The organism is Chitinophaga qingshengii (assembly GCF_014529935.1).
Classification (GTDB): Bacteria; Bacteroidota; Bacteroidia; order Chitinophagales; family Chitinophagaceae; genus Chitinophaga; species Chitinophaga qingshengii.
Map to the genome: position 1 here is coordinate 922741 of NZ_JACVFC010000001.1, position 57671 is coordinate 980411.

A 57671-nucleotide genomic window follows, 5' to 3' on the forward strand; every position below is an offset into this window, starting at 1 on the left:
TAAGCGCATAAGCGTTTTTATAGTCGTCCGTTACCGCGTGCAGCGTACGCAGACTATTCAATACCTTCAATTGGGCCTCCAGATCGTTCCACTGAAGCGCGTTCGTATATACCAGCGACAATAAGACTTTTGCGTTATCATAATCTTTCCGGGCCATCAACAGGTCACCCATCCGTTGTCCTGCCCTGATATACAGATCAAAAAACTGGTGCTGCTGTGCACTGTCCTTTACTTCGTTGTAAATGAGATATGCTTCGTCGGTTTGTTGATTCAATTCCGCAATAATACCCAATGTCAGCCTCGCCTGCAGTTCTTTTTTCTCCAGGTGTTGCTGCCGGAAATAAGCCAATGCCTTTTCTGTATACTGTTTTGCCTGGCGCAGGTCTTTCCGTTCGAGAAAAATGGCACCCAGCCGCTCATACACTATCTGTTTCAATTGCTCGTCCGGACTTACGCTCAGCAGATCGTTGTAAGCTGCTATGGCTTTATCGTAATCATGACGGGCGGCATATACGTTGGCGATACCCAATCTGTAATCATTAACAGCGTTCCGGTTGTCCAGCGATTCCGCCATCCTGACGCCCTGAAGATAAAGGCGTAAAGCCTCGTCATACAGCCCTTCCTCACTATAGGCGTTGCCTAGTGCAAGATAAAGGGGAATTTGAAAGGCAAGTTTATCACCCGATGAAAGATCACTCCGGTCAAGCTCACCGATCAACTGATTGGTATAAAAGATGACCGAGTCTGTAGTGCCATGAGCAGCATGAAAAGCCAGTAGTGGCTGCATGGCCTGTATTCTTGCCCCAATACCGGTAGTGAGCTGTACTTTCCGCAACAGGGAATCGGGTGTCTTTACAGGTACGTCGCCGTAACCGGTGAAAGCAGTCCCATTTTGCGCCCAACAGGGGTAAAAAATGGACAATGAGCTGGCAAAAAGCAGTACCATCAAGCTATTTCGTCCGATTCGGGCGGCTATATTTATTGCTACAATCAAAAAAATATGGCAGTTTAGAAAGGGAAGATAGTAATTAAACAAAAGCCACATAACTTTTAGAGGTATACGGTCAACATCAACCTAAAGAGAAACAGGCGCCACCATTACGAAAATCTTTTTAGTAAATCAGCTTTTTAGAAGTGATATCCCAACACCGCTACACTGATCAGATCAGGCCAACAAACATGACATTGCAAGGGAGTGTAAAACAAACAGTATTAAAGAAAAGGGCTGACCAAAAAGGTCAGCCCCATTTCAAATCATCAGACTATTTCTGCCACCAAACTTTAGTAGCGATTTCATCGCCTCCCATGGCCTGTACTACATTTTGGTAGTTGGCCGCATTAATGGTTTGTACAATGATCGGGAATTTCATGCGGGCAGGCATATTCCTGTCGGCCGGAATCCCTTCACCACGGGGCAGCACCGGGAAACCGGTACGGCGGTATTCAAACCACTGTTGCATGTCGTTGAAGAACAAGGCGAAATATTTCTGGGTAAGTACCTGCTCAGGCGTATTGTTAAATGCGATGCCCGGGCGGGTCAGGAAATCGGCGGGTACCGGCACATTCCAGAAGGTAACCGAGGCTTTCACCCCATTTTCGTAAGCCGTTTGTGCGTTACCGGTAGCATAGCCACGCATGATCGCTTCGGCCCGGATCAATTCCACTTCTGCATAAGTCATAATCGTACCGATCAGGTTCGATTTTTTCAGGTCGGCATTCAGCGTAGCGGCAACGATGTTGGTCACCTGGTCGAACTGCTCCGGTTTATAACCGCTGGGAATACCTCTGTATACACCGTCGCTGGCTTTTTTGCACCATACCGGCAGCCTGGGGTCGTTCCAGGAGGTCAGTTTATCAGCGAAGAAAGTGGACAGTGCGCGGTCGCCGTTAAAATCGTAATCACGGGCGCTGAAGAACGGATTCTGGAATGGTTTGATGTTGGTATACTTCAACACAGCAGACTCGTCGTTGTTAGCCATTACCGGGTATTTATCCGGAGCGGCCAGCATGTTACCCAGTTCCTGGCGGGCTTCCGGCGATTTATGGGCGATACGCATCAGCAACCGCAGGCGCAGGGAGTTACACAGTTTTTTCCATTTGATGATGTTAGCGGGAACGGCTACACTGTTAAACAACAGATCATCGCCCTGCTCCACGCCTTTGCTGCCGTTGGTAACGAACAAGCGGTTAGCCGTATCCAGTTTGGCGATCAGGTCGCGGTAGATATCCTGCTGGGGATCAAAGCGGTTTTGCAGCTGATTTTCCGGATACCCGCGCAGGGCGTCCTGGTAGGGAATATCACCATATATATCGGTGAGGTTCTGGAAAAGCCAGGCCCACAGGGTGAGCGCTACCGCTTCACTGTTAGGCTCCGCAGCCAGTTTGGCGGAAGTGCGCATATCTCTCACGTTGTTCAGGGTGAGGTAGTAGTTCTCCCAGGGATAATCGGATTCCGTGTTTTTGATGAAGTACCGGTGCAAGTCGGTGGTAGAGATTTCCGTTACCGTTACCTGCATCAATTCATTATTAATACGATGCGATTCTCTCAGGCCGGTATTCACCCCATCGAACAGGATCGCGTTGAGGAAGTTGCCCGCCGGTACCACTTTCAGTGTTTCCGGGTTATGCTGCATGTCCTCGAAATTTTTAGTACAGGCTACGCTTGTGCATAGTCCCAGCGCGACACCCATATAAATAAAATACTTTTTCATATATGCCTGTATGTTGTATTAGAAGTTGAGTTTTACGTTTACGCCCATGGTACGGGTAGAAGGGAATTGACCTGTTTCAAACCCTGGTACAATGGAAGAGCTGTTCAGTGTGGCGGTTTCCGGATCGAAAGCCGGGAAGTTGGACCATACGAAAAGATCGCGGCCATATACGCTTACTGCTGCCCCTCTGATAAAAGAACGGCCAAACAGGCTGGCAGGAATGTTATAGCTCAGCACCATTTCACGCAGCTTCACATAGGAGGCGTCGAAGGTGTTGGACTCTACGTTGTTACGGTCATAGATAGCGTTGTAGTATTGGTCCATGTTGGTGACCAGTACATTGTTCGGCACATATTTACCGTTAGCGTCCAGCATCACGCCTTCCCCTACGAGGCCATTATCACGGCCGGGCAGTGTGGACTTGATTTTACCTTGTTCAGCCAGGATAGCGTGTGTGAGGGAGTAAATCTTACCACCTTTGCGCATATCGAACAGTACGGACAGGGACAGGTTTTTGTAGGTGAACTGGTTGTTCAGGCCGCCTCTCCAGTCGGGGTTGGCATTACCACGGAAAGTAGCTTCAGAAGACAGTTGTGCGAGGCCGTTTTTGAATACGATCTGACCATCGGGGCTGCGTTGGAAACCGATGCCGTACAGTTCTCCCAGCGGGTGGCCTTCTCTCGCTTCCAGCGTACCTCTCGGTCCTTCTGCGATGATCAGGGAAGTACCTACTTCAGGATTCAGTTTAATAACTTCGTTGCGGTTGCGGGACCAGTTAACGGTAGATTTCCATTGGAAATTTTTCAATTTCACGGGTGTTACGTTCAGCATCACCTCTACGCCCCGGTTTTCCACGATACCCACGTTAGCCAGCTGGTATTCATAACCGGTAGAACGGTCGATCGGTACGGCAGAGATCTGGTTGATAGCGCGCTGACGGTACCAGGTAACGTCGAAGCCTACACGGTTTTTAAAGAGTTTCCACTCGGTACCCAATTCCAGGGCGTTGTTACGTTGTGGTTGCAGGTTCGGGTTGGGGATAGTGTTGGGATTGGCCATGGTACCGGTGATAGAACCGGCTTCATAGTCTTTTTCCAGGGAGTAGGTCCCAAATGGCGCATCGAATCCAACGCTGGCGTAGGAAGTACGCAATTTAGCATAGGATACAAAAGAAGGCAGTTGCAGCATTTCACTCAGCACGGCGCTGGCAGCAATGGACGGATAATAGAACACATTGTTTTGCAGCGGCAGGGTGCTGGACTGGTCCCTGCGGAGTGTCATATCCAGGAACAGTTTATTTTTCCAGGAAGTGTTCACGAAAGCATACAGGCTGTTTACCTGTGCCACCGGGCGGGAAGAGCTGGACAGTACCGGGTCTTTACTGTTGGCCAGGTTGTATACGCCTACCGCAGCCAGTTTATCGGCACGTTGGTTGGTATAATAACGGCGTTGGTTACGAACGTTACCGCCTACACTGGCGATGATGTTAAAGTCCGCGCCGATATTTTTATTATAACGCAGCAGGAAGTCGTTGTTATTCTCGTAGTTCAATACGGTCTGCTGACGGTACATACCATCCTGGAATTTCTGTGTATTCTTCGGGCGGCGCTGGTTACGGAATTCGTAGCCCATATCAAGACCACCGCGGAGCATCAGTTCCAGGTTATCGAGAATTTTATATTTCGCCATCACGTTACCGGTTACGTTGTGCCGGTTGGAGGCATTGATCATTTCATTGACAATCAGGTACGGGTTATCGATCAGGGAGCTGAAAGGGTGGTTCTGCTCCACTCCTTCCTTACCTGGTTTCCAGTAAGGCTGGTACCAGTTCAGGTCGATATTGGGATTCTGGAAGTTGATGAAATAGGCGATAGACTGGTTGTTGTAACCGGAGTTAGGCAGGTTGTCCGCTATCTTGTTCGTATAGTCGATTTTGGTAGATACGGAGATTTTTTTGCTTACCTGGGTGTTGCCGGAGAATGAGATGGTGTAACGTTTATAGCCGGTATTAGGCATGATCCACTCATTTTTCATGTGCGTGAAGCTCAGGCGCATGTCACCTTTATCGTTGCTGCCGGACAGGGCTACCGTATTGGTATTGCTTACACCGGTACGGAAAAAGTCCTTACGGTTATTTTTATAAGGCACCCAGGGCGTACGTTCTGTTCTTACACCGTTGGCATCCATAGGGGAATTGAACTGGAAGTAGGACTGACCGTCGAACTTAGGTCCCCAGGCGGAGCTGGTGGAGGCAGTATTGCCGCCGTCAGCTGTTTTACCGTAGGAATAATATTTGGCGTTGCCGGTACCCTGGCCATATTCATATTGGTAGTCGGGCCAGTTGTTGATTTGATCGAAAGCGAGGTTGCTGCTAACGGTCACGCCCATACCTTTTGTATTGCGGGTACCGTGTTTGGTGGTGATGATGATAGCGCCACCTGCACCGCGCGCACCATAGAGCGCTGCCGCGCTGGGGCCTTTCAGTACGTTGATGGATTCAATATCATCCGGGTTGATATCAGTGAGGGCGGAGCCGAAGTCGATGGGGCTGTCGTTGCCGAGGTAGCCCTGGTGACCGGTACCATTGAAGGATTTGCTCACGATCACACCATCAACCACGAGGATGGCTTCACCGCCTTGTCCGTCGAGGATGCTTTCGCCGCGGAGTACGATGCGGCTGCTACCCATTGGTCCGCCGGCTTTAGTGAGATTGAGGCCTGCCACTTTGCCGCTGAGGGCATTCACAAAACCATTGGTAGGCGCGGCGCTCACAGCGCTGCCATCCAGTTTTTGCGTAGCGAAGCCAAGGCTTTTCTCCTCACGGGAAATACCCAACGCCGTTACCACAACGCCGTTCAGCTCGCGGCTATTTTGTTTCAGGGTTATTTTGATGGCATCTTCTTTCCCCGTGACGGTATACTTTTCTGTTGTAAAGCCCATATATGAAAAGATGAGGGTGCTGCCGGCCGTGGTTTTCACGGAGAACACGCCACCTGCATCCGTAGTACCCAGCATTTTGCCGCGTTGGTCGATGATGCTGACGCCGGGTAACGGCGTGTTGCTTTCATCGGTTACTTTACCCTGTACCACCTGGATATCGTTGGTAACGCCGGTAGCAGCGGGGTTGTACTTCACAGATACCTGATTACCTTCCAGGAGGAACTGCAGGCCGTAATTTTTTTGCAGGTACTCCAGGGCAGCTTTTACGTTGGACTGGTGGAAGCTGATGTGGTCTACCTTTACTTTTTCCAGTGCCTGTTGCTGGTAGGAGAAATGGTAACCGGGCGCCTGTTTTTGCAGGCTGGCCACTACCATTGCCAGGTTGGAGCCGTGCAGTTCCATCTGGATGGCCTGGGCCTGTACCTGGGCACTCATTACAGCTACCAGTGCCAATGACCAGCAACCAATCTTTGCGCGGTATTGCCATCCGGAAACTGGTTGGAACCAACGTTGCAGATTCTTTTTCATACTGTTTTTTTGAAGTTTTGTTTGCTTTACAGGAATAAATAGTATCCCCTGCATCGCTTTTGCGACGCATCACATGACCATGCAGGGTAAGTATGTTTGTTATTTTATGAAGATGCTGTCTGCCCGCTGCCGGAAATCAAGCTCCCAGATAAAAGCCAGGTGCTGTAAGACTTTTGGCAGATCGTTGACCGGGAAATCGGCCGTTACTGTTTGTTGTTGTGGTTTGCCGGTATAGATAAAATGCAGTCCATATGTATTTTCAAGTTGTAGTAATACTTCTTTAAATGGTGTGTTGACAAAGCTCAGTTGTCCTTTGCGCCAGCTGTCGGCCTTTGCGGGTATTAGTTGTGTGACCGTTGTTTGACGGGATTGTTTATCGAATACCAGCAGCTGTCCGGGTGAAAGGATTTTTTCTCCGGCGAGGCTGTCGCAGGTAACGCCTATTTTACCGCTTTGCAGGGCGATGCGGGTTTCTCCGGCGCCGGGCAAGGCGTTTACGTTAAAGGCGGTACCGTATACCCTGGCCGTGGTATTGCCAGCCTGTACAATAAAGGGGCGGTTAGCATCCGGATGGATTTCGAAGAAAGCCTCTCCTGCCAGTTCCACCTGCCTGTTTTTTTGATTGTAGGAAGATGCATAACGAACCACCGCATGTTTGTTGAGCGTTACGGTAGATGCATCCGGCAATTGGATGGTACGTACCCCGTTGCTGTCGTTACGGATTTCCGTCCAGGCCAATGGCTGGGAAGCCGGTGCGGACCATGTCCACCAGGCGGCGCCGGCAATGGCAGCCACACAGGCCGCTGCCGCAGCACTTGCCAGCCAGCGCCATTTTGCTTTACGGGCCGGCGACAGGGCGATCACCTGTGAAGCCAGATGGCGGCGTTGTTCCTCCGTAGAGGTTTGTGCGATGGCCTCCCAGTGTTGTTCCATGAACCGGTCGATCCATTCGGCGCCTTGCTCATCCAGCCACCGTTGCACCTGTCTGGCTTCTTCTGCCGGACAATGCCCCTGGAAATATTTGATGATACGTTCCTGATCCATTTTCGTATAATGTTTCCCGATAGTTTATTATCTTTCCGGAAACCGCGTTTGATAAATACACGTATACAACGGGAAATGCCTATACAAAAAAAGCTGGCTTAACAATTTGTTAATCTACGGGCAGTTAACGTTCGCTGTAATTTTGTGGCACACAAAAAACAATATGTCATTGGCACATCAACAGGAAGAAAGGCTGCAGCGGATAATAGACCAGACCTATGACAAACTTTTTGGGATATTGTTCGCACTTTGCAAAGATCATGATCTGTGTGCAGACCTGGTACAACAGGCTTATATCAAGGTATGGGAAAACCTGGACAGTATCCGGGACGATGAAAAAATAATTGCCCTGTTAAAGGTGTATGGCAGAAATCTGTTTTTGGATGAATTGCGTAAAAAAGCACGCCAGGAGCAGGCTTTATCGCAATATACCCCCGAGAGCATGTCCCCTTCCCCGGAAGAGAAATTATTGGAACAGGAACTGCAACGCAAACTGCAAACCACTATTAACCGGCTGCCTGCACAACAGCAACAGATTTTCCGGTTGCATAAAGAACATGCATTCAGCTATAAACAGATATCCACCCAACTCAATATTACTACGGGGACGATTGAAACGCAGATGAACCGGGCATTGAAGTTCCTGCGAAAGGAACTGGGACGGTAGTTCCCGCAAAGGCGCAAAGCAGCAAAGAGCGCAAAGTTTTTTGTTACGTTTTTTAAGAAAGCAAAGGAGCGAAGATCAAAGTATTGATTTTCGCTCCTTTGCTTTCTTATATTCGCTTATATCATCTTTGCGCTCTTTGCTGCTTTGCGCCTTTGCGGGACTATTGAAATAATTTCTTTACATGTTTGAGCCGGAAGGCGAAAACAATGCTGAGTACTCCCGTCACCCAGAATGCCGCTGCCATTACGCCCAGGATAGTGGCCACCCCCAGGGCGGGGTTATCCAATATCACGATGGCAATCATGATCAGGATGATCCCTCCTAACAGCACCCAGCCCCAGTTAGGGATTTTGTCGGTGCTCAGCGCAATCGCGAATACAATCAGGCTGATCCCTTTGAACATAAACCAGAAACCCAGGAAAATGGGAATGACGGCCATGCTGATAGCGGGATACAGCATGAGGATGAAGCCCACTACCAGGTCTATAATACCTGATGCCAGCGACCATCCCCACCCGTGCATGGAGCGCCGGTTGCCCGTAGCGAAGATGATTTCAAAGATGCCGGTTACGAACAGGGTTACACTAAAAAAGATGCTGAGCAGTACATAGCTGCTGAATGGGTTATTGAAGACAATGAAGCCGGCAATAATGAAGATAATACCGTTGAGCAGATAAAGCCACCAGTACTTTACATTGTTGCGAATAGCTGACAGGACCTGTGACATATATTAGTTTAATTTAAATGACATAAATTAATTATAATACAATGACAATACATATATTACCAACAGCTATCTGGTGAAAAAGTTCATATAAACGTTCCTGGGATTCGCGGGTGAAATGCCCTAACTTTGTCAAAATGATTTAAATCATAAATTTAATACAACGCGGAAACTATATTTGCAGAATGAATAAGGCGATCAAGCAAGACAGAAAGTCACCAAATTGGTGGCATCAAGTGGACTTCCTGGGGATTCATGCCATTCCCCTATTGGCGTTTTTTACCGGCACCACCGCATTTGACTGGATACTGTGTGGTGTATTGTACGTAGTGCGCATGTTTTTCGTAACAGCCGGTTATCACCGGTATTTTTCGCATCGTGCTTTTAAGACCTCGAGATTCTTTCAGTTTATCCTTGCAGGCGGTGCACAGAGCAGCTTACAGAAGGGCGCCCTCTGGTGGTCTGCCAATCACCGTATTCACCACAAACACAGTGATACACCGGAAGATCCTCACTCTGCTAATATTTACGGGATCTGGTACGCCCATATCGGCTGGATCATGGGACCCGAGTATAAGCCTACCCGTTTCGACCTGATTAAAGACCACAAGGCCAAAGAACTGTTCTGGCTCAATAAATGGCATATGGTACCTGCCGTTATACTGGCGGTAGCCGTATATTTTGTTGGTAACAAAGTCAATGGCACCGGATGGTTTGACTGGACAGCCGGTTTATCGACCTTATTGATCGGCTTCTTCCTGAGCACCGTGATCCTGTATCATGGTACTTTCACCATCAACTCCCTGATGCACAAAATTGGTAACCAACGTTACTATACCGGTGATCAATCCCGCAACAGCCTGGTGCTGGCGCTGATTACACTGGGTGAAGGCTGGCATAACAACCACCACTACTATCAGAGCGCTGCCCGTCAGGGTTTCTACTGGTGGGAAATCGACATCAGCTATTATGTGATTAAAACATTAGGCTGGCTGGGCATCGTATGGGACATCCGCCCTGTACCGGCTAAAGTACAGAACAGCAATAAACTGAAAGATATTAAAGCGGGTCATGCAGTAGCACAACCAGAACTGCAGGATTAGACTTTATCTGATATTATCTATAAAAAAGAAGACCGGAGCGAACACTGCTCCGGTCTTCTTTTTTACAGATAATTCGTATTTGATGATTATCTTGTTTCCCGGAAAAAATAACGTACATGCAATATACTCCTGCTACCGACAGATATGATGCCATGACCTACCACCGTTGCGGCAAAAGCGGGCTGCAGCTGCCAGCCATATCACTGGGCCTTTGGCATAACTTCGGCTCTATCGATAATTATGAAAATGGCCGTAGTATTATCCGGCAGGCCTTTGACAAAGGCATTACCCATTTTGATCTGGCCAACAACTACGGCCCTGTTCCTGGCAGCGCCGAAGAGAATTTCGGCCGAGTGCTCCGGCAGGACTTTACCGGCCACCTGCGCGATGAGCTGGTAATTTCCACCAAAGCCGGTTACCTGATGTGGCCCGGCCCTTATGGCGACAAAGGCTCCCGTAAATATCTCATCTCCAGCCTTGACCAGAGCCTGCGCCGGATGCAACTCGAATATGTAGACATCTTCTACTCTCACCGTCCCGATCCGGAGACGCCGATAGAAGAAACCATGGGCGCGCTGCACAGCATTGTACAACAAGGGAAAGCCCTCTACGTAGGCCTCTCCAACTACAGCGCCGAACAAACCCGGCAAGCGGTGGCCATCCTGCAATCACTCGGTACACCCTGCCTCATTCATCAGCCTAAATACAGCATGTTTGAAAGATGGGTAGAAGGCGGTCTGCTGGATGTTCTCGAGGCTAACGGTATCGGCTGTATTCCTTTTTCGCCGCTGGCACAGGGACTGCTCACCGATCGTTATCTGCACGGCATTCCGGCAGGATCCCGTGCCAGCAAGCCTAGCGGCTTCCTGCAGGAAAACGAGGTGTCTGAAGAAAAAATAGTGAAGATTAAACAGCTGCACAGCCTGGCGCAGGAGCGCGGGCAATCGCTTGCCCAGATGGCGCTGGCGTGGATATTAAAAGATAAACGTATCACCTCCGTATTGATCGGCGCCAGTTCCGTCGCGCAACTGGACAATAATCTGGATACACTGAAAAATGTTTCGTTTACCGGGGAAGAGTTGGAGAGGATAGAGCAGATATTGCATGGGGCAGGAGCAAAATGATGTTGTCGTTGAGAAACACCGGGGCAATCCAGGAAACCCAGGGCTGAAGCGCTGGGTTTCCTGGATTGCCTCATAACCTCGTGATTACCGGGGTTTGGCCCGTTCATATTGTACCGGCCATTTCACCGATGTATCGCCTAATTGATGGGCCGCATGCAACGGAAAATAGGGATCACGCAGCATTTCCCGCGCCATCAGTATGATGTCGGCCTTTCCCTCATCGATGATGCCGGCTGCTTCTTCGGCGGTGGTGATGAGTCCCACCGCGCCGGTGGCTATTTTGGCTCCTTTCTTTATTTTCTCTGCGAAGGGTGTCTGGTAAAGCGGCCCTACCGTAATTTTTTGATAGGGCACCAGACCGCCGGAAGAACAATCCACCAGGTCTACCTCTTCTGTTTTCAACAATGCTGCCAATTGCACGGACTGCTCCAGGTCCCACCCGCCGGGCGCCCAATCGGTAGCGGATATACGTACCAGCAGCGGCAGTTCTTTCGGCCATACCGCCCTTACGGATTCCACTGTCTGCAACAACAGCCGGGTGCGGTTTTCAAAAGACCCGCCATATTCATCCGTCCGCTGGTTACTAAGCGGCGACAGGAAGTTATGTAACAGATAGCCATGCGCCGCATGTATTTCCACCACCTTAAAACCGGCTTGCAAAGCCCTGGCGGCAGCCTTTCTAAAATCGTTCAGCACCTGTAAGATACCTTCCGTGTCAAGGGCTACCGGCATCGGATATACGTCGCTGAATGGAATGGCGCTGGGGGCGTATACTTCCCATCCGCCATCTGCCGGGGCAATCTTACCACTTCCCTCCCATGGCCGGATAGTACTGGCCTTACGCCCTGCATGCGCCAGCTGGATACCGGGCACCGCTCCCTGTCCCTCTATAAAGGCGGTGATACGCTGTAACATAGGGATATGTTCATCTTTCCAGATACCCAGGTCCTGCGGGGAAATACGGCCTTCCGGCGATACCGCCGCCGCTTCGGTGAGTACCAGTCCGGCCCCGCCTACCGCCCGGCTTCCCAGGTGCACCAGGTGCCAGTCGTTTGCAAAACCGTCTTGAGAAGAATACTCACACATGGGAGATACCGCAATGCGGTTACGCAGCGTAATGGTCCTCAGCTGCAACGGAGTGAACAAATTCGCCATGGGCTCTCATTTTATCTGCTTAAAAATAACGTATTCTGTGCGAATTGCCATTACCGGTTGCCGGCCATTGGGTAACGAGCATTGCTATGACCAGTAACCCGTATATTTGATGATGGAAAATATGGAACAACACCGGCAGGAGCTCGCTACGCAGGGCTATACTGTACTGGAAAATATTTTTTCCGGCGCTGAAGTGCAAAGGATGTTACAGCTGATAACCTCCTCCGCAGATACCAGTCAGGCTGTATTCCGCAAAACGGCCGACCTGTTTGCCATCCGGCAGTTTCTGCAAGCGGTGCCGGGTGTAAAAGCGCTCATTTTTACCACCGCCTTACAACATATTATTCATACTTTTTTTGGAGAAGATTATGTACCGGTGAAGTCGATTTATTTTGATAAACCGGGCCAGTCCAACTGGTTTGTGGCCTGGCACCAGGACCTGACTATTTCCGTTAAGGACCGGGTTGAAGCCGAAGGATTTGGCAACTGGATCGTTAAACAGGACCAGTATACCGTGCAACCGCCGTTATCGCTGCTGGAGAATATCTACACCATCCGGTTGCACCTGGATGATACCGACGCCCAAAACGGCGCATTGAAAGTAATACCCGGCAGTCATTTGCAGGGCATCGTGCGGCCCGATACGCTTTCCCTGGAAGAGACGCCCGATGTGACGTGTAGTGTCAAATCCGGTGGCATTATGATTATGCGGCCATTGCTGATGCACGCTTCTTCCCGTAGCACCAGCGGCGCTAACCGGCGCGTAGTGCATATGGAATTTTCCAATCGCAGCCTGCCGGGCGGATTAGCCTGGGCCGAGCGATGTGATTTACGAATTTTTTGATTTACGATTTAGGGATTTAAAAAGAGCGAAGATCACATAATAAAATGTTGGTCCTCGCTCTTTTTAAATCCCTAAATCGTAAATCAAAAAATTCGTAAATACTAGTATCCCGCATTTTGTTTCAGCACCGATGCACCGTCTTTCACGCTAAGGTCTATCTGGCGTTGCGGAATAGGGTAAAATTTATTCCGTGCGCCGAAATTACCGGTAGCAATATCAGAAGTGATTGTTTTTTCGTAGCTGAAGTAGCGGTTGATTTCTGTCTGCGCCAGTCCCCATCTTACCAGGTCGAAGAAGCGGTGCCCTTCCATCGCCAGTTCCAGCTTCCGTTCAAAACGGATGGCTTTGAGGGCGTAGTCTTTACCGCTACCGGCAAAAGTGCCGGCCGGATAGGGGCTGATGTGATAGTTGGCCGCAGGGTCTTCCGTATAACCGCCCATGGGGTCATCCGGATTGATATATTCTTTCACCCAGCCGACAGGGTTAGCGGCACGTTCGCGGACCATATTCACGTAATCCTGCGCTTTGTCGAGACTACCTGCATTAGCCTGGCATTCAGCGGCCATCAGGAGTACATCCGCAAAACGTATCAGTACGTAGTTGATAGCGTTACCGGGCGCCCAGGAGTTACCGTCATAAAATTTATCCTGGTTTACCTGCATGTATACGTTTTTGAGGGCAGCGTATGGACCGGCAGATTGCTGGTTACGTACCCAGGACATGCCCGGATGGAGGCCCCAGTCGAGGAAAGGAATACCACGGCGGCCTACCGTCCAGTCCAGGCGCGGGTCAAGATTACCGGCATCCGGCGTAAAGGCTACGGTATCCGGCACACCCATATCATTTTTCACGGGGTGCTGGTTGAAAGCGTCGAGGTAAGGAAGTCCATCATCATCGGTGCGGAAGGAATTAACCAGATCCTGTGAAGGCTGATAAAAACCGCAGCAGCTGAAAGGTCCGTTGTACGGGTAGTTGAGCATATCGCCCTGGTTGGCATTGCCGGTACCGCCGGAACCGTCGTTGGCACTGTATTGTATGGAGAATACCGCTTCCTTGTTATTTTCTGTAAATGCGTCGAAGTTATCGTGGAAGTGTTCCATCAGGCCATATTTCAGTCCTTTGGTGGTAACGCCGGAATTGATCACGTCTTCAAACAAGGGCATAGCAGCGGCAAACTTGCCCTGGTACAACAATGTTTTAGCCAGATAAGCCACCGCAGCCCATTTATTGGCCCTGCCTACTTCTTTTTGTGTTTCAGGCAGGTGATCGGCGGCAAACTTAAAATCCGCTTCAATCATCGGCCATACATCTTTATCATTCGGTATTTTATAATCATTTACCACCAGCTTTTTATAGTCGGCGGAATTTTCATCTACCCAGGGCACTTTATCAAACATCTTCTTCAGATCGGAATAATAGTGTCCGCGCAGGAAGCGGGCTTCTCCGGCTACAACATCCTTTTCGGCTGGTGTCATGTCTGTTACATTGGCCAGCACATGCAACGTAAAATTACAGCGGCGGATGCCTTCATAGTCCACGCGCCATTTATCGTTGAAGAAGCCGTTGCTGGAATTGGCGGCGAATGTAACGATCTGCAGGATAGAAGCCGCATCGCTGGGATCGCTGCCTTTGTGCGCATCGCCACCGGCCACGCTGCCGTAGATCCAGTTATCGGGGGCCACCGCGTAACCACTGCCGCCGGAGAGGTTTTTCATATCTCCGTCTGCGTAGTCTTGTCCGTCCAGCGCACCATAAGCGCCGATGAGCAGGGTATTCACGCCTTTTTTATTGGTGACGGCATCTTCCTGTAAAGCAGATTGCGGCTCCCGCTCCAGGAAGCTCTTGCTGCAGCCTGCGAGGAGTAAGGTAGTAAAAGAAGCGCCCAACAGTATATGATACAATGTTTTCATGGTCGTGTTTTTAGAATAAGCAACGATTAAAAACCCAGGTTCACCCCGATGAGGAATTGGCGTTGATTGGGGTAAGCCCCTTCATCCACGCCGAAGTCGGTGATGTTGGAACCGCCGATTTCAGGATCTATACCGGAGTATTTGGTGATAGTAAACAGGTTAGCTGCCTGAACGTATACACGGAATTTTTGTATGTGCAAACGTGACAGGGAGCCGGCAGGCAGCGTATATCCCAGCATCATGTTTTTAGCGCGCAGGTAAGCGCCGTTTTCCACCATGTAGGAATTGGGAACGCTTTGTGTGCTCACAGAACCATCTACTTCCTGTATAGGTGCTTTAGCGTTCATATGATCAGGGCGCCAGGAGTCATACAGGGCTGTTTTGCTTTTGGCGCTTTCAAACGAAGCATAGAAATCGCGCCACCAGCGTACGTTGTTCCATATCTGGTTGCCATGTGTGCCGAACAGGAAAATGCTGAAGTCGAAGTTTTTGTATGACACGCCGATATTGATGCCATAGGTGAAGTCCGGGTTGGGATTGCCGAGTACGGTACGGTCTTCCGGCGTAATGCGGCCGTCACCGTTCACATCTTTATAGCGGAAGCGCCCTACTCCTGCTCCCTCCTGGTAAAAAGCGTCCGGGTCGTTGGTCGCTTTTTTCACTTTGTCGTTGGCATCGGTCAGTTCCTGGGCACTGTTCCAGAAACCTTCGATCTGGTAACCGAAGAAAGAAGATACCGGTTGACCGACCATGTTACGGATGATGTTATTGCCTTCAAAGCGGCGGGCATCATCGGCATCGAAGTAATCTACCCCGTCGGCGATCTTCATGATTTCATTTTTATAGGTCGTGAAGGTACCGTTGATATTCAGCTTCAGTTTTTTGCCGAGGTCCTTATGCCAACCGATGGAGAAATCGAAGCCATGGTTTTTCATTTGCGCGATGTTCACAAACGGCTGGGCGGCCGTACCGGCGAGGCCTGGCAGTTCCGGGTTATAGAGCAGGTCTTTGATATCCTTGCGGTAATAATCGACAGAGAAGTCCAGTTCACCTTTGAACAGGGACGCATCGATACCGATGTTGGCGTTCACATCGCTTTCCCATTTAGCGTCTGGGTTACCGATCTGCATACCTGAGAAACCGGCCATGAGGCTGTTATTGGTACCGGCCAGGTCGTAATAGGTAGCGCTGCGTTTGCCACCATAGAGGAAGTACCCGTTGTTGACGCTGAGGTTTAACTGGTTGCCCATGATACCCCAGCCACCGCGTACTTTCAGGTCGCTGATCCAGGTGAGCGGTTTCATAAAGGCTTCCTCTGAAACGCGCCAGCCCGCAGTGACAGCGGGGAACCAGCCGAAGCGGTTATTGATGAATTTGGAAGATCCATCTCGGCGGATGGTAGCGCTGACCAGGTATTTATCGCGGAAGGCGTAGTCTACGCGGCCCAGCAGAGAGTACAGGCCTTCCTGTTCGCGGTTGCTGTAGTTTGTTTGCGTACCCGTACCGGTGCTGAGGTCCGGGAAGTTGGGATCGAATGTAAAATAATCTTTCGTAGTACCGCCGACAGAGCGTTTGCGGCTATCGAATGCTTCCGTGCCTGCCACAATTTTCAGGTCATGGATTTTATTGAAGTTTTGGTGATAGGTCAGCGTGTTGGTCCAGGTCCAGCTGTGACCGTTGTTGGAACCTTCCGTGTAAGAATTGGAAGTATTGTTTTCCTTGTTTTCATACTGGGGGTAAGTGAAGGAGTGGGACCACCCGGAATAGATCTCACCACCGAAGCTGGTGCGGAAGGTGAGGTATTTCAGGAAGTCCACTTCTCCGTAGATGTTACCAAACAAACGGGTGTTAAGGCCTTTGTTGTTTCTTGTGCGCACCTGCATTGCCACCGGGTTGTTGGCATCTCCGAGGGCGTCGCCCCAGGAGCCAGCAAAATTGCCTTTGATATCATACACCGGTATGATGCTTTGTTCGCGCATGGCGTGGCCGATGGCCGCGTCGGAGGTGTTAATTTCCACAGCTGGGTTTTCCGTCATCGAAAAAGCGAGATTTTCCCCCACTCTGATATGATCTGTGATGTTGTACTGGGTATTGGAACGGATGGTATATCTTTTCAGATAGGTGTTCAGCAAAGTACCCTGTTGATTAAAATAATTGAGGGAAAAGAGATAGTTACCACGATCACCCCCACCGCTCACCGCCACGTTGTGGCTGGTGATGGGAGCTGGCCGGAAGATTTCGCGGAACCAGTTGGTACCCGTTTTGTTGGCGCGGGTGATGCGGTAAAAATTGTTATAGTCGTTCTGATCAGTAAAGTTGGGGTTAACATAATACTTTGAAGGGTCTACCGCCGGATCGCCTTCTTTAGCGCCGTCCGGTGTGATATAGTCCGGGATGACCGGTGCAGTGCCGTTACCATACTGGGGCGTATGCGGATTCAGGCCGGAGTTGGTATAGGCCATCCAGCGCAGCTGTGCCTGTTCAGCAGGATCGAGGGTATTCCAGACGTTCCCGGTTTTCGGGTATTGGCGGCCGTAGTATCCGTCGTAATGCACCGATACTTTACCGGAGCCTCTGCGGGTGGTGATTACGATCACGCCGTTGGAAGCGCGGGCGCCGTAGATAGAAGCAGCGCCGGCATCTTTCAGTACCTGAAGGCTGGCCACATCGTTGGGGTTGAGGTCAGCGATATCGGTGGTGGGTACCCCATCCACCACGTACAGGGGTGAGTTGGAGCCGAAGGTATTCACGCCGCGGATTCTTATTTGCGGCGCTTCCCCAGGCTGTCCCGAACCGATGACCGTAACGCCGGAGGCTTGTCCCTGCAGCTGTTCAGTCACCTGTGCCGTCGGTTGACGGTTCAGCTGTTCGATGTTCACCACCGCGACCGCTCCGGTGAGGTCTTTTTTCTTCTGGGTGGTATAGCCGGTCACCACGATTTCATTCAGTGCGCTGGCCCCTTCTTTCAGGATGAAGTTCACCAGCTGTCTATCGCCGACGGCTATACGCTGTGTTTCAAAACCGATGAAAGTCACCTCCAGCTGGTCATCGCTTTTACCCGGAACAGAGATGGTGTACACTCCGTCAGCGTTGGTAACGGTGCCGATACTGGTACCGGGGATGCGGACGGTTACTCCCGCGATAGGATTACCTTTTTCATCTTTTACCGTTCCTTTCACCGGCCGGTGTTGCAGAAGAGTTGAAGACGTTGCCGGCGTGGGGACCGGTGTTTTCTCCGTGATCATGTAAAAGTGATCCCTGAGTTTTTCGAAATGCAGGTTAAATGGCGCCAATGCTTTTTGGAGCGCTTCTTCCGCTGTCTGGCAGCTGGTGACGGTTACCTGTACCCGTTTGCTTTTCACCAGGTTGCTTTTGTAGGCAATAGAAACGTTGAAGCGTTCTTCTATCAGGTGCAGTACATCTTTCAGGGAAGACTCGTCAGGCTGGTCGCTCGTTTTTTTAAGAGCGGCCGTGGAGTGGTTGCCGGCAGCCAGTGCCTGGCCCGCAACCGATTGAAACAGGAAATACAGGGCTAAAGAGGGCAATAACGCCACACGTAAACCTCTTTTCATGTGAACGGGTTTTGACGATTAATAATTAGACTTTGGTTTTCGGGTAAAAGGTGGCCTGCCTTTTACGCGGGTTTTATTTCTTTTGAATCCAGACTTCGTCGCCTTTTTGGTTGAATTTCATTCGGAAAACCTTTTCCAGCTGTACCAGCATGGTATCGGCATTATAGACAATAGGCATAGAGCCTGATACTTTATATTTCAGCAGTTGGGTATCCTGTACGATGATGGTTTTGCCGAATACCCGTTCCATAAAGGCAGCAGCATCTGCCAGGGAATAATCCTCCATCGTGAGGCGGCCTGTATGCCAGGACACGTACTGGTCGGCGTTAACGCTGCTTTTCGTAAAATCGCCGTCCTGTTTGCTGTACCGCACCATTTCTCCGGGTTGCAGGGCGAGGGAGGTGTTATGGCCTTCGATATGCAATAATATCTTTCCCTGCTGCAGTACCACCACTACTTCTTTGCCGGCGCTGTTGACATTAAACTGAGTGCCCAGCACTTCCACATTGACGTTGTCATAGGTATGAACGATAAATTTTTGATTGGAGCGGGTATGTTTTACATGGAAGAAGGCTTCCCCATCGAGCCATACCTCTCTTGGCTTGCCGTCGGTTCCCGCGTATAACAGGCGGGAATTGGCGTTGAGTGTTACTTCCGAGCTATCGGGCAGCAACAATGTCTTCACTTCTCCCAGGCGGGTATGCGCGCTGAGGATAGCCGGTGTATGTTCCGTTTGCCACCACCACCAGCCGCCGGCGATGAGCATGCCGAATAGTACCGCTGCCGCATATTTCCAGAGCTGCCACCAGTTTGACCGTGTTTTAGGAGCCGATGGCGCTTCGTCTTCCAGGCCGCCGCAGATCGCATCCCACAGCGCTTCCTTCTGCCCTGCAGAGAGCTGATACGGAGTAAAGCGTATGTTTTGCACCAGTTGCCGGGCTTCGCGGATATCAGCTTCCTTTTCCGGGTGCTGTTGCAGCCATCGTTCCCAGAACACATTCCGGGTGGCCGGTTGCAGTACCCATTGCTGGAAATCTTCGTCCAACGCAAAGTCGCGGGCGGTGTATGATAAATAATCTTTACGGGCCAAGTGGCAGTCTTTTTACTAAAGAGCAGGAAGTGGGTCTTTTCTCATCAGTTTTTTCAAAAAAAATGTGTTCATCTCCCTAAAAACAATAGCAGCAAGGGGAAAGGGAGATTTTTCTTCAGGATAGCGATGGCTTTAGAGATGGTATTATATACAGAATCCACCTGCATGGACATGATGCCCGCCACTTCGTTGTAGCTGAGGTTCTGATAAAAGCGAAGATAGATGGCCTCCCGCTGGCGGCGGGTGAGGTTAGCGAGAGCGGCCTGCAGTAGTTTTTTTTGTTCAGCGGCCGTTTCTTCCAAGATCAGCTGGTTTTCCTTGGGTGTGGTGAATTCAAACTCAAAGCCATCCCAGGAATCGCGGTGTTGCCAGCGGCGGTCCCGTTGCAGGGAGCGCAGCAGGCGACGGCGCAGGCTACTGATAAGGTAATAACGGATGTGCTGCACCTGGGGGCTGAGATGCTCCCGGGTGAGCCAGAGGTCCTGAAACAGGTCCTGGATATTATCGTTGACCCTTTCATGATCGCGGCAGAAATGCATGCCATAATGATACAGGTGATCGATATGGGCTTCATATATTTCAGCGAAGGCGTGGCGATCTCCCTCCAGCAGGCGTCCCCAAAGTGAGGAATGGGAAGGCACCACTTTCAGGTCCGCGCGTACTGCTTTCCCTGTATTCATACAATTTTGGTTGAGTTAACTAAAGCTGTGCAATTATTCTGACAAATGCAAATATTTTTTGGTACGGGATATGTAACGCGTTCATTTAAAAAGTATCCATGAAAAAGTTCACCTATCTTTTGTTTGCCATGATGGCAGTATTGATGAGCAGCTGCGAAGTGATTGGCGGTATTTTTAAAGCCGGCGTGTGGACCGGTATTATTATCGTAGCTATTGTAGTGGGACTCATTATCTTCCTGATATCAAGGGGTTCCAGGAAAGACTAAAAATGGAATACACCAATATTGCGGTTTACATTGAACACCTCTCCTATCTGGGCGTTTTCCTCTGGTTTGCCATTATAGAGCAGTTCACGCCCATACCGGAAGAGATTTCACTGATGAGTACGGGGTATATCGCAATACACACCGGCCTTAACCCTTTTCTTTGCGGTGCGGCAGCGCTTGCAGGGCTATTGACGCTGGATAATGCGCTGTTTTATCTGTCGATGAAGGGTAGTCATTTTACACAGAAACTATTCGACAAGCTCAATACCCAACTGGTAGACCGGGTACAGGAACAGCTGAAGAAACATGCCGTCAGAACGTTATTGATCACCGCCATGATACCTCAGTTGCGTTTTTTCAGTCCGGTGATAGCCGCGTTGTCGCATATCCGCTGGAAGCTGTTTTTCCTCGTGAATGGCGCCGCCACCCTGTTTTATACGGTCGTATATATGTTACTGGGTATCTTCTTTCATCAACAGCTGACAAGGCTTTTGAAGAAGTTACATCTCACACAGCATATTATTTTTATAGTGTTGATGTTGATTATCGCGGTTTACCTTATCCGGAAAGCAGGCAAGTTGCTGTTAAAAGCATCCAAAGCTAAATAGCTATTTATCAGCTTAAATATGAATTATATTTATATTAATATTCGTTATTCGTACATTGTTTTGTAAAGACAACCAACCAGTTAACCAGAGATTTTTCAAAAAAAGTGAACGCAATATTTTTTTAAATCAAATAATTACCTACTTTTGCATCCCCGTCAAACGGGAAACACACCGGAAAAAGTTTCGGGACGTAGCGCAGCCCGGTAGCGCACTTGCATGGGGTGCAAGGGGTCGCTAGTTCGAATCTAGTCGTCCCGACGAAACAGAAAAAGCCTGAGAAAATTTCTCAGGCTTTTTATTATTTATCCTTAATCCACTGTAGCTATGAAAATATTCAAGTATCCCACCATTCCGGCATTAATAGCAGTTGGCACCTTGTTGGTTTTCTCCTGCAAAAAAGATGGTACCCAAGGCCCGGAAGGTCCTATCGGCTTAAAAAGTCTGCTAGATGTACAGACTGTTCCTCCAAGCGAAAAATGTGAAAACGGCGGTTTGGTTGTGAAGAGTGGTATTGATAAAAATGGCAATAACATTCTAGATGCCGGCGAGGTTGAGAATACTCACTATGTATGTAATGGAAGTAATGCTATTTCGGACAAACAAGTCATACTAAAATTGGGCGGAGTGTCTGCCAGTTATGTTACCTATCCCGTACCTATTGCTGTAACACAGACTGCAATAGCGCTTCCCAGGTTTAACATAAAAAACTATCCTGGCGTAGATTCTATTATCATGTTCGCTGCTCCGTGGGGAGGAAGAAATAGCGGAGGTGATGTTAATAGTAAAACTAAAGTAGAACTGTACAACTTCACTGATAATGCTCCTATCAACAACAGTGCTGTAATTTCCTCTGCAAGCGCTGCGACAGCTAAATTTTCTTCCTCTGATAATATCTATTCCGTGTTTCCTAAAAGTGAATTTGATCTCGGCATTAAGGTTTCGGGAATGATTCCCGGCGATTTTGCTTTTTCAGGTGATGTGATAATGATTTTATACAGAAAATAATCTCTTGCATTGGGCACAAGGATACTAGTTCGAATCTAGTCGTCCCGACGAAAAAAAGGATAGTTTTCAACTATCCTTTTTTTATTTTTATCTATTATCCTCTCCTAAATATCTGTTATGAAAAAGATATTTGATGCCTTGTAACACCAATTGTGTTTACAAGTGAAAAAACAAACGCTTCTAAAAGAAACTGACCATCGCCGGACCTATAATCTTATCAGAAAGAATATCTACGCTATTTGTCCATATTGCAAATGGCACGCTAATTTCTATAGGGGCTGCTGCGAAAAGCCGTTCCCCTACTTTCTATATGAAGATGACGGGACAGATAAACCAGAGAAGTCAAAATTCACCAATCATCCAAATTGGAAAGCAGTCTTTAAAAACAAGAGACAATGGATGAAAAAAAGATTCCTGGTTGAAAGAACCCTTGTGTCTGACGGCAGTTTATTAATTCGATTCGGTTGGTAAATTTTCTGCGGCCTTACAACATGAAGTTGTAAGGCTTTTTTATTACCATCTATTTTCCTTTCTTTACATGGAATGCAAGGCTCATTGGAGAAGACAGCCCGGCCGAATTTTTGATAACCTTTCTTCAGAAAACCAATCTGGCTGCGTTGGCAAAAATATATCAGATTATTAATAATGCGATACGTTCACATGATCATCCGTATCAGAAAACAAATGTAGATCATGCATAGAAATTTCCCGACAATTACACCCGGATTACTCTATCATCATGCTCCCGAAATGATAGCATGGCTCTGTCAGACTTTTGGGTTTAAAAAGAAGCTGGTCATACCCGGAGAAGACGGAAAAATTCTTCACGCGCATCTGGTTTTGGGTAATGGAGGTGTTATGCTTTCTTCTGCTGAAGACTACGGATATCCCGATTTGTGTAAATCGCCTCAACAAACGGGCGCCAGCACAGTAGAGATCATTGTTTTTGTGGAAGATATTGACGAGCACTATCAGCATTCACAACAACAGGGGGCTAACATTGTCCTACCACTCGAAGACAAACCGTATGGTGGGAAAGGGTATTCCGTTAAAGACCCTGAAGGTTATACGTGGGCCTTCGGCTCGTATGATCCATGGCAAAGTTGATAATCAATTCCTGAACTATTTCAACAAATCAGCAACAACCTGCGCTCACCGGGCTTTTCCCTGGGCGCCCGGTGAACACAGGGAAGCACCTTACTTTCAGGATGGTCTACCGCAAGCCGCCATAGATTACCCAGACCTAAGCTGATCGGATGTGCATCAGGAGTAGCCTGATAGTGCAGATCAAAGAAATGTTCACTTAAGAATACGTCAAAACCTTCAGCTGGTCCATCATATAGTTTTTGGAGCTTAGCACGTATTTCCGGAACAAGCACTTTTTGTTGGGCCTGTGAATTGGGCAATATGTCACTGGGCTCACCGTAGTAGGTACATAAAAAAGTATCGGTTGGTACAGGAGAGCGATCTACGTGATAGGAATACACATCAGTCGGAAAAAAGGTATCATCCTGATCATAGTGATTGATCAGATTCAGCACCGGTGATGCTCCATGCGCTTTCAATGTTTCCAGGTCGTTTAACAGTATTTCACGGGCTAGCTGCCCTTGTTCACTCAACTGAAGTGCATGAAGTTCCGTAGGTTCAACTTCCGTTATATTGCCGCTTTGCCTTATCTTTTGAACAATCTCCCCAAAATCGCCTGTTAGTTTACGCGCCCAGCACATTGCGTTGATTTCTCCCTGAAATGGCGTGGCAACAAGATCCTGAAAAGACGTGACATAACGGATCTGAGATAAATCTATCATAATGGCGAAGATAGCTATAAAATCAGGAAGTCATTCCGGCTGCCCTGCATACAGCATCAAACAAAATAAAAAACTTCAACCGAAAACCAGTTGAAGTTTTTTATGTAGTGTTTTATTTGACAGGCTTTAACGCACATCTTTCAGTTTAACATCCAATTTATCACCATCTTTCCGGATGGTCACGGTTGTTTCTATTTCCGCTGTTGCACCGGAAGATCCATTGGCCGAATTATAAATAGGCGTGGATGACAATACGGCTCCACTTGGATGCACCAGGTTCGATGTTCCTGCATAATAGGAGTAAGAATAGCGGTGCGTATATCCAAAGGAAGTGAATAAGATATACTCTCCCGGCATCAGATTGGTGAATTCAAAATGCCCTTTGTCATCATACACGGTCGTTCTCTTAATACAGTCGGCAACGTTAGGATCAATGGGTACTTCGGACACCTTTTTGCGTTTCCGTATTTTCCGGTTCACTTCTTTCCATTCTTCGAGATACGCTGAATTGGGAATAATAGAGACCACCGTGCCTTTGGGCGCAAACTGTGCCCTGTTGATATTCACCAGCTGTCTTCCGGTACCGGCGTGATCCCTTGCGAAGGCAACACCCATAATAACGCTGTTCCCATTCTCTGTTTTTCTCAGATTTTCCGCTTTGTCGAACTTGCTGGCAATAGGCTGATAGTCCAGCTCCTCATCCACACAAATTTCTACCGTTCCGCCGCCTACGGGCATCTCCCGTTGCCAGATCCTGCGATCTTTCTTATCGATGATATAGGCATACACAGCTCCGGTACTCTCTTCCAGTACGTTCACCAACCAGCTTTCATGTTTACCGGTTTTATTCGAATAAAAGATATAACTCTTTACGTCTTTGATGATGTAATTGGACACCACACTGTCGGGACTAGCACTGGTACCATAATAGAATTCCTGTATCATCGCCTTATACCCTGCTTCCAGGGGCAATGTGGTAAAAAGAATTTCTGATACGTTAAAATCAAAATACTTTCCGGGGGCCTTTATCTTTAATGCGTGGGTTTTGCCACCAGTCAAGTCCTGACCGGTAACCTGACTGCCGAAAGTCAGATCGATCGAGCCTTTTAAACCTTTATACTTATAACTAACCGGGCTAAACGTTTTTGCATCGGCTACAGATACCCTGCTTTTAAACCATTTATCTTTTTCGTCGGTGTAGTCCGTTGCAAATTTGATCTCATTACCCGAGATAGTCAGGTCGTTGACAAAAGTTCCTTTCTTTTCCCACTGTTGATTTTTTACATAGTAAATCCGGTACATTGATTTGCCGGTTTTTAACCGGGAGGTGTTAATGTCTGGGTGTCCGGGTACAACGGTTTTCTGTGCGAAGCTGGCTAACGGCAATATCAATAACAATATTGCTTTCAATGAAATTTGCATGCAGTACTTATATTTTCTTACCAAATGATAATAATAGCCTCCCCCAAGGCCTTTTTCCTATCGTTGTGATTTTTCAAAGGCATTTGAGACATGGCTGGTTTCGTAAATGTATTCTAAAAAACAATGAATATCTTTTTTGCAAACAGGTACGAAAATAACCACTTTTAGCCTATTTTAAGTCATAAAGGGCTATATCCGTTCAATTTTTCCGGTATTTCCGGCAAAACACTTGATAAGTTTACATGCATACGGATGATGTCAGTGTCCCCGCAACTGCTTTACAAAAGCGGCAATGGCCGCCCCTATTATCTTTCCAAATTTACATAAAAAACCTCCCGGTTTTCGTATACCCTGCTCCGTTTGATTCAATAGTAGACCGGAGCATGTTACCTCAAAATGGGAGATGACAATACCTCGTAAAAACTACTTACGCTTATTTTCAAAATAATTGGCCAGTTCACTGATGGTCATTCCGGGATTCAGGTCGTTCAGATTAGCCTCTACCCCCAGCTTCTGTTGCAGCCTGGACATCAGCCGAACAGCCAGGATGGAATTCATTCCCTCCAGATCCTGAAAAGAATGATCAGGAGAGATGTTACCTGCCGGGATACCGGCGGTTTCACTGATGGCACTGATAATGGTGGATTCCATTGGGTTTTTCATATGTCATGGTTTTTTGAAGGTGTAAAACTGATAAAGTAACATTTCCGATTACAAATGGTTTAACACTGTTACCTGCATCATAGGCGTATTCCCATAAATTGCTCATCCAGTGCGTGAAAGCGAAAAAAGGAGGTTATTTCCTTTTACCACTTTGTTAACAATTAAAGTAGTACTTTTAACTGAACTAAATATATTACCGGACAGCGCTTTATATTTCCATCTATTCTCCTGGCATATTTGAGATTTATTCCTCGCTTCTATCAAAATTTCAAGTATGGCCATTTTTATTTTTTTTGCCGCTTTGTGGTATCTGTCACTATTTTCACAAACATTCTTTCAACACCGGTATGCCGCACACGGGGCCTTTACCATGAGTAAAGGATGGGAAAAATTTTTCTTCATCTTCACCTATATTACGCAAGGCTCCTCTTATATGAGTCCCAGGGCTTATGCCATCATGCACAGGCTGCATCATGCGCATACAGACACGGAACTGGATCCCCATTCCCCTTCCAATTCGTCAAATATATTCGCCATGATGTGGGGAACCAGAACTGCCTATCAGCAGATACTCCACAATAAAGTGGAAGTAGAGGCCAGATACACCAAAAACCTTCCTGATTGGGGCGCTTTTGACAGGTTCGCCAACAGTACTTTTTCCAGGCTTATGTGGGTAGCAGGGTATATCCTTTTCTTTATTGTTTTCGCAACCAATCCTTATCAGTATTTACTATTGCCGATCGTGATTTCAATGGGTGCTTTTCACGGAGCGATTGTTAACTGGTTTGCACACAAATATGGCTACATTAATTTCAAACTACGGAACACCGCTATGAATCTATTGTTCGTTGACGTGTTGATGTTAGGCGAATCCTATCACAACAATCACCATAAACATCCTTCTTCCGTTAATTTTGGACAACGCTGGTTCGAGATTGATCCGGTATTTTATATCATCAAACTGCTCAATTCTTTGAAAGTGATCAAATTGGCTTACATTCCCAAGCAACAGATGACTATCTCCTGAAAATATCAACAGAAAAGCCAGTTAACAAAATTTCCGGCACAACAGGCGGAAATCTTGTTAACTGGCTTATGAACAATACTGAAGTATTATCTTAAAATATCAGGGCTTGGGACCCGCTTTCTTTACCGATGCTGCAAAGTAACCTTTAGCATTCCTGTCGCGGAGAAACGTCACCTTATCTTTCTCCCTCACTGCCTCCAATAAGTCATTCATATGAAAGAATATGTCTTCCCCGGATTTATCATCCACAATAAATCCAAATCCCTTTGAATGGTTAAAGAATGAGACAGTCCCTGTTCTGACAGGGTCTTCTGCAGGCCGGGGCGTAGCGCCAATTTGGATATCCTTCGCCTCTATTTCAGCCCTCTTTGTTTCCCTGGGAGGAGAGGCACTGAGATTCCCATTTTCATCAACGTAGGCCAGCATATCCTCCAGGCCCTTCCCTTTGTTGTTATTCAATTTGCGCTCCTGCGTTCTTTGTGCCTTATTCTCTTTCGCTTTTGCCTTTTTATTTCTGTTTTCTTTCTTGGAAAAAGATTCTCCCATAACAACCTGTTTTAGTTAAATCGCACAATTGCGTAATTTTTCTATATAAAAATGGAACCGACTATCTTATAAACCTGTCAAACCAAAGCTGACAGGCGGTTAATCAGTTTGTCAGATCACTCAAATTGCCAACGAAAATATTCATAGCGTAAAAGTTTTAAATATGAAGAATATGGCCGCTGGAAGCGAGGACTGAGGAAGAAAAGAGATTATCCAGACTAAATCAGAAGAAGCAGGGGCAGGAGCCTGTAATCGGCTAAAGATAGGATATTACCTCGAATACCGCCCGAATATTTTCGCCTGCCGGTATTTTCGGTTGATTCCGGGTGATGATTCGAAAGCACCGGTATTAACAGACAAATCATTTTATTATGTCAACGAAAACAAAAATTATTCTCTGCATGCTCTTCTTAGGATTAACCGGTATTTGTCTTTATCATTTCTTCGGCTAAAAAAATTCAATATGAAAACAGCTGTCAACATTTGGGGAATTAAAGAATTTGAAGGCGATGGGAAGAGCTGTCCTGTTATTCCCGCTCAACTTCCCTGGTATAGGAAAGCCGCCCTCACTTTTTTTCGTTTCGGCGTATGTCCGCTTTGTATAACCATGAGCTTGCTTTATAGTCTAAAGAAAATTTTCAGGAACAAGGCAGGAGGATAAAAATCCTCCTGAGGAGCGTTATGGCACTTTTTTGGTAATATCGCCAACTGCTACGTTTATAATCTTGTGTAGCGCGGAAACTTATGGCACAAAGTGTGAAAGCGATCATTTGTATTTTATTGTTATTCAGTAGCTTAACAGGATACACTCAAAATCACCCCGATACAACGGCGGACAAACAAAAAACCATTTATTTTTTTAGTGGCCTTGGAGCAGACTCAACCATTTTTATGAACCTGGATCTTCCGGGTTACCATAAAGTGTACATTAACTGGGTTCCGGCATTACCCAGTGAAAATATAACACAGTATGCCGAAAGAATAAAAAGCCAGATTACGGTGGAGAATCCTTATATAATCGGACTTTCTTTCGGCGGCATCATCGCCGTAGAGGTATCCAAACTGATCAACGTAAAAAAGATGGTCCTGCTCTCTTCCGTAAAAACAAAAAGCGAACTGAACAAAAGGCAATTTTTCTTTATGCGGTTAGGGCTTTATCGGCTCATCCCCAGCGGACTGATAAAACACACCAACTTCCTGACGTTTCGTTATTTTGGAGCACGCTCTCCCAACGACAAAAAAGCGCTCACCCATTTACTGTTGGACACCGACGTTGCCTTTTTCCGTTGGGCATTGAAAAGTATTGCTCATTGGGATAACAAAGAAGCGCCAGAAAGAACCATTCAAATACATGGAACTGCCGACAGGGTTATTACCAGCAAACTGGTACATCCTGATTACCGCATTAAGGGCGGTGGTCACCTGATGGTGTTAAATGAGGCGGATACCATCAGTAAGATCATTTTGCGTTATTTTGGTGAAAACAGCAATAAATAATAAGGGAAAAATTTGTTTGTATCTTTAGTTCAAACAAGTGAGCAACCTATATATTTACCTATGAAATTGAATTTCTTTAAGAAAGCTAAGCCAGTGGTACCTAATTTTGAAGCGCTTTATCATTCACCGTTAAAGGATCAATACTTTTATCGCACCAGGCAATGGCTCCGTGGCAACAACGATAATATCACTATCATTGACAACACCGCTCCCCGGGTGATCACGATGGATCCCTGGCCTCAGATGATTTTTCTGGATGCAACAGGCAAACAAACCATTAACGAATATGTGAACTTCATAGCCGGCAAATACAAAAACAACGTTCCTGCTGATCTGGATACTACTATTCTTTCGATGATCGACCTTCTTCTCAAAGAGAATGTTATATGCCTGTCAACTGTGCCAAGAGAACCGGACCCTCAACATCAGGTTCCAGTCAGTAAATAATTCCTTTCCGGAGAACAGCCTGATAAAGGATAGCTCTAAGCGATGTGACAATCAAGTATTACTCCCCGCTCAACGCTGTAACAATCTGCCTGGCCGTAGTATTCGTTGAATCTAACGCCAATGCACGTTTATAATAACGCAACGCATTCTTTTTGTCATTTTTTTTATAATACGCTTCACCAAGGCTGTCGAAAACATTGCCGGAAGCGGGGAAAAGCCGGGTATTGCGGGTGAAGATAATAATGGCATCATCCAGCCGGTTATGATTCATATAATAATAGCCCAGGTTATTGAGCGCCGACTCATTGTCAAAATTATACTCCCCGGCATGGCGGCTTTTTAATTGTTGATATAGTGTTAATGCCTGTTGAGCATTGAGCTGGTCCAGTTTTCCGTTAAAAAGATCCACGACCGGTTTTTTAGGCTGCTGATAAGGTTTCCCGTCGAGAATAGCCTGTATGGCGGTATTGATTTCGTATAGGTTTCCCTGTTTGTTATTCGTCAGGAGGATAACCGTGCGTCCCCGGGGCGGATCACTCACCAGCAGCGCGTTATAGCGCAGTGCGGAGCCATCATGTATATGCCGCGTAATATGATCCTCTGCCATCTCCCCTCCTCCTAATCCGGATTGTCTGTTGGGGCCGGAGGGGTAGAGTATTGTCCTGGTATCTGCAGGAGACAGCAAACGAAAAGTGTTGATAGCATTGGACCATTGGTAGAAATCATCTGCCGTTACGGCCGTCCACCCGGATATAGCTAAGATCAGGGGATCGGCCTGGCGTTCATTATTAAAAGCGATGGCGATCGGTGTATCCTTCTCCGTAGGATCTACCACAGCAGCATTCATCCCGCAGGGCCGCAATAATTGTTGCTCCACAAACGTATTAAAAGGCATGCCGGTGATTTTCTCAATAATCCGGCGTTGCAGGAACACACAATTGTTGCTGTACAAATAGTTACTCCCTGGTGTAAAAAGCAGCTGCTGTCTGTCTCTCAGGTCCTGCATAATATCGGCATCTGAGTGGACCGTTTTCCAATTGAGGTCCGGCAAGCCGCTGGTATACTGTAACAGGTGCAGGATACTGACAGAATCGGACCAGGCCGGCAGCCCGGGTATATACGCCGACACTTTATCCTCCAGCTTCAGTTTCCCCTGCGCTTTCAGCATCATGATACCCACCGCGTTAAACTCCTTTGCGATAGACCCGATATGAAAGCGATGTTGCAGGGTGAGTGGTATTTTACTTCCCGGATCAGCAAAACCGATGGCTGTTTTATACAGTACCTTGTTATGATCGGCCACCAGCACATTGCCGTTAAACAGGCCCAGGCGGTTCGTACGGTGTATCAGGGAATCTATTTCGGCAGCCTGGCCCCTGGCTATCATTGAAAAAGTGGACACAATAAATAAAAACAGCAGATTTTTTCTCATAACGTGCCTGGTTAAAATGGGTAACTAAAGTTAATCCAACGCCTTTATATTTGCAACAGGGGTAGTCCTAAAATGCCTCCTGATTGTCGTATTTGCCCATGTCCGGTTTTGAGCAGGCGATGTATGTTTGTATCAACAAAAATGAACATCATGAAAAACATCCTGCTACTGCTCACCCTGATCCTGTTTACCATGACCACCTCTTACGCACAGCAAAAACCAACCACCTCCGGATATGCGCCTGTTAACGGTTTAAAACTCTATTATGAAACCTATGGAGAAGGCACGCCGCTGGTATTGATTCATGGCAGTTTTATGAACATCGGCATGAACTGGGGCCAGCTGATCCCGGCCTTATCCAAATCCCACAAAGTAATTGCCCTGGAAATGCAGGGACATGGCCGGACGGCGGACATCGACCGGGCCTATTCCTACGAAGGACTGGCAGGCGATGTAGCCGGACTGCTAAACTATCTGAACATCAAACAGGCGGATGTGGTAGGCTATAGTTTAGGCGGTACCATAGCCTATCAACTGGCTATTGCCCATCCGGAGATGATCAAAAAACTTATTATTATTTCCGGGGTGTACAAAACGGCGGGCTGGTTGCCACAGGTGCAACAAGCTATCAAAGGACTGACACCGGAAACCCTGGCCCAGACACCGCTGAAACAAGCCTATGACGCGCTGGCGCCAGACCCTTCGCATTGGGCAGCTTTCATTAAAAAGCTGATGATATTGGAAGGAAAGGATTTTGATCTGGGAGATGATCACATCAAACACTTACCTCCTACGCTGTTGATTATGGGAGATAACGACGGGTCGGACCTTCAGTATACCGCCCACACCTACCATCTCATGGGGGGTGGTGTATGCGGTGATCTGGAGGGGCTACCCAAATCACAACTGGCCATCCTGCCAGGCGTTACCCACGTAAGCCTGATGATGGAAACAGCCAAACTAACGGGATTAATACTTCCGTTTATCGATAAGTAAAAACGAAAACCTTGCAGGCTTTAAACCTGCAAGGTTTCATAACCCTGTACCGTTTAAGACTGTTATCAATAATAAATATCCACGATACCATTAGGTGTTCCGGGTGTCACCACGGTAGAGTGTTGACCACAATCGGTGATGTCATTCGCTACTGTCCAGGACAACGGCGCCTGTGCAGTACCTACCTTCAGCTCAATACCACTCAGTCTTGTTTTAGCAGTATTAGGATAGTTGGAGCAGGTTACCACTCCATAGGCTTCCATTGACTCAGCAGCCCAGTAAAGTTTGGGAATACTGTTAACCGTAAGCGTAATGGAAGGATAACCGGTGAAAGCGGAAGTATAGCTATAATAGCTGCCACTGCCACTTACCAGGCTCATAATACCTTGCAGATTTGTACCAGGGGCAACACGGATCAGGTTACTAAACACGGAGTTATCCCCTACGTACCAGTTAGCGATGGCCCAGTAGTTGCCACCACCAGCGGCAGATGGTCCCCATTGCAATACCGGCTGCAGAATATTCCCGGAATTTTGTAACCCGTTGAACAGGAAGATGGTTTGACCGGAGTTGACAGCCGGTGCCGGTGGCACTACCCAGCTGGTACTAAAATACGAAATGGGTGTGGCGGAAGTGTTGGTCCAATAAGTGTAGGTGATCCAGCCGGAACCCAGCGGGAACCTGTCTTTTCCTGTTTTTGCATTGTTGTTGATAAAAGGAACGCCGTTGTTTTGTTGTACGATAGCGCCGTAATCGGCCACCATTTTACCCTGGCGATCGTATTGGCGAAGCCGGTTACCTTCTCCGCTCAGGTATTCGCCTGTTTGTACGTGATGTACTTTTGATTTATGCACCCAGCCGGCGGGGGTCAGTACTTGGTCCTGATGAGAGGCTGCCTGTACTTTTTCAGCAGCGGGAAGCGTGTTGTCAGTTGTAGTGCCTGCCTGTTCTTTTTTACAGGCCGTGAAGATGGTAGTACCTACCAATAGAAAGGTGAGAATGTATTTGCTCATAAAATTGGAGGGTTGGGTTAAGAATGTGGTTAAGAGAGTAACGGTTGATTGGGTTACCACTAAAATAAAACAACCTACCGCAAACCATTTGCACACATTCCGCTACAGTACCTACTTAGCGCTACCTCCAGGCATCGCGGAGTATCCGCAGCCAGTTGCCATGAAATACCTGTTGTATAGCAGCATCGGAATAACCCCGCTGCTGCAGTAGCCCGTCCAACTGCTGCACGTCAGCAATTGTTTCCAGGTCATAGGGTGACTGCTCTTTGCCATACATCCCGTCCAGATCGGTACCCAGGGCTATATGATTACAATTTCCCGCCAGCTGGCAGATGTGATCGTAGTGGTCTACCAGGGCCGCCAGCGGCACTCCGTCTTTCACCGGATCGGAAACACCCCGCACCCACCCGTTGGTGAGCATCCAAACATCCAACGCACCGCCTATCACCGCGTTCCTTTCTATCAACACTTTTATCTGATCGTCAGTTAACTGCCGCTGGTGCTGTACCAGGGAGCGACAGTTGTGATGACTGGCCCAAACCGGCCCTTTGTACAACTTCATCGCCTGCCAGAAGGCTTCATCTGTTAAATGCGTAACGTCCAGTATCATATGCAGCCGGTCCATTTCTTTCAGCAGCTCTATCCCCTTGCCGTTCAATGGCCCTGTTGTACCCGTTCCACCGGCATAACGCCCCGGTCCGTAGTGTGCAGGACCCAGCGCCCGCAAACCATCGCCATAGGCTTTCTCCAAATAGGATAGGTCTACCAGCGAGTCAGCGCCTTCCAGGCTTAGTATAAATCCTACCGGTTTGCCGGCATCTGCGATATCATCGTCTTCCCAAAGTCTAAGATGTTTTTCCAGCTGTGATCTGTCAGCGATCTGTATCATCTCACCCTGCTGTTCCATTGTTTTATACCAGGCTAATTGTCCCTGGCTCTGTGCCCAGGCCTGTTCCGGAGAATGCCAGCCAGGCAGCGTGCTTCCCGGTTCCACTACCCGCGCAATCTGAGTGGCTACTACCAAACCGATCTTTCCCTTTCTCAGTTCCGGCAACGAAACAACGCCCTTACCCCGGTCCAGCTTATCTGTCATGCCGGCCTCCCGGTCACGTATATGCTGCACCGTAGTTTTCAGGTCCCTGTTCCACTCCAATGCATTCATCGCCAGGTCGAGATGCCCGTCGATGATAAACTTTGATTGATTTCCCATATCATCCTGCTGTTTTACGTGCGGCAAGTTTTCTTGCGATCACATCTGCGGGATATTGCAATGCCAGTTCCCTGATCTTGTAACTAAAATCGGCGAAGGTTTCTTCCCATAACTTTGCTTCTTCTTCGGTGTATTCATAAAACCCTTTGGCGTTGGCTACGCCCCTACCGCCGGCATTGACAATATCTGTTATCAATCGGGGAACGGCGGTACTGTTATTAAGGTCCGGGAAAAGGTCCTTCATTACGTTGTGATAGGCGGGTACACCGGTGAGATCCATCCACCGGAAGATACCGACGAAAGTCATGAAATAACCTGCATTGTTACGGCATGATCTGTCTACATCTTCTACAGTAGCATATCCGTTTTCCACCAGGTAAAATGCCTCCCTGTACATGGCGTACATCAACCGGTTGGTAACAAATCCCCGGATGTCTTTACGCACCAGGATCGGCTCTTTGCCCCAGCGGTGCGACAACTGATACAGGTATTCTCCCAGCTGCACATCACTATCATCCCCGCAGATAACTTCCAGAAAACGGGTGGTATGCGATGGTTCGGCCCAATGTAATCCCAAAAACCGGGAAGGATGTTTGGTCAGCTTTTGTAACATACTGATGGGAATAGCAGAAGTGTTGCTAACCAGCAAACAACCGGGATCAATGACCGTTTCAATTTTATTATAAACCGCTTTTTTGATCTCCAGGTTTTCAATGGTGCTTTCTATCACCAGTCCGCATGGCTGCAACAATGTATAATCCTCTGTAATCACCAGCGCCTGCAACAACTCAACCGGGTCTTTCCGGGTGATGCCTTCTTCAAATGAGCGGTGTAAATGAGCAGCGATGCGTTTGGAGGCATGTAGTAAATCATCCGGAATGGGCGCAACCGCAATTACCCGGTGGCCGGCCATCAGCAGGCAGGCCGTAATACTGCAGCCCATTAAACCGAGTCCAACTACGCCGACTATTACATCGTTTGTTTCAGTGTTTATCATAACTGTATTTTTTTTATCGCAATCGTTTTTTCAATTCTGCTGTCAGGATATGAAATTTAGTATCTGTGGTCAGTTCCCCGGAGATCGTACGGGGATGGACAAACGTTGTCCGGGCGTAGCTCATAGCCGCCGCCAGTGCTACATCCCCCCACCCGATGATGCCCGGTAAATGGATCGCCATACTGTAATAGTCTGTTACGGGGGTTTGCAGCTGATAACTGAGCGGCGCGTCCCGTAATACCACCTGGTTTACATCTCTGGTGAGGGCAGATAAAAACAGGGCAGCCAAACCAGTTTCTTTTGTTCCGTCTATGGAGATGTTACCTGCTTTTTGATGCTGTTTTAAAAACTGTATGGTTACCTGTAGTTCTTCCATCCACTGTCCTATGATGGTTTTACCCAGCCAAAGGGAAGTCCTGGACAAAGTATGAAAAGGTACCAGTCTGGCATCGAAAGCGGCAGCAGCAGCCGAATTGTTCTCTCCTGTTCCTAACAGGTCTATCACTATAATACCCATCCCCTTTTGTTCCAACTCGTGTATCAGCGCGGGGTCAATACTATCCTTTCCACCGGGGTTGCAGATAATCGTATAATCGTGCCCGTTTGACGGCGACTGATGCAACAACGGCAATCGCGTACCTTCCGACAACTCTAACACCCAACGGTCCCAGCCTTTTACGCGGGGGAAGGTATCCAGGCTTTTCAGCCCAATGTTTTTCTCCCGGCGCAATATTTGTTGCAGGTCCTGTCTTTTTGCAGCGGCATCGATGAACTTCTTTGATAACAAAGCCTGGTGTAGGGCAGCGCCTTGTTCCGCACAAAAGGCGGCCGTACTTTTTACGCCGGTATCCCGCCGGTTTGCGGCAAATGTCATCAGTTGTTCGGGCGAAACCGGCTGCAGCCGGTCTTCTGCAACGGGACTTCCATCTCCCACCCTTTTCAGATGCAGGTTAAACCATCCCAGCATGGCTTCCCGGTCTTCTTTTTCATATCCGTGCGGCAGATCAAATACCTGGTAACTGATGTTATTGCCAACACCCAACATGTCAAACACCGGGTGCGCCTTTTGAAAACTCCGCAGCATCTCCGATGGATAAAAAGTTGGATTACTATCTTTATTGCCATTGCACATTTTGATGGCCCGGGGCGCCACCATTGCCAGGAGCGCGGCTTCTTCCGTATAAGTCAGTCCATCCGGCAGCAGTTCACAGACACAGTTGCTTTGCATCACATAGGACTCGAATGTACCCACGCTCACCACCGGTACCGCAGCTTTGATACGTTCATCCATTGCGGCGAGGTACATGGTTTGGTTGCCACCACCACTGGCGCCGGTGGCTCCAATGTTTTTGCGGTCCACAAAAGGCAGGCTTTCCAGCAGGTCTACCCCACGGATATTATCCGTCAGCTGCATTCCCATCAGTGTTTCGCCGATGTCCATCAGCGAAGCGCCCCGGTTAGCGCCATGATATTCAAAAACGCCATGGGTAGTGGTTCTCTCCCCCGCGCCCCAGGGATCTATATGCAGCGAAACATATCCATTGAGCGCCAGGACCTGTCCTACCGCCTGGTACTTTTCGTATAGGCGGCCATTGGGGGAATGCCCGCTCATGGTGATTACCGCAGGAAACGGGCCTTTTCCATCCGGCACAAAAAGCGTAGCAGTGGCATATACGCCGGGTCTTGTCTGGAAGAATATATTCCTGATTTCATAGCCGCGCTTTTTCAGGGTACCGGTTTGCTGCATCCGCAGCGGAAGCTGGTGATCTACTACCAGGTGTGTGCTTTGGATGATCTTTGTTTTGAGACTGTCGCGGTATCGCCACCAACGCTGCGCATCTCCCGGCAGCGACATAACGCCGGCACGGGCAGCGGCAGCGGATTTGAAAGCAGCGGCGATCCTATCCGGTTGGATACTGTCGTAAACGAGGGGTAACACATCTTCATCAGCCGTATGATATAACAACGAAGCAAGATCCATCTTTTTGTTGGCCGGGTCTCTTATCACTACTTTCAGGAGATATTTAGGGGCCGCGGTGTCGATATACTGTAACGTAATACGATGGAATCCTTTCATTAACGGCATAGCGCCGGTACGCTCAAACCTCACGTGGGGAATGGTATTATCAGCGACTATTTCATTGTCAATACTGAGTTTGGAACTCGCTACAGAAGCGAGCGAAAAATTGTAAATGCCTGTACTGTCTATCCGTAACCAGCCATCATAAGTTAACCCGAAAGGGGTTCCATATTTCCGGAAGGTAGCTGCATCAACATCCTCCGATACGCCACGTTCCTTTACAGTACCGCATTCCAGCGCTCCCATATCCGAAAAGAAACCGTTTCGCAACGTATACCGGATGCCGGGACGTATATCCTTTACCGTTACCGGCGGCGCCGGCAAACGGTTATACATCACCGTACGGGTGGCGACACTTCGTCTGCCTGCCGGTGTTATCACCAGCGTGCGAAGCATTCTTTTTTCATTTTCAGGTACCAGGAAATGCAGCGGGCCGGTATATTCCAGGTCTGTATCATCGGGTATCCTTCCATTCAGCGTATAGTATATTTTTGCGCCTGGTATAGTGGCGGCAAGATCAAAGGTAAAGTCATGGCCAATCATCGTAGTATCGCTGACACCCATTGCCGGCGGCACTTTGTAGTTAAGTCCTTCCTGTTCCAGCCGGGCCAGGTGCAAAGGCACTGTTTGATGATAAAACCGGTCGAAGTTTTTTTGCGCTACCGGACTCCATGCCACCTCCGCCAGCGCCAGCATTCGCGGCAGTATCATGTATTGCAGCTTGGCCGGCGTGGCGATCCACTCGGTCCAGATATTGGCCTGTACGCCCCATATACAACGCCGCGCGGCTTCCGGTAAGACTGCCGGCACCGGATCATAACTGTAAGTAAGCGACAGCGGCGCATATCCCCATCGATTCACCGGTTCAGTATCTGCGCTGCTTTGATATACATCAAAATACATTCCGTTGGGCTCTGAACTCATAATCACCGGATGTTGTTGCAGTGCCGCCGCTATTCCTCCTTCTTCGTTTCTCCAGCTCATTACTACCGCCCCGGGTGGCAGTCCGCCTGCTACTATTTCATCCCAGCCAATCAGCTGCTTGCCTTTGGTACGCAGGAACTGACCGATACGTTGTATAAAATAACTTTGTAGTCCATGCTCATCCTTCAGTTGCTGCGTACGGATAAGCCGCTGACTAACGCTATCCTGCATCCAGGGAGTATGGTTTACTTCATCGCCGCCCACATGGATGTATTTACCCGGAAACAGCTCCGCCACCTCCGACAATATATCTTCCAGGAAATGAAAAGTTTCTTCCGTTGGCCGGTATACTACCTGGTAGGCGGTGGAGTCCTTCACACCTGCGGGCAGAGGGCATTTTAACGCCGGGTAAGCTGTCAGCGCAGCGCCGGAATGGCCCGGCATTTCAATTTCAGGAATAATATTGATATAGCGCTGTGCTGCATAGGCCACCACCTCGCGGATGTCAGCCGCGGTATAAAACCCGCCATACTTCACACTATCCAGCCAGTCTCTGTTGTCATGGAATTTGGTGAGCCATCTGTAGGCGCCTGTTTCCGTGAGCCGGGGATATTTTTTGATAGCGATCCTCCAGCCCTGGTTATCGGTGAGATGCCAGTGAAAATTATTCAGCTTATATCTTGCCATCAGGTCGATGACCTTTTTCACTTCCGCCACAGAAAAAAAATGCCTGGCCACATCGAGCATCAGTCCCCGGTAAGCAAACCGGGGCTGGTCCACAATCTCCATACAAGGAAGTGCGGCGGTGGAACCTTTCTCCACGGGAAACAACTGGATCAGACTCTGTATACCGTAAAACAATCCGGCACCTTTCCCGGTGAGTGTAATACGGCTACCGGATATTAGCAACCGGTAACCACCCTCCGGCAGTTTATCGGCACCCTGTGTGGTGATCAACAGCATATGCCCGTTACCGTTAGCAGCGGTATTCCGGAACTGTATAGCCTGTTGCCAGTGCAGGTGCTGTTGCAGGTAATCTTCCAGGAAACGGCACTCCGCCCTCGTGTCAGGATCGGCGAGGATAACGGTATGCGTATCGAATGTAAAGGTTCCTGCGTGTTTTACGACAACAGCAGGCGCAGGAATGATACCCCCATTGTCTCCGGCGGCATATAAAGGAAAAAAACAGCAACATAACCAGCCGATATAACCTACTAAATTCTTCATCCGTTATTTTTTCACAGGAACAAATAGAATAGCATCTGCTGCCACCATACCTTCCGTTCCCGCATTGGTAATTTCAACAAAAGCGGATTTGCCCTTTTTTAATGTTTGTGTATCCAGCAACACCCAGCCACCGGAAGACTGCCCCTGTACACGCATCGCCGCTTTATGTATCTTCTTTTGCTGCATCTGTTTTCCGTCAAACATCCGGATCACCGTTTCCGGCGCTGCCGCTCCCAGAACAGGAAAATAGCCGTATACGTTATAAGCGCCGGCGTGGATGATATCCGGTGTAAACGTTACACTACCGGGTTTATCAGTAGTACGTCCGGTGAGAAAATCCGGGCCGTAGCCGCCATGTTTTGCCTTCGTCCATTCACCGCTGATACGGACATGCGCCGTATCGCTGTTGTCTACCAGCACTTCGGGAATACTACCATCCATTAAAGGATTGGTACGCAGTACTTCGCGGAGCCTGTCAACACGCACCTGCTGCACGGGCGTCCCTTCATCTATAGCCATACAAGCCGCTACTGCCGCCGATTGCGCCATCACCATAAAAACAGGTTCCATCCTGATGGAACCATAAGCAATATGGGAAGCAGACATACAAACCGGTACCAGCAGGTTATCCGCTTCGGACGCCCGTGGTACAATGGCGCGGTAAGAAACCGGATAAGGCCCGAAGCCGCCTTTTTCAATATTACCTTCGTTTTTAACCATCCCGTTGATGACCTGCCGGTCGCAGTTATGGGAATCCATGGTGTAAGCAGCCATCGCAATGGGATCGGTCACCGCTTCCCGGCCTTCGCAATGATGTTGGGTCATCACCAGTTCACCGATCATACGGCGGGCCTCCCGGATATACAGCTGATGCGACCAGTGGCCGTTGTCGGTATATTCATCTGCCGGATATCCCCATTCCAGCATTTCTTTGCGGATAGCGGGTGCTACCCGCTCATCATGTCCCAGAAAATACAATAACCCTTTGGTGTAATCTTCATGCGCTTTCAGGATTTTTGCACGTACCGCATATGATCCGTCGGGATAGTCCCAGTTCATACCAATCATATCCGTGGAAAAACCGTTCCTGTTATTGATATCCGTTTTTCCGTTGGGCATCAGGCTCCAGATAAACCCATCTTTCAAAGAAGACCAGGGATGCTTGTTCATCAGGCGTAAAAGCAGTTCATACCGTGCAACGCTATAGTTGTCCGGCCTCGTAATGGGTAACCTGTTGCCGGGTACGTTGGTCAATACAATCCGGAAATTATAGGCTTGTACTTTTTTATCGCCGCTGCCATCGGGCAACGGAGAACCGGTGTTGATACCCCATAGCAGTCCGCTGGTGGTATCGCCCGGCTTTACATAAGGATCTATCCCATCCGGCAGCTGATGGCCGTCCAGCAGCTGTACGCCGTTGAATGTCTCGTTGTATTTTTTGTTATCTTCCCTTCCTACGGTATAGGATACACGCGCGCCCGCCATCAGGTCGCCTTCGTAACTACAATCGATGAATACTTTGGCCGTTATCCGGTAAGAACTACCCGGAACGGATACACGCTCAACAGCTATGCTGCTGATATGATGACCGGATTGCTGTACGTCTAAAAGACGATGTTCATACAATACCGGTACGCGGGCCTTTTTGATATAGTCATTAAACACCCCTTCGGCTACTTTGGGCTCAAAAGTCCATTGCTCAAAACTCTGGTAATGTTGCCCTATCTTCCGGTAAAAATCGCGGGCCAGGCCGGTCACTACATATTTGTTGCCAATATCGGTGTAACCTAAACCGCCGGAGCTCATGCCACCCAGGTGTTTTCCCGGTTCTATCAGCAATACTTTTTTTCCGCTCATGGCAGCGGTGTAAGCAGCGATCACCCCCGCGGAGGTGCCGCCATAGATACACACATCTACCTGGTCGGCGTTTTTTGTTTGCGCCCCGGCAGCAGACATATATAATAACAATAATAATACAGAAGGGAGTTTGCGCATAGTGGTAAGACAATAACGTGTAGTGCTTAAAGTAAATAAAATATCGGATGAAATCCTAAATAAAAGACCGAGACCGTTCTCGGTCTTTTATTTGGGATTTCAGATAAATTTACCCGCTATTATCAATACTTTAGCAGTCAACCACTCACCATATCTGCACATGATAACAACGATACCTATTCAACGTTACCTGAAAATATTACTGGCGTTTTTACCGCTGTTGGGCTTTAGTCAGCGCAGCACGGCACAGGAGCTGCAACTGGTCAAGGGTAGCACACAGGCTACGATTATTATCGCCGTGAATGCCAACCCCGTAGAACAATACGCCGCGCAGGAATTGCAACGGACTATCCAGCTGATGTCCGGAGTTACCCTAACCATTGCCGAAGCCGGCCAAACGGTCACCGGGCCGCGTATTGTGATCGGGACACCCGCCTCCAGTACAGAAATACAAAGCAAAAGCGCACAGATGGGACTTGGCGGGTCCAATGAAGAACAGACTGCCTTACTCAGGGATGGTAACACCCTTTATCTGGCGGGTAATTCCTCCAGGGCTGCTTTGTACGCTACCTACACATTCCTGCAGGAAAGACTGGGCGCCCGTTGGTTCTGGCCTGGCAGCACCGGAGAATTTCTGCCCAAACAAAAAAACATCTGTGTCAACGACCTGAATATCTCCGTGGCCCCTTCCCTGAAGTTCAGATCAGTGGCTGTTACGAATCCTCCTGCCGGCGATCCGGATACCGATACCTGGATGGCCCGGAACAGGATGAATGTAATCAATATTCCGGCGGGTGCAGATTCGGATGGCGCTAAAACCAACCTCCGTAAACAAAAAGGATTCCTGACCAGGATTGGCAGTCATAATATTGTATTATCGGTTGACACCTTGATGGCACACCGCGAATACGGCGCCCTGGTAGGCGGTGTGCGGCAGGTTGGTACCGCCGCAAAACCGGCTCACCTATGCTGGAGCAATGCCGACTTACAATCAGTAATAGCCAACATGATTGCAAAATGGTGGAATGATAATCCCTATAATGACATCATTCATTTTTACCCCGCTGATCAGCCGCAGTTTTGTGAATGTTCCGTCTGCGCTGACATGGGCGATGTAAGCACCCGCTGGCAAAAATTTTCTTCCCTGGTGATCGCTAAAGTAAATGCCACGCACCCCGAAAAAAAATACTGGACCTACGCCTACCAGGGCTACCGGCCAGCGCCACAGGTAACACCGGCCCCTTTTGAATATATCGGTTATACGCTTTACAATGGCAACTACCGTGGCCTGTTATCCGGTACGGATGCCGTGAATGCGGTCCCCAAAGGAGAAATGGCCGGATGGCTCGCCAAAGGCGCCCAGCTGGGCATCAGAGGGTATGAATATATTATCTTCAAAGATCCCATGACCGTTCCCCTTGTGTCCTGGGAAATAGACCAGTTAAACTGGGCACATAATAATAACCTCATCGGAAGTATGTCCGAGACACCGGCCTACGGCTACCCTAAAGGCACCGCCCCTGAAAACACCACCTGGACCGTTAACCGGATGACGCTTTATGCCGCCGCCCAGGCCATGTGGAACAGCAGTGTGTCTCCGCAGAAACTGGTGACTGACTGGTGTACTAAAATTTACGGTCCTGCCGGCGGGGACATGAGCGCTTATTACTGGTACCTGGAAGGCGCCTGGAGAAATGCTCCGGGAAGTGTTACCTATTTCCTGAATGCTCCTGCGTCAGAAGTAGACAACGTTTTTTCTCCGGCGAAATTTCAACAATTATTTACCCATCTTGCTGATGCCAGAACGGCCGTACCGGCTATTGTTGACGCCACCAAACGCAGCAGGGCGGAACTGTCCATCGCCACAGAAATGAACATGCTGCTCAACTGGCAAAAAAACTACTACTATAAAACCGGTAACGCCGGCAATTATAAAACCAATGTTATCAAAACAACCACAGTAAATGAAACGTTGTGGCAGAACACGCCTAAACTGCTTCCCTTCAGGGAACTGACCGGACAAGCGGCAGCGGAGCAAACAGATGTAAAAATCGCCTGGACTGCCACGTCACTTGCCTTTAAAATTGTGTGTAACGACAACGCGATCGGAAGTCTGAAAAGTAAGTATCTCTCGCGCGATGAAAATGTGATGGCTGATGATTGTATAGAACTGTTTATTCAGCCTAATCCTGCCAACGCCGCCTATTACCATCTGGCCGTAAACGCGAAAAACGTTCGTTACGATGCGGCTTCTACCGGCGGCAGCAACGAGGACAAATCCTGGAATCCTGAATATACAACAGCTACCTCCTTACAGGCCAATTCCTGGACACTCAATTTTGAAATTCCTTTCAGCTCCCTTGGCATCACTGCGCAGGATGCCGCACAATTCAAACTGGGTATACGCCGTGGCCGTGCCGGCAGGGCGCCCAACTCCGGCTGGCCGGAAGCGAGCAGCAATCCCGGAAGTTTTGGGACCGCTACCCTGTACAATGTAACACCGCCGACTAAACGTATTATATTCTACGATGCAGGCGGCGACAGCGGCGACATGTCTGTAACGTTTCAGGAGGGGGGCTGGGATGCAGCACGGGTGGACACTTTGGAGGCAGACCTGACAACACAGCTCGACAACCAGCACACCGACGTACTGCTGATCCGGTATACCACCGCAAAATTCAAACTATCCACTGCTTATATGTCCGGCAAGATAAATGACTTCATGCAAAACGGCGGCGTCGTTATCCTGACGGCCAATGGCGACATTCCTGTAAATACCTGGTTTACCGGTACGCCGAAAGTAGACTGGTCCGGCTCCGCTTTTGACCCTATACGGAAAAGTATCTACGTACGCGAGGGCACCTGGCTCGACAGTACCAATAATATCAATACAGTGATCAAAGCCGGCGTAACACCCGCCTCCGGTTATATGCCCGCGGATACAACTCCTGGCGTAGGATGGCAAATAATGGCGAGCATGAAGATGCAGGATGCAACAGCAAAACCGTATTTGCTTATTCAGAAAAAAGGCCAGGGAATGTTGGTACTCAGCAGCTCTGCCATGGGATATAGCGGCGGATATGAAATGTTTGGCAATCGAAACACGCTTAACATCGTGAAGCTGGCAGAGAATCTTCTCTGGAGAAACAAACACCCAAACTAATTAACGTATACTGGATGCCCTTTTAATCAAAGTCCCGGGCAGTGTGATCTCCCGGGGCTGAAAATATTTTTTCCGGATATGTTTCAACAACAATTCGCAACTGGTGGTACCTATTTCAAAAGCGGGTTCCGCCATCGTTGTCAGCGAGGGAGATACCAAATCACAAGCGGGATCGTTGGTAAAACCAACGATCCCTATTTCACTACCGATCCCGATTTTTTTATTTTTCAGCGCCACCATGGCGCCGAGGGCTTTTCTGTCGTTAACGGCAAAAACCGCATCCGGTGGTATCGCCGCCTGCAACAACCGGTACATATCCTGCTCGCCGCAATGTTGTGTAAAACCGGAATGAACCACCAGCGTTTCTTCAAAGGGAATATCATACCTGGAAAGGGCCGCCATATACCCCGCCCGCCTTTTGGCGGTGAGCTCCAGGTTTTCGGGGCCGGTGATATGAGCAATCCTGGAATAACCATTGCGGATAAGATGTTCCACGGCTTCAAAAGCACCGTTAAAATCATCCTGTACCACTTTCGATGAAACAATATCCCCCGGTACCCGGTCGAAAAAAACAACCGGTAACCCTTTGTGGATGATCTCCTCAAAATGCTGACAGGCGTCCGACGGGGAAGAGATAGACACCAATAGCCCGTCGAAACTGGTCAGGGATAGGTTGCGGATAATCTCCCGTTCTCTTTGGGCTGAATCGTTGGTGACATACAACACGATATTAAAATGTTCCTGGTAGGCTACTTCCTGTATCCCATTGATAACCGCAGCAAAATAATAATGGGTGATAGCCGGCAGAATAACACCGATATTACGTGTATTCCGCTGCGCCAGACCGATAGCATTGAAGTTAGGTTTATAGTTCATCTGAACCGCCTTCTCCAGCACTTTCTCCCTTGTCTTCCGGCTAACATCATAAGTATCCCGCATAGCCCTGGACACGGTCGCCACTGAAATATTCAACTCCCTGGCGATATCCCTGATGGTGATAAAACGTTGCATTGGTAATACAATTGAATTATAACACTAAAAAACTGGCAGACTTAGCATCATTAGCTGCCCGGATCTCCAGGAAATAAATGCCGGTGTTTAGTCCGGAATTTTTCAGGTAGATGACATGCCCGCTTTCCAATCTGCTAACGGCGGCATTTCCCTGGTATACCACTTGTCCGTTTACGTTAGTGATGATGAGCCTGGCCGTTTCCCCTTTCAGTCCTTTCACCCGGATATTGATTTCATCACGCGCCGGATTGGGGTACACCGTCGCCATGGAAATATTCCCTTTGGTATAATCAGGTTTTGCCAGGATCACGTCTTCCACTGCCGGTCCTGCCGCCAATGGCGCTACCGGCGCAGCCGGAGCCGCCAGCGCATAATAACCCGGCAGACCGGCATTATAAACCCCCGTTGCGGAAACGACCGCTTTATCGGTGTTGGTACCATTTCCCATATTGCTGTAACTTCCGCTCAGCGTGGAAGATGAAGCGATCATCGCATTAGCCTGGGATACCTGGTCATCTTCCCAATAGTCGATAGACATGCCGGTAAATTTTCCGGGAGAGCCGGAGACCACGCTACCGTAATATCTTCTATCAGGAGACAGCACGATACCATTCGCCCCGGTGCCGCCACTCGCCGGCACTATCACAAACCTGACTACCAGCGCTCCGGAGGCTGCATTCAGTTCGCTGAGCACCACTTTCCGGTTGCGCCCTGCCGCTCCTACCGGAAACGTTTTAGTACCACCGGTAGTATTGGTGGTCAATGCTACCCCGCCATCTACATAACTATTATAAACACCGGGAGTACCCATAAAAGCAGAGTTATTACAAATCAGCGTTTTCCCCGCAGCCACGGTAATAACGCCGGAAGTCAAGGTGATGGCGGCAGTCGAGGTTTTTAAGGTAAGGTCATTAGTAATCAGTACTCCATCGGGATTGTCTGCAACTATTTTATGAATGGCCCTGGAAGCAGGGATCTCATTGCCTTCGGTAATCCTGCCTTCGCCCTCCTTACCGCTATAAACAACGTATAACACGGCGGCAGCAGGCACGGTAACCGGACTGCCCAGGGAGGACAACGGAGACCGCTGTACCGTACAACTGGCGGACGTAGTGCCGTTCCCGATATTGGTCTGGTCCAGCGTAAGCACAGCACTGTTTGACAACGTACCTCTCAGCAACTCCAGTTTACTGGAAATACTGAGCGCACTGCTTAACTGTACATTCTTAGGATTGTCAATCGTTAGCTGCCGCACAACGCCATAAGTACCGGTACCTGTGATGCTGGTGGCATTGGCACTTTCGCCCATCGTCAGCACGGTACCCGTTTTAGAGAAATCGGCAACGCCGTTGTTGAGAATATTGCCCATCACCGTTACCCGCGCTCCGGCAGCGCCGTTATAGGCATTCAGTATGCCGCCGTTATAGATATTCAGGTTCCCTTTTATGAGCAGCGGTTCGTTCACATTGAATTGCAGGGTACCTTTCAGATCCAGTCCGGCGATATTGGTCGCTCCGAATTCAGCGCCGTCGATGGTGACGGTGCTACCGGCCACGATCTCGGCAATATCATAGGGTTCCGGCGCCACGCCTCCTTCCCAGGTGCAGCTGCAGGACCAATCGCCGCCTGTGGCGGTAGAGCGGACTGTTATCTGTCCGGTGGCGGATTGCGCTAATACGCATAACAAACTTAGAATAGTACAAAGGTTTTTCATGATATGGTTATTTCCAAAGTGGGTTTTGTTCCATGGCTTTATTCACTGACATTTCCAGGCTGGGTATCGGCAACAGTTTATGTTTTTCCGCTACGTTATTATACCCCCTGACAGCATACTTCAATGCTGCCGGCGCATTCCGGTTAATATCATCACCGGTGGCTTTCATCACGTCTATAAAAATACCCCAGCGGATCAGGTCCGCCTTTCTCAGCGCCTCAAACGCCAGTTCACGGGCCCTTTCCTGCTGTATTGTTTTCCGGAAAGTTTCATGGCTTAGTCCTTTCAGGTCAGCTTCTTCGGGGTTTACAGCGCCGGGTAATAATTTCCCATATCCTCTTCTCCGCACCGCATTGATAGCCTGATATGCATCAGCAGAAGGCGCACCATTCACTTCGTTGTCAGCTTCCGCAAACATAAGCAACACATCTGAATAACGGATGACCGGAAAGTTGGTCGGCCCGTAATCTGTATTCCGGGGTAGCACCGTTTCATACTTTCTTCTCCACTTGCCACAACTCCTGGAATATATATCCGTGGCGGTTTTCGCCACTTCCTCTGTGCCTTTGTTTCCTTTAAAACTATACGGCGCTATACACCAGTCTCGTCTCAAATCAGTAGCGGCATACATATTATACAATACACCGGTAGCGCCTATACGTTCATAGGCATACCCTGCTGCCGCATCGGTATTTAAGGTGGTGGCATAATTCACAAAACGGCCGCCCATTCTGAGAGAGCCGCTGTTGTTGCCATAAAATTCGATTTCCCACAACACTTCTCTGTATTGGTTATCATACTTATCTGCTGTTTCATTGATGAACACCTGTTTATAGTCCGGGTTGAGCTGATGCAGTCCGCCTGCGATCACACCCGCCGCCCATTTCCTGGCGTCGTTATACTTTTCAGTATCCTTTAACGGCTCACCGGCCATCTTCAGGCACACCCTTGCCAACATGGCCTCTATGGCCGTTTTGGAGATATGCACCGGTCCCCCGTTTTCATCATATCCGTTTACCAGTTCCCTGGCGGCGGTCATATCTGTCAGTATCTGCTCATACACCGCTTTTTGCGGCGTTCTGGCCTGCCCGGGAGTACGGCTGTCGGTAGTAGGTTCCAGCAGCAACGGCACATCTCCCCAGTTACTCACCAGGTGGAAATACATAAAAGCTCTCAGGAACAGGGTCTCCCCCTTGATGGCCTTCCGCTTGCGGTCATCCATAACCGGTTTATCGATGTTGGCCAGCAAATAATTGGCGCGGTTGATACCCTTGTATAAATCGCGCCAGGTGGCGTCTACATATACATCTGCCGGATTATGATCATACGCCATGGCGTTGGCGGTCACGGTATTCACCTTGTAAAATGCTTCATCGCTGCCATGCGCCAGGAAAAGGGAAAGATATAAACTGTAGGTACCGTCTGTGGTAAGGGAGCTGTAAACACCTGCCAGCGCTTCGTTCAGCTGTTGTTCGGTATCGTAATATTGTTCCGGCGAACTAAAATCGACCGGTTTGGTCTCCAGCAATTTTTTACAGGAAAAACCTGTCACACACATCACTATAACCCATAAACCCATTAATTTTTTCATAGCGATCACTTTTATAATGATAGGTTTACACCGAATGTAATTGTCCTGGCACGTGGATAGGCCGAATAATCAAACCCCGGTGTTAAGGCAGATTCAAAAACAGATACTTCAGGATCAAATCCCTGGTACTTTGTCCAGGTCAATAAATTCTGTGCAGATGCGTATACGCGAAGATTACTGATTTTAGCCCGCTTCAGCATCTTCTCCGGGAAAGTATACCCCAGCGCAACGGTTTTCAGCCGCAAATAAGAACCATCTTCCACTACACGGGTAGAGTAGCCAAAATCAGTGGGACCGGCGCCATTTACCCGGTAATACTTATTATTCTGATTTTCGGGTGTCCATCGGTCCAGGTAAGTGGCGTACATGTTCTGGTGTATTCTGCCGGCGCCTTCAAAAATGATCCGGTTGGCGTTAAATACATCCTGGCCGACAGCAAACTGAAAAAACAGGTTCAGGTCAAAGCCATGATAAGTCAGGTTATTACTAAAACCTCCGATAAAATCAGGATTGGGATTGCCGATGACGGTCCTGTCGAGAGAGTTCACCACCCCATCACCGTTTACATCCTTATATTTAACATCTCCCGGCTGTGTTACCGCCCTGTTGGTATTGTAGGTAGGGATACCGGCTTTCAGCACGTAACCGCCGGCAGGCGTTTTATCAAAATCGCCGTACTGATAATTGCCTTCCCAGATATACCCATAAAAGCGGGCGATAGGCTGGCCTATTTCAGCGATATATAAAGGCACCTTGCTGTAGTCCAGGTTCCAGGGCAACAATGTCAGCAGGTTATTTTGATTATCGGCCAGCTGTAATAGTTTGTTTTTATTAAAGGAGATATTAAACGATGAACTCCAGGTAAACTGATTTTTCCGGATATTATCGGTAGTTAAAGTCAGCTCCAATCCCCTGTTCTGTACCTTGCCTATATTTTTGAAAGCATTGGTAAACCCGGTAGAATAAGGCAACTGCGCATTGAGGAGCAGGTTGGAAGTGATCTTCTGGTAAACATCCATTTCGAGGATGATCCGTTGTTCGAAAAAACCCAGGTCAAGCCCCAGGTTCACCTGCCCTGTGCTTTCCCATTTAAGGCCTTTGTTACCCAATGATGATATGATGGATGCTTTTACCGGTTGGTTATTAAAACTGTAGCCGATAGAAGATGGAAGTGTTATCGCAGAGAGATAGGCAAAATCCGAAACCCGGTTGTTGCCGGTCACCCCGTAACTGGCCCTGATCTTAGCATTGGAGACAAACTGCAGCGGCTTCATAAACGCTTCCTCACTCAGCCGCCAGGCTACAGAGCCCGATGGGAAATAGCCCCATTTATTACCAGCCGGGAATTTGGAAGAACCGTCTGCCCGCATGGAAACGGTGAACAGGTATTTGCTCAGTAACGAATAGTTCACCCTTCCCAGGAAAGAAGCAAGTGCATAGGAAGAGGACATGGACGTGATGGAAACCGGCGTACCCTCATCCAACCCGGCAGTGCCGAGGTTTTCATTGGGTACCTGGTTGGCCGCCGCACCATACAACGCGCTTTTATTACCCTGCACGGTAAACCCCGCTACGGCATTGACCTGGTGTATGTCGCCCAGGGTTTTGTTAAAAGTCAGCGTGTTTTCATTCAGGTAACTGTTTCTTTCTGTGAAGATGACCGACCCGTTTACCCCATTATTTTTTCCGGTGGGTGTTAACGGACTGCCGGAAATGGTTTTACTGTTGTTAAACACATCGGCGCGCACCTTTTCCCTGGTTACGCCTCCGCTCACCCTCAATTTAAGATAGCGGCCCAAATCATATTCACCGTAGCCATTGGCCAGTAATATATCCGAAGCTGTTTCCCGCAGTTCATTGCGAACAGTGAACAACGGGTTAAACCGCAGATCGCCCAGCGGGTCTACCGCCGCATCCACTTCGTCTTCCAGCAACTCCGTACCCGGATTACCGGATACCGGACGGTACCCCCAGATACTGTACATCAGGTTGCTGGAATACACAGCGCCGGTACCGGCAGACGGATTAGCGCCGTATCTTTTCAAATGACTGAAATTAGCATTGACGCCTATCCGGAGTTTTTTGCTGATGGTTTGCTCCAGGTTCACCCTGGCCTGCGCCCTGTTATAACCGGAGTTGATGATAATACCGTCCTGGTTTAAAACAGAACCGGAAATAGCGTAGCGGGTCAGCGCTGAACCTCCGGTGATGGACAGGAAATGGTTTTGCATAGGCTTTACCCGGAACACCTCATCCTGCAAGTCGGTACCTTTTACGTTCCGGTAATCCTCCAGGGTGCGGCCATCTGTCAGGTACACCGCCTGGGCAATAGCCGGGTCGCGCTCCAGCTGGTACTTTACAAACTCATAGCCATCCATCAGCTTTATTTTACGGGTATTCTCCTGTATCCCGTAATAGCCGTTGTAAGTAACCACCGGCTTTCCTTCTTTTCCCTTTTTAGTAGTGATGAGGATAACCCCATTCGCGCCCCTGGCGCCGTAGATGGCAGTAGAAGAAGCGTCTTTCAACACTTCTATAGACGCTATTTCAGAGGGATTGATAGCGTTGTTATCGGGGTTTTCCATGGGGAAGCCATCGATCACGTATAAAGGCGAGTTGTCCTGTGTAACAGAGTTATTACCCCGTACCACAATTTTAACGGCGGCGCCCGGACGCCCATCGGCTGAACTGACCTCTACCCCCGCCACGCGCCCTGCGAGCGCTTCTTCAAAAGATCTTACCGGCGCTTTCTGCAGGTCGCTCATTTTTACGGAGCCGATAGCGCCTGTCAGGTCTTTACGCAACACCTGCCCGTATCCGGTTACCACCACTTCTTTCATGGATTCGGAGGATTCTTTTATGCGTATCTCCAGCGGCCCGCCGTCAGACACCGTTTCCTTTTTTTCAAATCCAATGTAACTCACAACGATGACCGCATTTTCTGTAGCCGCAATACTGAAATTACCGGTAGCATCGGTGACCGTCATGATTTGTTTTCCTTTTACCATGATGGTGGCGCCGGGTATCCCCTCTCCTGTTTTATCACTCACCACACGGCCTTTTACCAGGCCGGCAGGCTGCTCCGCTGCCGCTTTTTTTCCACGGATCAGGATCGTTCTGTTGTCGATGATAAACGTTAGCGGCAACCCCTCCAAACATTGACGCATGGCCTGTTCTACCGTCACATCTTTTACCTGGAGGGATACATTGCCAACACCGCGGACAAGGTCCCGGTTATACATCAGGTCATAACCCGATTGTTCCTTGATCTGTTTCAATACCCGCTCCAGCGGAACATCCTTTTCACTGATACGGATGTTTTGTCCATAAGCACGCACCTGCAGGATGATCAGCAATAGCAGTGGTACCAGTAACTTCATGACAATCGGGGATGGTATGGCATGCCGGGGTGGCTTACCACAACTGGTAAATTTTCTATACATGTAGATAATGGTTTTAATAGCGGAACGCTATACGCATTTATAAACCGGTGGGCCTATTCTGCACCCACCGGTAGTCTTCAGGTTTTATGGCGGTTGATATTTATTTGGTGACTGTTATCGTTTTTCCTGCTACGTTGAATTTCACATCTCCGGTTACTTCCAGCATTTTCAGTACTTCCTCCATACGCCTGCTCCTGGAAACCGTTCCTCCGATATGCAATATGCCCGGGTCGTAATCGTAGACAACTTTTACATCGTACCAACGGGCAATCATGCTCATCACTGTCCTGAACTCCTGTCCGTTAAAGCTGAACAGGCCATTTTTCCAGGCCGTTTCTTCTGTCACCTCTACGGGTACCACCGCTACGGTGTTGGCCGTTACCACCGCCTGCTGCCCGGGCTTCAGCAGTTGTGGTCCGCTACCCGGCAGCGCTACACTGATAGCCCCTTCCAGTAAAGTAGTACGGATGGCTGCCTCCTCCGGGTAACTGTTAATATTAAACTGTGTGCCCAGTACCTTTACTTCCTGTTGAGCGGTTTTGACGATGAAAGGATGCGCCGCGTCTTTCGTTATCTCAAAATAGGCTTCTCCCTGCAGCTCCACCGTTCTGTTAGCGGCACCCCGGAAAGTAGACGGGAACCTGAGCGATGAGGCGGCATTCAGCCATATTTTGGAACCATCTTCCAGTATGACCTGGTGCTGGCCGCCATTAGGCGTTTCCATTTTATTATAAGCGACCGGGCCACTGGCAGCACTTTCCTTCGCCGACTCATATACCAGCTGCCCATCAGCGGTTTTCGAAATATGAACGCCTGTTTGTTGTGCCAGCGTTCCGTTGGCCGCATCGGACAGCGAAATTACAGATCCGTCTGCCAGTGTGAGGATGGCTTTATTGCTACCGGGCCGGATATCATCGGTATGTGCAACGGCGGGCGGAGTATGGATGACAGGCCGGCTGCGCTGAAAATAGTATCCGGTCGCCATCAGCAGCGCAACGCAGGCTGCAGCAGCATACCAGTAAACAGGTATCTTCTTTCTAACAGGTGTTTGAGCCCTGTTTTTTACCCTTTGCAGGGCGCTCTCCACATCGAACTGTTGCTGGTTACGCATCACCGCCTCGCGGTAAACCGGGTCCCCCAGGTCCTCCAGCACCTGCCCATTATCTGCGGAAGACTGGCTCCAGTTGCGCAGTTCCTCCGTTTCAGCGGCAGACAAACTATGGTTGATATGCCGCTGCAGCAGGTAGATCAATCGTTCTTGTGGTTCCATGCAAAGGCTTTATACATGGAATACACCATGCTTCGGAAAAAGTACTCTGAATACATTCATTTTTTTTGAACTAGAGAAGATGATGCCCCGGCATTTGATGGAGAACGCCGCTCCATAATACCAGCCAGGCGCCAAAAGGCATGCGGGTTCTCAATATCAGCAATCCTTTGGTTTTATAGTTTTTCACGGTTTGTAGTGACAGCCCCAGTACTGCTGCTATCTCTTCGTTTTTAAGCCCTTCCCGGTAACTCATCTTTATGACCCGGGCATATTGTTCCGGTAGTTTTTCAATTTCTTCATAGATGATTCCCATCAGCTCCGAACGTAACAGGTTGTTCAGATAGGATTCTTCCGTCAGGTCCGATTTCAGGCCAAATGCCTCCTCCCGGCGTAACTGGCGCTGGCTGTCCCGCAGGATGTTCAGGCTGCCGTTGTAAGCCGCGCGATATAAAAAAGCCCTGGCATGCTCTTCACTTTCAAATACCGGTTTTTTATGCCACAGGTTTACAAACAGCTTTTCGATGGCTTCTTCTGCATCCACTTTATTTCTTACATAACGCTCGGAGAAATCACATAACCGGGCATAGTACCGGCGGAATACCTGGTCAAAAGCCGCTTCTTCTCCCATATTCGACGGGAAGCACAGTGGCACTCTATTTTTCTGGACAACAGTCATCTGATAATAACGGAACGTGAAATGAACAGGTAGTGATACATTAAACCTACATATAATTACCAATAAAAACAATCCCTATCTGCTTTTAGGACTCCCGGAAAAACCAAAATAAAATCCGACATTTACACTTGCCGGAGTACAGTCACACGAAACCCTACCAACAGGCGGGGCCATTTTTTCTCCCGCCAGCGACCATAGATACAGATAGTAAATGTTCACACATGAAGCCACTTTTTTCCCTTTGTCTGTTATTGCTTCTTGCTGCCAGCGCACGCACGCAGTACCGGCTGGACAGTATCATCCATAATACCAAAACAGCCCGCCATATACACGTTCCGGGTACGCGCCTGTATATTATTCCACCGCCGGGGTATAAGATAGCCACCAACTTTATCGGCCTGCAACACAAAGAGCATGGTATGATCAACGTATACGATCTGCCGGGCGGTAACTTCTATACCAATGCGGCTACCTTCAGCAAAGACGGTTTCGCCCAAAAAGGCGCCACTGTTTTCGACTACCAGGAGCTGAACATTAACGGGTACCCTGCCAAGTTTGTGGCGGCACAGGGCGCTCTTACCCATAAAACACTGGCCCTCGTTTTCGGAGATACTACCTTCTCCACCTCCCTCATTGCCGTGTACCCTGCCGAAAACAACGCCGCCGGCAAGGAACTGCTGGCCAGCCTGAAAACCATCTGGTACGATCCGGGGCAGACAGTAGATCCTTTTGAAACGGCCAATTTCACGCTGGATACCCGTCAGTCGCCTTTCCGGTTTTTTAAATATGCGGCCAACCTGTATATCTACACCGTCAACGGTGCAGATACGCAGGCAGACCCCGACGGGCCAATGGTGATGGTGACCCAGTTCCCCAATGATAACACCGCTACGCCTAAAGACATCGCCGGTATGATGGTAGGCAAGCTGCGGCAGTTCGGTCTTACCAACCCGGTCACCCGGCAGGAAGACTCTACCCGTATCAACAACTACAACGCTTACCAGGTAGAAGTAACCGGACAGATGAAAGACAAGCCTATGATGGCCTATTGCTGTGTAGTGGTGAAAGGAAATCAGGCAGTGGTATTACAGGGCATCAGCAAAAAAGACCTGGAACAAGACCTGCAAGCATTTAAAAAACTATCAGCTACCATACAAGTAAAATAAGATGATCAGCCTTACTACACTGGACCCATCCGCACTACCGGAAGCCCCCCGGCGATTAATGCGTTACGTGCTGGTTTACTGTCATAGCGGTTCCCTGGTGATGACGGTAGACCACCGCGATTTTACGTTACAGCCCGGCGATGTGATCACCATCACCTCCGGCCAGATACATCATATCCGGGAAAACCATCAAGCCAAAGGTTACCTGCTGGAATTTACCCTTGATTTTTTCTGTAAAGATGATAAAGACATAGAACTGATTTTCCATAACGGGCTGTTCTGTCATTTTGCGATGAATGAAGTGATACCCGTCGGCCCTGAAGTACTGGCGGCGCAACTGGCCCTCATACAGGAAGAAATTACCGGGCAGCCTTATCAGTACCTCACTTCCGTACATGCCCGTATTACGCTGATATTGGTCGCTATCAACCGGGCCAAGGTGCAACGCGGCGATGAAATATGGAAACCGGATGCCCTTTTCCTGAAGTTCCTGGAGGCTGTCAGGGACCATTTTGAGCACAACTACACCCTGAAAGAACTGGCTGGCCTGTTGGGCACCACCGAAGCCAAACTCAATGAACTGGCCCGGCTGCATGCCGGCAAAACCGCCCAGCATGTCATATACGGCCTGGTCACTTCGGAAGCCAAACGGCTGCTGACCTACGGCGACCTTACCGTTAAAGAGGTGGCCTATAAGCTGGGATTCAACGATCCTTTCTATTTCTCCAATTTCTTTAAAAAACAAGCCCAACTATCTCCCAAACAATATAAAGAGCAATACGCGATCTGAATATTACATGCTTTTTACAGGATTCTCTATTCTCTGATCACCCATTAACGCGCACCTTTGTACTGACAAAACAAGCAGTACATGACATCATATCAGGACATCGCCGCACTCTTATTGCGGCTCTCACTGGGAAGCGGTTTCCTTTCCGCGGTGGCCAGCAGGTTAGGACTTTGGGGCAGCCATTCTTCCGGCTGGAACAGTTTTCTACAGTACACCGCCCAGGTTAATTCGTTTGCATCCCCGAGGCTGATACCAGCAATCGCCGTCATCAGCACCATATTGGAAACCTCCCTGGGCGGGTTGCTTTTACTGGGCTACAAAACCCAGCTGGCTGCCATCGCAGCCATGGGGCTAACCTTATTATTCGCGGCCGCCATGACCTGGTCTTTCGGGTTAAAGGAACCGTTAGACTATTCCGTATTCGCTTTCAGCGCCGGCGCATTTTTACTGGCTACCCTGCCTGTTCACCATTGGAGTATTGATCAACTTTTAAATTCATAAACATGCATACAGACATTCAACATTACATTACGCACAGCAGCCAACAGGAATGGCAACCGCTCATCGAAAAAGGCATTCATTACAAAGGTATCTTTGTTAAATCCCTGCGGTATGACGAAGCCAGCCAGCGCTCCAAAACCATTTTACTGAAGTTTGAGCCGGGCGCTACCTATCCCTACCACAACCACCCTGCCGGTGAGGAGCTACTGGTATTAAGCGGAGAGGCTATTATTGAGCAGGCATCGCTTTCGGAGGGAGACTACCTGTACACGCCACCAGGATTCAAACACTCAGTTAGCAGTCCTACCGGATGCATACTATTATTTATAGTACCGGAAGAAGTGGAAATCTTATAAATAATCAGGCCCCGCTCGCCGGGGCCTTTTTTATAGCACCACTCACTTATTCATTTTATTCATTCATCCTAATACAGACTATTCTATTCAACGTGCCCTTATTACACACCACATGCAATTTTTTCGGTAAATTTCAGCCTTTAGCCCCTGAATTATACAATGAAGCCCCTCATTTCTGTCGCACCACCCTATTTCCGCAGCCTGGATGCTTTCAGAGGCATCGCAGCTATTGCCGTAGTAGTATTCCACTGGCAAATGTTTTTTTACCCTGACGATGTATTTGAAGCTGGTGGCGGGCTCAACACTGCTTTACCCTTCTATTCTGTCCTATCCATATTCTATACACATGGTACGTCGGTGGACATCTTCTTTCAGATCTCCGGTTTTATTTTCTTTTGGTTATATGCGGATTCTATTACCAGTGGGAAAACGACTTTCAGAAAATTCTCCATTTACCGGATATCAAGATTGTACCCGCTTCACCTGGCCACTCTGGTAACCATAGGTATACTACAGGTGATCATGTTAGACCGTACGGGGCACTATTTTGTAGTCCAGTATAACGACACCTATCATTTTTTCCTCAACCTGTTTTTCATACAGAATTGGGGATTCGAAGAAGGCCTATCCTTCAATGCACCTTCCTGGTCCACCTCAGTGGAAATATTTCTCTACCTGGTGTTTTTTCTTATTTGTAAGATGAAATGGCATACCAACAAGGTGCTATTATTATTA

44 protein-coding genes and 1 tRNA gene (2 of these 45 only partly in view) are annotated in these 57671 nt (G+C 48.6%); 19 read left to right on the forward strand and 26 right to left on the reverse strand.

The genetic code is table 11. From position 1 onward, the window contains the following. From ICL07_RS03190 to ICL07_RS03205, 4 genes are all read right to left on the reverse strand, one after another. A protein-coding gene (locus ICL07_RS03190; protein WP_188086495.1) for a tetratricopeptide repeat-containing sensor histidine kinase crosses the window boundary here: on the reverse strand, positions 1–946 show its 5' portion. It extends 932 nt beyond the left edge of the window; the window shows 946 of its 1878 coding nt (coding positions 1–946); its start codon is at positions 944–946; the stop codon falls past the left edge of the window. 316 nt (positions 947–1262) lie between these two features. Then, positions 1263–2711 carry a SusD/RagB family nutrient-binding outer membrane lipoprotein gene (locus ICL07_RS03195; RefSeq protein ID WP_188086496.1) on the reverse strand — a complete coding sequence of 483 codons (1449 nt, stop codon included), beginning with the start codon at positions 2709–2711 and terminating at the stop codon, positions 1263–1265. A gap of 18 nt (positions 2712–2729) precedes the next feature. Further along, positions 2730–6179: a SusC/RagA family TonB-linked outer membrane protein gene (locus tag ICL07_RS03200; protein WP_188086497.1), complete on the reverse strand. Its 3450-nt coding sequence runs from the start codon at positions 6177–6179 to the stop codon at positions 2730–2732. Between the two features lie 99 nt (positions 6180–6278). Continuing rightward, entirely contained in the window at positions 6279–7223 is a 945-nt protein-coding gene (locus tag ICL07_RS03205) for a FecR family protein (RefSeq protein WP_188086498.1), read from the reverse strand. A gap of 169 nt (positions 7224–7392) precedes the next feature. On the opposite strand from ICL07_RS03205, the gene ICL07_RS03210 reads away from it, so the two are divergent. Beyond that, positions 7393–7890: an RNA polymerase sigma factor gene (locus ICL07_RS03210; protein WP_188086499.1), complete on the forward strand. Its 498-nt coding sequence runs from the start codon at positions 7393–7395 to the stop codon at positions 7888–7890. Positions 7891–8050: 160 nt separating this feature from the next. On the opposite strand, the gene ICL07_RS03215 is transcribed toward ICL07_RS03210, so the two are convergent. Further along, positions 8051–8617 carry an HdeD family acid-resistance protein gene (locus ICL07_RS03215; RefSeq protein ID WP_188086500.1) on the reverse strand — a complete coding sequence of 189 codons (567 nt, stop codon included), beginning with the start codon at positions 8615–8617 and terminating at the stop codon, positions 8051–8053. Positions 8618–8799: 182 nt separating this feature from the next. Here ICL07_RS03215 and ICL07_RS03220 point away from each other — a divergent pair, with 182 nt between their 5' ends. After that, positions 8800–9717, forward strand: a complete 918-nt coding sequence (locus ICL07_RS03220) for an acyl-CoA desaturase (RefSeq protein WP_188086501.1) — start codon at positions 8800–8802, stop codon at positions 9715–9717. Positions 9718–9833: 116 nt separating this feature from the next. After that, complete coding sequence (gene mgrA / locus ICL07_RS03225; RefSeq protein ID WP_188086502.1) at positions 9834–10841, forward strand: L-glyceraldehyde 3-phosphate reductase; 1008 nt, start codon at positions 9834–9836, stop codon at positions 10839–10841. An 84-nt stretch (positions 10842–10925) separates the two neighbouring features. On the opposite strand, the gene ICL07_RS03230 is transcribed toward mgrA, so the two are convergent. Continuing rightward, a complete protein-coding gene (locus ICL07_RS03230; protein ID WP_188086503.1) occupies positions 10926–11996 on the reverse strand; it encodes an NADH:flavin oxidoreductase/NADH oxidase in 1071 nt (356 codons plus the stop codon). A 109-nt stretch (positions 11997–12105) separates the two neighbouring features. Between ICL07_RS03230 and ICL07_RS03235 the strand changes: the two genes are divergently transcribed. Beyond that, the gene (locus ICL07_RS03235) at positions 12106–12840 is read left to right on the forward strand and encodes a phytanoyl-CoA dioxygenase family protein (RefSeq protein ID WP_246484965.1); all 735 of its coding nucleotides are present in this window, start codon (positions 12106–12108) and stop codon (positions 12838–12840) included. 101 nt (positions 12841–12941) lie between these two features. On the opposite strand, the gene ICL07_RS03240 is transcribed toward ICL07_RS03235, so the two are convergent. The 4 genes from ICL07_RS03240 to ICL07_RS03255 all read right to left on the reverse strand — a co-directional run bounded on the left by ICL07_RS03240 (position 12942) and on the right by ICL07_RS03255 (position 20092). Then, positions 12942–14750: a RagB/SusD family nutrient uptake outer membrane protein gene (locus ICL07_RS03240; protein WP_188086504.1), complete on the reverse strand. Its 1809-nt coding sequence runs from the start codon at positions 14748–14750 to the stop codon at positions 12942–12944. A gap of 26 nt (positions 14751–14776) precedes the next feature. After that, entirely contained in the window at positions 14777–18322 is a 3546-nt protein-coding gene (locus tag ICL07_RS03245) for a SusC/RagA family TonB-linked outer membrane protein (RefSeq protein WP_188086505.1), read from the reverse strand. A gap of 73 nt (positions 18323–18395) precedes the next feature. Further along, positions 18396–19412, reverse strand: a complete 1017-nt coding sequence (locus tag ICL07_RS03250; protein ID WP_188086506.1) for a FecR family protein — start codon at positions 19410–19412, stop codon at positions 18396–18398. Positions 19413–19480: 68 nt separating this feature from the next. Continuing rightward, positions 19481–20092 (reverse strand): RNA polymerase sigma factor, encoded by a 612-nt coding sequence (locus ICL07_RS03255; protein WP_188086507.1) that lies wholly within the window; start codon positions 20090–20092, stop codon positions 19481–19483. Between the two features lie 98 nt (positions 20093–20190). Between ICL07_RS03255 and ICL07_RS03260 the strand changes: the two genes are divergently transcribed. The 5 genes from ICL07_RS03260 (at position 20191) to ICL07_RS03280 (ending at position 23078) form a co-directional block, all read left to right on the forward strand. Continuing rightward, on the forward strand, positions 20191–20358 hold the full coding sequence (locus ICL07_RS03260; protein ID WP_188086508.1) for a phosphatidate cytidylyltransferase: 168 nt from the start codon (positions 20191–20193) through the stop codon (positions 20356–20358). Between the two features lie 2 nt (positions 20359–20360). Beyond that, positions 20361–20966 carry a DedA family protein gene (locus ICL07_RS03265; protein WP_188086509.1) on the forward strand — a complete coding sequence of 202 codons (606 nt, stop codon included), beginning with the start codon at positions 20361–20363 and terminating at the stop codon, positions 20964–20966. A 184-nt stretch (positions 20967–21150) separates the two neighbouring features. Continuing rightward, positions 21151–21224: transfer RNA gene (locus tag ICL07_RS03270), tRNA-Pro, on the forward strand. A 66-nt stretch (positions 21225–21290) separates the two neighbouring features. Further along, a complete protein-coding gene (locus ICL07_RS03275; protein WP_188086510.1) occupies positions 21291–21971 on the forward strand; it encodes a DUF7151 family protein in 681 nt (226 codons plus the stop codon). A gap of 693 nt (positions 21972–22664) precedes the next feature. Then, positions 22665–23078: a VOC family protein gene (locus tag ICL07_RS03280; RefSeq protein WP_188086511.1), complete on the forward strand. Its 414-nt coding sequence runs from the start codon at positions 22665–22667 to the stop codon at positions 23076–23078. Between the two features lie 20 nt (positions 23079–23098). Here the strand turns inward: ICL07_RS03280 and ICL07_RS03285 are convergent, their stop codons facing one another. The 3 genes from ICL07_RS03285 to ICL07_RS03295 all read right to left on the reverse strand — a co-directional run bounded on the left by ICL07_RS03285 (position 23099) and on the right by ICL07_RS03295 (position 25864). Next, positions 23099–23779 (reverse strand): hypothetical protein, encoded by a 681-nt coding sequence (locus ICL07_RS03285; RefSeq protein WP_188086512.1) that lies wholly within the window; start codon positions 23777–23779, stop codon positions 23099–23101. Positions 23780–23905: 126 nt separating this feature from the next. Then, positions 23906–25201, reverse strand: coding sequence for a DUF3108 domain-containing protein (locus ICL07_RS03290; RefSeq protein ID WP_188086513.1), 1296 nt, complete (start codon positions 25199–25201; stop codon positions 23906–23908). Positions 25202–25624: 423 nt separating this feature from the next. Then, on the reverse strand, positions 25625–25864 hold the full coding sequence (locus ICL07_RS03295) for an acyl carrier protein (protein ID WP_188086514.1): 240 nt from the start codon (positions 25862–25864) through the stop codon (positions 25625–25627). Between the two features lie 274 nt (positions 25865–26138). On the opposite strand from ICL07_RS03295, the gene ICL07_RS03300 reads away from it, so the two are divergent. Next, positions 26139–26891, forward strand: coding sequence for an acyl-CoA desaturase (locus ICL07_RS03300; RefSeq protein ID WP_188086515.1), 753 nt, complete (start codon positions 26139–26141; stop codon positions 26889–26891). Between the two features lie 99 nt (positions 26892–26990). Here ICL07_RS03300 and ICL07_RS03305 read toward each other — a convergent pair whose 3' ends face one another. Continuing rightward, positions 26991–27437, reverse strand: a complete 447-nt coding sequence (locus tag ICL07_RS03305) for a cold shock domain-containing protein (RefSeq protein WP_188086516.1) — start codon at positions 27435–27437, stop codon at positions 26991–26993. A gap of 744 nt (positions 27438–28181) precedes the next feature. Between ICL07_RS03305 and ICL07_RS03315 the strand changes: the two genes are divergently transcribed. Together ICL07_RS03315 and ICL07_RS03320 are read left to right on the forward strand one after the other, a co-directional pair. Next, complete coding sequence (locus ICL07_RS03315) at positions 28182–28934, forward strand: alpha/beta hydrolase (protein ID WP_343070964.1); 753 nt, start codon at positions 28182–28184, stop codon at positions 28932–28934. 60 nt (positions 28935–28994) lie between these two features. Beyond that, positions 28995–29381 (forward strand): hypothetical protein, encoded by a 387-nt coding sequence (locus ICL07_RS03320; protein WP_188086519.1) that lies wholly within the window; start codon positions 28995–28997, stop codon positions 29379–29381. 58 nt (positions 29382–29439) lie between these two features. On the opposite strand, the gene ICL07_RS03325 is transcribed toward ICL07_RS03320, so the two are convergent. Further along, positions 29440–30813: a serine hydrolase gene (locus ICL07_RS03325; RefSeq protein ID WP_188086520.1), complete on the reverse strand. Its 1374-nt coding sequence runs from the start codon at positions 30811–30813 to the stop codon at positions 29440–29442. 150 nt (positions 30814–30963) lie between these two features. Between ICL07_RS03325 and ICL07_RS03330 the strand changes: the two genes are divergently transcribed. Beyond that, the gene (locus ICL07_RS03330) at positions 30964–31809 is read left to right on the forward strand and encodes an alpha/beta fold hydrolase (RefSeq protein WP_246484966.1); all 846 of its coding nucleotides are present in this window, start codon (positions 30964–30966) and stop codon (positions 31807–31809) included. Between the two features lie 65 nt (positions 31810–31874). Here ICL07_RS03330 and ICL07_RS03335 read toward each other — a convergent pair whose 3' ends face one another. The 5 genes from ICL07_RS03335 to ICL07_RS03355 all read right to left on the reverse strand — a co-directional run bounded on the left by ICL07_RS03335 (position 31875) and on the right by ICL07_RS03355 (position 41255). Next, a complete protein-coding gene (locus tag ICL07_RS03335) occupies positions 31875–32822 on the reverse strand; it encodes a hypothetical protein (RefSeq protein WP_188086522.1) in 948 nt (315 codons plus the stop codon). A 121-nt stretch (positions 32823–32943) separates the two neighbouring features. Beyond that, a complete protein-coding gene (locus tag ICL07_RS03340) occupies positions 32944–34032 on the reverse strand; it encodes a dipeptidase (RefSeq protein ID WP_188086523.1) in 1089 nt (362 codons plus the stop codon). A gap of 1 nt (position 34033) precedes the next feature. After that, the gene (locus ICL07_RS03345; RefSeq protein WP_188086524.1) at positions 34034–35029 is read right to left on the reverse strand and encodes a 3-hydroxyacyl-CoA dehydrogenase family protein; all 996 of its coding nucleotides are present in this window, start codon (positions 35027–35029) and stop codon (positions 34034–34036) included. A gap of 13 nt (positions 35030–35042) precedes the next feature. Then, complete coding sequence (locus tag ICL07_RS03350) at positions 35043–39260, reverse strand: family 20 glycosylhydrolase (RefSeq protein WP_188086525.1); 4218 nt, start codon at positions 39258–39260, stop codon at positions 35043–35045. Positions 39261–39263: 3 nt separating this feature from the next. Beyond that, positions 39264–41255, reverse strand: a complete 1992-nt coding sequence (locus ICL07_RS03355; protein WP_188086526.1) for an FAD-dependent oxidoreductase — start codon at positions 41253–41255, stop codon at positions 39264–39266. 160 nt (positions 41256–41415) lie between these two features. Here ICL07_RS03355 and ICL07_RS03360 point away from each other — a divergent pair, with 160 nt between their 5' ends. Further along, the gene (locus ICL07_RS03360; RefSeq protein WP_188086527.1) at positions 41416–44418 is read left to right on the forward strand and encodes a DUF4838 domain-containing protein; all 3003 of its coding nucleotides are present in this window, start codon (positions 41416–41418) and stop codon (positions 44416–44418) included. Here ICL07_RS03360 and ICL07_RS03365 read toward each other — a convergent pair whose 3' ends face one another. The 6 genes from ICL07_RS03365 to ICL07_RS03390 all read right to left on the reverse strand — a co-directional run bounded on the left by ICL07_RS03365 (position 44419) and on the right by ICL07_RS03390 (position 54075). Beyond that, positions 44419–45429, reverse strand: coding sequence for a LacI family DNA-binding transcriptional regulator (locus ICL07_RS03365; protein ID WP_188086528.1), 1011 nt, complete (start codon positions 45427–45429; stop codon positions 44419–44421). It abuts the gene before it with no gap. A 16-nt stretch (positions 45430–45445) separates the two neighbouring features. After that, a complete protein-coding gene (locus ICL07_RS03370) occupies positions 45446–47143 on the reverse strand; it encodes a T9SS type A sorting domain-containing protein (protein ID WP_188086529.1) in 1698 nt (565 codons plus the stop codon). Positions 47144–47150: 7 nt separating this feature from the next. Next, the gene (locus tag ICL07_RS03375) at positions 47151–48734 is read right to left on the reverse strand and encodes a RagB/SusD family nutrient uptake outer membrane protein (RefSeq protein ID WP_188086530.1); all 1584 of its coding nucleotides are present in this window, start codon (positions 48732–48734) and stop codon (positions 47151–47153) included. A gap of 11 nt (positions 48735–48745) precedes the next feature. Further along, positions 48746–52177, reverse strand: coding sequence for a TonB-dependent receptor (locus ICL07_RS03380; RefSeq protein WP_246484967.1), 3432 nt, complete (start codon positions 52175–52177; stop codon positions 48746–48748). 100 nt (positions 52178–52277) lie between these two features. Next, positions 52278–53447 carry a FecR family protein gene (locus ICL07_RS03385; protein WP_188086531.1) on the reverse strand — a complete coding sequence of 390 codons (1170 nt, stop codon included), beginning with the start codon at positions 53445–53447 and terminating at the stop codon, positions 52278–52280. Between the two features lie 70 nt (positions 53448–53517). Further along, positions 53518–54075 (reverse strand): RNA polymerase sigma-70 factor, encoded by a 558-nt coding sequence (locus ICL07_RS03390; RefSeq protein ID WP_188086532.1) that lies wholly within the window; start codon positions 54073–54075, stop codon positions 53518–53520. A 269-nt stretch (positions 54076–54344) separates the two neighbouring features. Here ICL07_RS03390 and ICL07_RS03395 point away from each other — a divergent pair, with 269 nt between their 5' ends. From ICL07_RS03395 to ICL07_RS03415, 5 genes are all read left to right on the forward strand, one after another. Next, entirely contained in the window at positions 54345–55289 is a 945-nt protein-coding gene (locus tag ICL07_RS03395) for a hypothetical protein (RefSeq protein ID WP_188086533.1), read from the forward strand. A 1-nt stretch (position 55290) separates the two neighbouring features. Further along, the gene (locus tag ICL07_RS03400; protein WP_188086534.1) at positions 55291–56079 is read left to right on the forward strand and encodes a helix-turn-helix domain-containing protein; all 789 of its coding nucleotides are present in this window, start codon (positions 55291–55293) and stop codon (positions 56077–56079) included. Positions 56080–56160: 81 nt separating this feature from the next. Continuing rightward, a complete protein-coding gene (locus ICL07_RS03405) occupies positions 56161–56580 on the forward strand; it encodes a MauE/DoxX family redox-associated membrane protein (RefSeq protein WP_188086535.1) in 420 nt (139 codons plus the stop codon). Between the two features lie 2 nt (positions 56581–56582). After that, positions 56583–56936, forward strand: a complete 354-nt coding sequence (locus tag ICL07_RS03410) for a cupin domain-containing protein (protein WP_188086536.1) — start codon at positions 56583–56585, stop codon at positions 56934–56936. A 159-nt stretch (positions 56937–57095) separates the two neighbouring features. Then, positions 57096–57671 carry the beginning of an acyltransferase family protein gene (locus ICL07_RS03415; protein WP_188086537.1) on the forward strand. The gene runs 621 nt beyond the window's last position, so only the first 576 of its 1197 coding nucleotides appear in the window; its start codon is at positions 57096–57098; its stop codon lies beyond the right edge, outside the window.

Coding starts and splice junctions, on each gene's coding strand:
- ICL07_RS03195 (WP_188086496.1), bottom strand. CDS start 2,711: ATGAAAAAGTATTTTATTTATATGGGTGTCGCGCTGGGACTATGCACA.
- ICL07_RS03200 (WP_188086497.1), bottom strand. CDS start 6,179: ATGAAAAAGAATCTGCAACGTTGGTTCCAACCAGTTTCCGGATGGCAA.
- ICL07_RS03205 (WP_188086498.1), bottom strand. CDS start 7,223: ATGGATCAGGAACGTATCATCAAATATTTCCAGGGGCATTGTCCGGCA.
- ICL07_RS03215 (WP_188086500.1), bottom strand. CDS start 8,617: ATGTCACAGGTCCTGTCAGCTATTCGCAACAATGTAAAGTACTGGTGG.
- ICL07_RS03220 (WP_188086501.1), top strand. CDS start 8,800: ATGAATAAGGCGATCAAGCAAGACAGAAAGTCACCAAATTGGTGGCAT.
- mgrA (WP_188086502.1), top strand. CDS start 9,834: ATGCAATATACTCCTGCTACCGACAGATATGATGCCATGACCTACCAC.
- ICL07_RS03230 (WP_188086503.1), bottom strand. CDS start 11,996: ATGGCGAATTTGTTCACTCCGTTGCAGCTGAGGACCATTACGCTGCGT.
- ICL07_RS03235 (WP_246484965.1), top strand. CDS start 12,106: ATGATGGAAAATATGGAACAACACCGGCAGGAGCTCGCTACGCAGGGC.
- ICL07_RS03240 (WP_188086504.1), bottom strand. CDS start 14,750: ATGAAAACATTGTATCATATACTGTTGGGCGCTTCTTTTACTACCTTA.
- ICL07_RS03245 (WP_188086505.1), bottom strand. CDS start 18,322: ATGAAAAGAGGTTTACGTGTGGCGTTATTGCCCTCTTTAGCCCTGTAT.
- ICL07_RS03255 (WP_188086507.1), bottom strand. CDS start 20,092: ATGAATACAGGGAAAGCAGTACGCGCGGACCTGAAAGTGGTGCCTTCC.
- ICL07_RS03260 (WP_188086508.1), top strand. CDS start 20,191: ATGAAAAAGTTCACCTATCTTTTGTTTGCCATGATGGCAGTATTGATG.
- ICL07_RS03265 (WP_188086509.1), top strand. CDS start 20,361: ATGGAATACACCAATATTGCGGTTTACATTGAACACCTCTCCTATCTG.
- ICL07_RS03275 (WP_188086510.1), top strand. CDS start 21,291: ATGAAAATATTCAAGTATCCCACCATTCCGGCATTAATAGCAGTTGGC.
- ICL07_RS03280 (WP_188086511.1), top strand. CDS start 22,665: ATGCATAGAAATTTCCCGACAATTACACCCGGATTACTCTATCATCAT.
- ICL07_RS03285 (WP_188086512.1), bottom strand. CDS start 23,779: ATGATAGATTTATCTCAGATCCGTTATGTCACGTCTTTTCAGGATCTT.
- ICL07_RS03290 (WP_188086513.1), bottom strand. CDS start 25,201: ATGCAAATTTCATTGAAAGCAATATTGTTATTGATATTGCCGTTAGCC.
- ICL07_RS03295 (WP_188086514.1), bottom strand. CDS start 25,864: ATGAAAAACCCAATGGAATCCACCATTATCAGTGCCATCAGTGAAACC.
- ICL07_RS03300 (WP_188086515.1), top strand. CDS start 26,139: ATGGCCATTTTTATTTTTTTTGCCGCTTTGTGGTATCTGTCACTATTT.
- ICL07_RS03305 (WP_188086516.1), bottom strand. CDS start 27,437: ATGGGAGAATCTTTTTCCAAGAAAGAAAACAGAAATAAAAAGGCAAAA.
- ICL07_RS03315 (WP_343070964.1), top strand. CDS start 28,182: ATGGCACAAAGTGTGAAAGCGATCATTTGTATTTTATTGTTATTCAGT.
- ICL07_RS03320 (WP_188086519.1), top strand. CDS start 28,995: ATGAAATTGAATTTCTTTAAGAAAGCTAAGCCAGTGGTACCTAATTTT.
- ICL07_RS03325 (WP_188086520.1), bottom strand. CDS start 30,813: ATGAGAAAAAATCTGCTGTTTTTATTTATTGTGTCCACTTTTTCAATG.
- ICL07_RS03330 (WP_246484966.1), top strand. CDS start 30,964: ATGAAAAACATCCTGCTACTGCTCACCCTGATCCTGTTTACCATGACC.
- ICL07_RS03335 (WP_188086522.1), bottom strand. CDS start 32,822: ATGAGCAAATACATTCTCACCTTTCTATTGGTAGGTACTACCATCTTC.
- ICL07_RS03340 (WP_188086523.1), bottom strand. CDS start 34,032: ATGGGAAATCAATCAAAGTTTATCATCGACGGGCATCTCGACCTGGCG.
- ICL07_RS03345 (WP_188086524.1), bottom strand. CDS start 35,029: ATGATAAACACTGAAACAAACGATGTAATAGTCGGCGTAGTTGGACTC.
- ICL07_RS03350 (WP_188086525.1), bottom strand. CDS start 39,260: ATGAAGAATTTAGTAGGTTATATCGGCTGGTTATGTTGCTGTTTTTTT.
- ICL07_RS03355 (WP_188086526.1), bottom strand. CDS start 41,255: ATGCGCAAACTCCCTTCTGTATTATTATTGTTATTATATATGTCTGCT.
- ICL07_RS03360 (WP_188086527.1), top strand. CDS start 41,416: ATGATAACAACGATACCTATTCAACGTTACCTGAAAATATTACTGGCG.
- ICL07_RS03365 (WP_188086528.1), bottom strand. CDS start 45,429: ATGCAACGTTTTATCACCATCAGGGATATCGCCAGGGAGTTGAATATT.
- ICL07_RS03370 (WP_188086529.1), bottom strand. CDS start 47,143: ATGAAAAACCTTTGTACTATTCTAAGTTTGTTATGCGTATTAGCGCAA.
- ICL07_RS03375 (WP_188086530.1), bottom strand. CDS start 48,734: ATGAAAAAATTAATGGGTTTATGGGTTATAGTGATGTGTGTGACAGGT.
- ICL07_RS03380 (WP_246484967.1), bottom strand. CDS start 52,177: ATGTATAGAAAATTTACCAGTTGTGGTAAGCCACCCCGGCATGCCATA.
- ICL07_RS03385 (WP_188086531.1), bottom strand. CDS start 53,447: ATGGAACCACAAGAACGATTGATCTACCTGCTGCAGCGGCATATCAAC.
- ICL07_RS03390 (WP_188086532.1), bottom strand. CDS start 54,075: ATGGGAGAAGAAGCGGCTTTTGACCAGGTATTCCGCCGGTACTATGCC.
- ICL07_RS03395 (WP_188086533.1), top strand. CDS start 54,345: ATGAAGCCACTTTTTTCCCTTTGTCTGTTATTGCTTCTTGCTGCCAGC.
- ICL07_RS03400 (WP_188086534.1), top strand. CDS start 55,291: ATGATCAGCCTTACTACACTGGACCCATCCGCACTACCGGAAGCCCCC.
- ICL07_RS03405 (WP_188086535.1), top strand. CDS start 56,161: ATGACATCATATCAGGACATCGCCGCACTCTTATTGCGGCTCTCACTG.
- ICL07_RS03410 (WP_188086536.1), top strand. CDS start 56,583: ATGCATACAGACATTCAACATTACATTACGCACAGCAGCCAACAGGAA.